Source organism: Parvibaculum sp. (assembly GCF_049651025.1).
In the GTDB taxonomy this organism is placed as follows: domain Bacteria; phylum Pseudomonadota; class Alphaproteobacteria; order Parvibaculales; family Parvibaculaceae; genus Parvibaculum.
This window is the reverse complement of sequence record NZ_JBASBH010000072.1, coordinates 1-44,117: the sequence shown is the minus strand read 5'-3', so window position 1 is coordinate 44,117 and position 44,117 is coordinate 1. Positions and strand designations below refer to the sequence as shown.

The window sequence follows — 44,117 nt, the reverse complement described above, 5'->3', positions numbered from 1 at the left end:
CCCTGGGCGTGTAGAATTCGCCCGCGTTTCCAGCGCTTTGCAAGTCGCGGAGTATTTGCTCGTAAACATCACCAAACGTATGGCGGTCGCCAAGGTTGTTGAAGTCAATGTCATTGATCTTATTGATAACCTGCCGAAGCAACGTGCCGGATTTCATATAGTTTATCGCGTCTTGAAACACGCTGTAGATAACCTGGGCGCGCGACCGCTCCGCTACGTCAAGATTCAGTCCCTTCAAGCCAGGAAAGAGCTTGTTGTTAACGAAGGTCAGCAACTCGTCGCCAGTGATCCCTTCAGGATCCGCCGCCCATTCCGACCACCGCAACGTCAGCGGCATAGGCGACTGGTACTCGTCATCAAGGAGCGCTAGCTCCTCTTCGCGGTCGTCAAAAATCTTGAGAAAAAACATCCAGACGAGTTGGCCGATGCGCTGTGCATCGCCATCAACCCCTGCGTCCTTGCGCATTGTGTCCTGGATAGCCTTGAGGGCGTTAGTTACATCCGCCATCTCAGGCCTCCGCGTAAATTTGGGTTTCGAGTTCACGGACAGCGGCTTGGTATTGATCCTTTCCACCGAAGACGCGCTTTATGATCTCAACTGGCGTACCGATTTGGTCGAATGGCTTTAGGTGGAGGATTTTGCCGCTCTCCAACGTCGCACCGTCGTCGTCGGCGTATTTGTCGAGCAACGCATACAAGACCGTTCTCGCCCGCTCGCTGTAGGCTCCGAATGGCTGGCGGTCGCGAACGCGGGCAGCCCGCTCACGACGGGTCAAAAGGGGGCGGTCGAACGCAATGTGGCATACTAAATCGAACGTATCGTAGCCGGCTCCATTCGGTGCCTCTTCGCGCAGAGCATCTAGTGGAATGCCAAGTTCTTCGACCTCGGCAAGGATCGCCTGCTTCCGTTCAGCCTCCGTCCATCGGGCGAGAAAGTTCCCCAAGGTAAGGTACTTGTCCTGAAGTTTGCGCTTCACGTACGCGCTCAGCGCCTCGGTGATGAGCTTACCCTCAGCGTCTAGATATTGAACGCGGCGTGCGGCGACCTCCACCTCCACGCCGTCGATGTAGTATTTTCTAGGCCTGGCGCTATCGGTGGGTTGCTCCACCGCCGATGCTGCAACCTGATCGCTCTCAACGCTGTTCTCAAGTTCTTCGAGGTCTGCGTCGAGTGGGGGCTCAAAGATCTGGACGGGATCTCCATCGAACGCGGGATCAGCGAACAACTCAGTGGCGCGCTTAAAATCCATGATCGTGAAGAAGCGTTTCCCGTTTGCCTCATCAATACGCGTGCCACGGCCAATTATTTGCTTGAACTCCGTCATCGACTGGATGCGCTGATCGAGAACGATGAGCTTGCAGGTTTTTACGTCCACCCCCGTCGTGAGAAGCTTCGAGGTGGTGGCAATGACGGGGTGCGACGAGAAGGGATCAATGAAATTATCTAGTTCTGCGGTGCCCGCCGCGTCGTCGCCTGTCATGCGAACAACGTATCGGTAGTTATCTGCAACAAGATCGGCGTTCGCGTTGGCTAGTTCCTTACGCATACGATCTGCATGTTCGGTGTCTTCGCAAAACACGATTGTCTTTCCAAAGCGATCATTCCCTTTAAGAAACTCTGTTACTTTCGCGGCGACGAGTTTAGTCCGCGGGTCAAAAACCACCTTCGTGTCGACATCACTTTGCCCGTAAATGCGATCCTCGACGGCGTGACCATAGCGGTCAACGTCACCGACATGCGGCCGATACCCGATCAGATCGAGATCTAGATCGTATCGAATAACTTTGTATGGAGCGAGAAAACCGTCCTCGATACCCTGCCTTAGCGAATACGTGTATATCGGCTCGCCAAAGTAATCGGTGCTAGAAACGTCAGCCGTCTCCTTGGGCGTCGCCGTCATTCCAATTTGTGTAGCGCTGCTGTAGTACGCCAGAATATCGCGCCAAGCAGAGTCCGCTGCCGCGCTTCCCCGATGACATTCGTCGACTATAATTAGGTCAAAGAAATCAGGAGAAAACTGTTTGTAGATATCCTGTTCGTCTGTCGTTCCAGACACAGCCTGGTAGAGCGCGAGGTAAATTTCGTAGGACTTATCAACTTGACGGTTCGCGATTTTTGTCATCGCTCCGCCAAACGGAGCGAAATCGTTGCTCTTGGTTTGATCAACAAGGATATTGCGATCTGCCAGGAAAAGGATGCGCTTTTTTGCTCGGGCTTTCCATAGCCGCCAGATAATCTGAAAAGCAGTATATGTCTTGCCAGTGCCGGTTGCCATCACCAGCAGAATGCGATCTTGACCGTTCGCTACAGCAGCGACAGCGCGGTTAACCGCAGTGGCCTGGTAATAGCGCGGAGCCTTTCCATCGGGCGCGGCATAGTATCCCTGCTCGACGATTTGCGACGCAGGTTCGTCGAGCCCCTTCCAAACCTGAAACTTTCGCCAAAGCTCGGCGGGACTCGGGAACTCGGACATCTCAAGCTCCCGCTCTAGATCGCCCTGAGATGTCTTGTCGTGGAAGACGAACCGGCTACCGTTCGAAGAAAAAACGAACGGGACGTCCAGCATCTCGCCGTAGCCCAGCGCTTGCTGGAGACCAGCTGAAGGAGAGTGGCTTGCGTCCTTCGCTTCGATGACAGCTAGTGGAACGTTTGGGCGGTGATAGAGGACGTAGTCAGCCCGTAGCTGTCGACCACGAGTTGAGAGCTTGCCCCGCACAATGACTCGACCATCGGTAAGTGTAACTTCTTCGCGCAGTTGGGCGTTAACGTCCCACCCTGCCGCCACCACCGCCGGCGTGATCAGCTTCGTGCAAATGTCTCTCTCGCTCAAGCCCAACTTCCCATGCCCCGTCCGTTTCGCCTTCAAACCTGAGAGCACCGTTACCCGTCTGAGGCGTGCGCAAGCGAGCTGCGCCCACCCGGGATATGCCGGTACAGAGTGGAAGGCTGAACACCCATCTGCTTGGCAACCTCTTCCACCGTCACATTGGTGTCCATCAGCAGGCGTTTTGCACGGCTGATATCGGTGGGACCCATTGCTGGCTTTCGCCCACCTCGGCGACCAAGCGCCTTAGCCGCGGCTAGACCTTTGCTGGACTTTTCGCGCGCCAACTCCCGATCGAATTCAGCAATAGCCGCAAAAAAACGAAGCCCCATGTCTCCCGAGGTCATTTCGAAGGACAAGTCCGGAGCTAATACCCGCAGGCTTATGCGTCTCTGCTGCAGCTCGGAAATGGTATCGGTGAGTTGCCGGAGCGACCGCGCCAGCCGATCGAGCTTCCAAATTACCAGAGTGTCGCCCTGGCCGAATTCGCCAAGCACCGATCTCAGCTGAGGCCTGTCTCTTTGGGCACCTGTTAGCGTCTCGATGAAAATCCTCTCGCAACCCGCCTCTTCAAGAGCGGCGAGTTGGGTTTCTGGCGATTGATCCCGCAATGAGGGCCGCGCATAGCCGATTAACAAAGGATCCTCCGAAAACTCACCCTCTATGAACCATTCAGGAGAGCAAAACAAGAGACTGTTTTCGGAGGTATTTGTCGGCCGGAGCGCCATCTGTCAGATGTGCCTTGGGCGTCTGGGCCGATCGGCAGATTTACCGGCGGTGACGGCGAGCTTCCATTATGTAGTCGATCCAAGCTCGCTGGAGGGCTTCCGCGTCAGTGCTTGACAGGATTTCGCGGTTTTGCGGATGCCGCCGGGCGTCAAATTTCCTCAGGAGTGCCTGCTCCATTCGAAAGGCTTCGGCCGCACTATCCCAGAGTTCATGCAGGACGGTCCGGTAGCGCAAACCGCCTACCTCTGGCATGGCCGCTTGGTTGAATTGCCTTTCCCTCGTTCTCCAGTCGAAGGACCAGCCGATCTTGCAGCACGGCGTCGCTGCGCCTTCGATCCTCATGGCGTAGGTGAAAGCTGGCGCGCGCCGCATGTGCATGACGCCGGTGCGTGTGGTAGATGGCGGAGGCGCTCCGCGTCGCCGAGCGACTTCGATGCCAGAAATCCGAGCTTCGGTCCGTGCGGGCCTGAGCAGAGCGATTGGCTCGCGCGGCAATCGCAGCGCCGCTTCGGCTTCCTCTGGAAGAAGTGGGACGATCCCTTGCGCCGAATCCATGCTGAACCGTCGCGATGAGATGGCGGCAAACGGGGTGCGAGGTTCCCTGAAGCGCCACGCCTTCCGCAATTCGAGCCCGTATGGCCAGCGATAGCTTCCGGTTTCGTCATAATCGCGGGGGCCTCGCGCAAGATCGTAGTCGAGAGAGCTGACGATCGTCGTCGTTGGCTCCATCAGGCCGAGCATCATTCCCCGCTCCCCCGGTAGTGTTTCGTCTCCCATCGTGCCGACGATGACTACCAGGTCTCCGGGGCGAAGCATGTCGCGGGCACGGTCCCGCCAGCCGCGCTGACTGAACTGGAGGGGGCCGGACGGCGTTCCAAACCCCCAAGTCTTCGTCATGTAGGTCGTCACGCTGACCGCCCGGCTAGCCGCCCATGTTCCGCTATAAGGAAGGTCAGATAGCTGCGGATAAGATTGCAATAGAGCCGTGCCTCGTCGATCCCGAGGGCAAGGCCGTCTTTGAGATCCACCCCGTGGCGCACGCCGCCACCGGTCGGTGACGACAGATAGCCGTGGAGAGTTATCATCCACTGCAGGATCTGCTCCTGGTGACCGCGACCGCGCTGTCGCAGTTCGCCGATGATCTTATTGAAGTAACGGCCTTGGATACTGCCGTCCTCTGCATCTAGGCCCCTGAAGGCAGTGGAGATTGTTTCCAGCAGCCACAGCACCTCCTGGACCGCTTGTCTTCCGCTGCCCTCGCTCAGAGCGCGTTCAGATGCGTGTAGAGCCTGACTAATCAACTCTCGGGCTTGCTCATCAAGCGATGGAGGCGCGTCCGGAACACTGATCGGAATGTGGACACGTGTTGCGACGAGATGGGGCGGGTTGATCTGAAACCCGGCACCAGCATCGCTCAAGATTCGATTTAAGCGGCCGATTTCGGGCAGCGTGATGTCGGGCTGCTGCATACGCAGCTCTTCGCAGGCGTCGTAGAATGCCTCGATAAAGAGCGGAGTGTTTCCGCTAGCCTCATCCATTTTGGTGTCGAGGTCAGACGACGCCCAGCCCGCATCGCTGCTGGTGTAGTGCGGTACCCCGGCGGCCGCTGCAAAATGAGACTTGAAGTGTTCAAGGACCCACTTGCGTGGTGCTTGACCGCAGATGCGATCGATCAGTTCGCGAAACCCCCGTACCGCGTCGGCCCCGATCGGGCCGGGACTGTCAAAACGCCATCTGCCATCGAACTCAAGCATCGCGCCTCACATTGCCTCCCGCGCGTCGCGGCGAAGTGTCAGTTGAAGGCAGTCACGGGTCACTTCTGCTTCGCGCCTCTTCCATCGTTGATCGCCTTCTGCAGAGCACTCATCTGCTTGAGCAAATCGTCGAATGACGGCGGTGTCTGGTCAAACATCATCGGCGCCATCGCCCGATAATCGGCTCGCAGGTCTTTGATCCGAGCGTCGTCCGGCATCAGCCGGAGCGTGCCTGGTCGAGCCGTTTCGTAGCTGGCCCAGCCCGAACGGAAGAAGGTGGCTTTGTGCTGCGCCACCTGCGCCAGCAAACCGAGATCGGCAACGGCGGCTTGACCCTCGTCGGTGTCGAGGAGCATGGCGAGGTCGTAATAGTGCCGCGAGAAATACTGCGGCGTCGGTGACTCGGCAGGGCGATGCACCTCCGCGTGGAGCGCGGTCGCCTTCTCCCAAAAGGTCCGTCGGGCTGACAGCACGGTCACGCTGGTGTCAGGATCGGCGAAGAAGTCCGGATAGTCGTCGGCCGCGTAGGGGTGGATGACTTTCTCCTCGGTCGGCCAGGGATCGCCGCGCGCGCCGAGCTCGAATTTTACCCGCGGGGTAATGTAGGCCATGCCTTCGTATTCGGCGGCAGGCAGCGCGGTCGGATAGTGGAAGTTGACGGTTTGGGCGTCGCTGGAGTCTACCTTCAGCGACCACTCGCCGTTGGTTGGCTCGCCGAGTTGTTCGACGATCGCGGCGCGAAGCGCCGGGAGAAGCTTCTCGGCGATGTGCCGCTCGACGTCGCTGACCAGATCATCGATCAGCCGGGCCGCCTGCTTCCTGCTGATCCCCTCCTTCTCGGGGTCGCGCTCGCCGGTGTATCCGAGTTCAGCCCTGTCGAACGATAGGTCAATGTCCTCGGAGAACCGGCGGATGGCATTGAACGCCTTGGAGAGCGACGTGCCACCCTTGAAGACAAGGGACGCCGTGGCGCCCTTCGGCAGACCGAACAGGCGCTTCAGGCTCCAACAGACCCAGAAGTCCTTTTCGATAATCGTTTCGGCGACGCCCCGCCCGGCGCCGGTTTCCCCGAAGAGAGCTGCGCGATCGGCGCTGGGAAGGCGGGCGACATCATCCATCGATACTGGCCACCGCTGCGTTGGCGATCGAGACGAGCGTTGGCCTCATCCAGGCAGGCGCTTGAAGAGCGGTTGAGGCCAACGTCTTCTTGTCGTTGGCTGACAGCTGGCGCGCCGCGACTTGCGCGACATCAGCCGCCCGAATGGGGCCAACATGACGAAGCGCCTGAACCACCGTCCCGGCGGGACTGCCCGGTGCGATCAGATGCTTGGGCGAGGCATGGCGAAGATCCACGATACGCTTTCCCACCACGACGCGCCGCGATGGGCCGTCGGTCAAATAGGTGCTTTGGGCAGGGACCTGCGCCGAAAGGCCGAGCGCGTTCGCTGCCCGCGCGCCGGCGATCTGCACCTGCGAGCCGGTCTCCCGGGCAAGAGCATGGGCGACATCGTCCGGTGCGGGCGACAGTGGCCCGAGCTTCGGATGCAGCTTTGGAAAGTCGTAGAGCCCGCGCGCAAGCCGACGGAGCTGTCCGCCCTTTACTAACCGTGAAAGGGCCTGATCAACCGAGGAGCGAGCGGCGACAGAGAGAAAGTCGCTGGGCGTGAAGACGCTGCCGCGTCCGCTAGCGCGAACGCGTTTCATGACCTTATCCGGAACGGAGGCGCTTACCGTCTTCATATGTCAGAAAATAAGGCATGTTTTTCTGACTTGCAAGTAGCGGCGTGCCTAGGTTGGCAGCACCGCTACCCTGTCTGCTACGCGGCGGCGCGTTGCTGCTCATCGGCCACCTCGGCGGCATTCGGCACCGAAGCTTGTTGAAGGAAGCGAGCGAGTGCTGCGCGGCGAGAGTCACGGTCTACCGCGTAGGCCGTTTGCTTGAACTCGATTCCGTCGAGCAGGCCCTGGATGTAACCGGCAATCGTGTCAGCGGCCATGATGAGCGCTGTATCGAGCGTGTGAATGTAGTTGCTGGTGACCGAGCCCTTTGAGTGACCAACGAGAGCAGCGATCGTCACCTCCGTGAAGCCAAGATCGTTTGCGATGCTGGCAAAGCTGTGCCGCAGGACGTGGGGTGTAATGTCGGCCAGCGGCGTCTCTCTGAATATCTGCTCCCAATGGTTTGGAAGGCTTCCGAACGCATTGTCGTCTCCGTGTCCGGGGAACACGTAGGTGCCTGTGCCAGCTTTCCGACTTGCTTCGAGGTACTCGACGACAGGGAGGCCGATCGGGCGGATGGAGCTTCCTTCCTTACTATCAATCAGGCGCAAGCAACTCGCGCTGGTGTCCACCTCGGCCCAGGCGAGCGTCACCATTTCCGTTCGCCGGCACCCGGTGAGCGCGAGCTGCCGAATTATCTCGACCGATAGTTCGTATTTTTCGGTCTTGGCCGCCTTATCCAGAATCTCACCGAGCAATCGATATTCTGCCTCGGTCAGACGCCGCGCCCGGACGTTGTCCTTCGGCCGTCGGACGCCATGTGCTGGATTCAGATCTATGATGCCAGCCTCGACTGCGTAGGTCAGTATTCCGCCAAAGAGCCCGATGGTGCGCGTCGCCGTACCCGCTCCACCACGCACGATAGCGCGGCCGCGAAGCTTCTTCGTCTTGACGCTGCAACGAGTCTTGCCAGCCATGATGTCCTTCAGAGCCTTTGTGATATCGGCCTTCACCAGATCCTTGACCCTGCGTGTACCAAGCAGGGGAATGATGTGACGCTCGATGCGCCCGGTGTCGGAGAGGATGGTGCTGGCTTTCTTCGGGCGGCCTCCCTTACCGAGGATGAGTCCGGCTTTCAGATCGGCAACGTAGAGGTCACACAGCTCCTTGACGGTGATCGCCTTGCTGTCGAGCTGCTTCTCTTCGGCCGGATCTTCGCCCTGCGCGATCCGTCCCAACTGCACCTTCGCCTCCTGGCGCGCGCGCTCAGGCGTCCAGACGCCGTGCAATCCAATCGTGAAGCGGCGCGACCGCTTACCGAGCCGATACTGGATCACGTAGCTGCGCTTGCCGGACGCGAACACGCGGAGGCCGAAGCCGGGCAGTTCGTCGTCCCATATGACGTAATCTTTTGCGCAACTTTCTGCGGCGTCGACGACGCGTTTTGTGAGCTTAGGCATGGGCTTCCTCCGACCCTGCAGCTTCCTCTCGCGTAAGCACTACGTAAGCACGCGGGCGAAAACTGTGGCGTGCGGAAGAGTACGTTTGGCGGAGGATGAATGCAAATTGTTTAGGTTTTACAGTATGATAGGCGGGCATTGGCGGCTCCTTGCGCTTTTTGGCGGAGCCAGCGATATTCCCTCCGAAGGCAGAGGCCACACGTTCGAATCGTGTCGGGTGCACCATTTCCCCATTTCGCTCCAAGCGCCCAGACGGGCGCTTTTTTGTTATCTCCATATCGGCCAGCGATGCAGATGAGCCACACCTGGCTTGCGTCATGCGTCTGTCATCGAACTGGGACCTAACCGTCATTTAGCTCTGTTACTTCGCTCCCCAGGGGCGTTCGTGGGCATGACTCTCGGGGCGCGATCCTGCACAGAAGCTCAACCATCAAATATGGAGACGTCGCATGACGTTGAGAAAAATTCTGCTGGCAAGCACCGCGCTCGGTGCAGCAGCGATGCTCGCGGGCCCGGCTTTTGCCGGCTCGGCTGGTGCGTCGCAGGGCGAAATTGACGCGCTGAAGGCGCAGATTGAGACACTGACCCAGCGGCTTGACGATATTGCGATTCAGTCCGGCAACGAGATCAAGGAAATCAAGGAAAAGCAGGACGCCGTCCAGCTCGACTTCAAGGACGGCAAGCCGACCTTCCGCACGGGCGATGGCCTTTTCACCATGTCGATCCGCGGTCGTGCGCATCTCGACATGGCTTCCTACAATATCAGCGACTCAGATAGCGCGAAGCTCGGCACGCTCGGTTCGTCGACGACCGGCCTCAACTCCGGTTTCAACTTCCGTCGCGCTGAACTCGGCGCCGAAGGCACGTTCATGCGCGACTGGGGTTACAAGATGACCTTCCAGTGGGGCGATAGCGGCAACGAAAAAACGAGCACGATCAAAGATCTCTATCTCTCGTATAACGGGATCAAGGGCATTTCGATCATGGCGGGCGCGATCCAGACGCCCATGTCGCTTGACGACGTGACCTCATCCAACGACATCACCTTCATCGAGCGCGCGACGGCATCGAACCTCGCCACCTCGCTTGGCGCAGGCGATGGCCGCATCTCCTTTGGTGCGAAAGGCAATACGTCCGATTTCTACGGCTCGCTCTTCTACACGGCGGAAACGGTTGGCCAGGCCAATACGTCGAATGAAGGCTCGAACATCGTCGGTCGCACGGCCTTCCGGTTCCAGCCGATCGAAAAATCCAACGTCCATCTCGGCCTGTCGGGCACTTACGCGATGGATCCGAGCGCCAATGGCGGCACGGCCGGTCAGGTCCGTTTCCGCGACCGTCCGGAACTGCGCGTCGATCCCTCGCGCATTATCGATACCGGCAATCTTGTAGCCAGCAGCGCCTATGTCGTCGGTCCGGAACTTGCCGCGAATTACGGCCCGTTCAAGGTGCAGGGTGAGTATTACTACTACAAGGTTGACCGCGTCGGCACGATGCCTGATCCGGACTTCAACTCCTGGTACATTCAGGCCTCCTGGGTGCTCACGGGCGAAGAGTACAAGTACTCCATGGAAGACGCGGCCTATAAGGGCGTGAAGCCCGCCAGCCCCTTCAGCTTCGGTGGCAGCACCGGCGCATGGGAGATTGCGGCGCGCTACAGTCAGACCGACCTCAACTACAATGATGGCCTTACTTCTGCAGCAGGCGGCGTTGCCGGCGGCAAGCAGGACATCATCACGGTCGGCCTCAACTGGTACCCGATCAACAACGTGCGCGCGATGGTCGAATATCTGAACGTCAGCGCCGACAAGCGGGCAACCGGCGGTGCGGCTGTCCAGAACATCGACTACGACGCGGTTGCAGCCCGTCTGCAGTTCGCTTTCTGATCCGATCCTCGCAGGTCGTCAGGCAAAGGCCCCCGGAGCTTCGGCTCCGGGGGTTTTGTTTGTGCGGTGTGCAAGATCAAACCGTCATCCCGGGCTTGACCCGGGATCCATAGCGGCAGGCGCGGAGGAAGCGGCTCCTGGACCCCGGCACAAGGCCGGGGTGGCGATGGCGATTGGCGGAAGGGAAGTTTGGCCGTCATCGGATAAAAAAAGGCCCCGCCAGTTTCCCGGCGGGGCTACGAGTTTGCGAGGGGGTCTTCTCGCGAGGAATGCTTGATCGCCGCTGCGCCTAGCCGAAGCGGCCGGTGACATATTCTTCCGTGCGCCGCGACAGGGGATTGGTGAAGACTTCCTTCGTCGCGCCATATTCGATCAGCCGGCCGAGATACATGAAGGCCGTATTGTCGGACACGCGTGCGGCCTGCTGCATGTTGTGCGTGACGATGACGATGGTGTAGGTCGATTTCAGCTCTTCAATGAGTTGCTCGATGCGCAACGTGGCAATCGGATCGAGCGCCGAGCAGGGCTCGTCCATAAGCAGCACGTCGGGGTTGCCCGCAATGGCGCGCGCGATGCAGAGGCGCTGCTGCTGGCCGCCCGAGAGGCCGAGGGCGCTGTCGTTGAGGCGGTCCTTCACCTCGTCCCACAAGGCCGCGCCCTTCAGCGACGCCTCGCAGGCTTCAGCAAGCAGTTTCTTGTTCGTCACGCCGTCAACCTTCAGCGGATAGGTGACGTTTTCGGCAATCGTCATCGGGAAGGGGTTTGGCTTCTGAAAGACCATGCCCATGCGCTTTCTGAGTGCGATCACGTCGACCTGCGGACCGAAAATCGGCTCGCCCGAAAGATGCACTTCGCCTGCGACATGCAGATTGTCGATGAGATCATTCATACGGTTGAGCGAGCGCAGGAGCGTGGACTTGCCGCAGCCGGACGGGCCGATCAGCGAGGTGACCATGCCCTTCTGGATATCCATCGAGACGCCATGCAGCGCCTGCGCCTGCCCGTACCAGAGCTTGAAATCGCGAATGGAGATTTCGACGCCGGTCGGGCTTTCGACCGGGTGATAGACCGTCGGCTCATAAGTGTCGGTGCCTGCCGAAATCGGGGTTTCGTCTATTATGCGCGCCGTGGCAGTTGCCATGTCGGTATTCCTTTGGCCGAAATCAGAACTTGTCACCGGCGAAGCGACGCTTCAGCCGGTTGCGGACTTTGATCGAAACTGCATTGAGGGCAAGCACCAGTGCGAGCAGCACCAGCGCCGTCACGAAGACCATCGAGCGGCCTGCTTCCGAATTGCGCGACTGAAAGCCGACATCGTAGATGTGAAAGCCGAGATGCATGAACGAGCGCTCGAGATGCACGAAGGGGAAGATCGCATCGACGGGAAGCTCGGGCGCGAGCTTGACGACGCCGACGATCATCAGCGGCGCTACTTCGCCGGCGCCGCGCGCCATGGCGAGAATGAGCCCCGTCATGATGCCGGGCATGGCGCGGGGTAACACGATCCATTTGATCGTCTGCCATTTCGATGCGCCGCAAGCGAGCGAGCCTTCGCGCATGGAGCGCGGCACGGCGGCAAGCGATTCCTCCGTCGCGACGACGACGACAGGCACAGTGAGAAGCGCCAGCGTCAGCGATGCCCAGAGAAGGCCGCCCGTGCCGAAGGTCGGACTTGGCAGGCGCTCTGGATAGAATAACTGGTCGATGGAGCCGCCGAGCACATAGGCGAAGAAGCCGAGGCCGAAGACGCCGTAAACGATTGAAGGCACGCCTGCGAGATTGTTGACGCAGATGCGGACCAGCGAAACGATGCGGCCCTGGCGCGCATATTCGCGCAGGTAAAGCGCCGCAACGATGCCGAAGGGCGCGACGAGAAGGCTCATCACCACCGTCATCACGAAGGTGCCGAAGATGGCGGGCCAGACGCCGCCTTCGGTGTTTGCCTCGCGCGGCTCGGCGCTCAGGAATTCCCACCAGCGCGCGAGATAGATGCCGATTTTCTGCGCTGTCGTCAGATCGTTTGCGGGATAGTAGCGAACGAAATTCGACAGCGGAAATTCGCGCGTGGCGCCGCCGATCTCGGCGACCTTCACCGTGATGGCCTCATCCTGCGCGCGCACTGCGCGCACATCGGCCGACAGACGCTCGAAATCGACGGTGAGGCGTTTCGTTTCAGCGGCGGCGTGATCGGCGGCGGCTTTCATTTCAGCCGAGCCGGTGCCGTAGTCGATTTCCGCGCGGCGGACAGCGAGACGCAGATCGTTGATCTCGCGATTGACCTCGCCGACGCCATTGCGCTCGACGCCGATGCGTTTGTCGCGCAGCGCCCGCGCACGCGCATGCGCCGCGTCGAGCGCGGCCATGTCGGGATTTGCGATCACCTTGCCGTCAATGGTGAGGGCCTGAATGGTACCGGCAAAGGTTCCCCATTCCTGACGTTCGACCAGCATCATGTTTTTCGGCCGCGTGACTGTCTTCACATCGAAGATCGGCACCCACTCGAAATCATTGCCGTAGAAATCATAATTGCCGACGCGGTAAAGCGTGCGGTCGGCAAAGCCGCCATTGTTTTCGATCTCGGCCCGCACCTGCGCGGGCAAGGCCGCCAGCGCGTCCGCTGTCGGGCGGAAGGCTTCCGCGCGCATGGGCTCGCCCGCAATGACGCGACCCGACGTCATGGTGACAACGTCGATGGGCTTCGGCCAGAAGGCGGTGAAGCCGTTCCAGAAGATCAGGGCGAGAAAGCCGGTGATCATCATCAGGCCGAAGGCGAGCGAGCCGCCCATGGCCCAGACCATCGGCTCACCACGCGCGGTGAGGTCGCTCGCCTTGCGGCGGGTAACGACCGTGCGGATCGCAGGCGATGCGTTTTCCTCGTCGTTCGAATATTCGTCGCTCATGCGTGCCATATCGACCATGATTTAACCCGTCAGAGCTGCGCGGCGCGCTTGCGAAAGCGCTGGCGGATGATTTCGGCAAATGTGTTCAGAACGAAGGTCATGACGAAGAGCACGAGACCGCAGAGAAAGAGCGTGCGGTAGAGGCTCGAATCCTTCACCGCTTCGGGCAGCTCGACGTTGATGTTTGCCGAGAGGGCGCGCAGGCCGTTGAAGAGGCTCCAGTCGAGCACTGGCGTGTTGCCCGTCGCCATGACGACGATCATAGTTTCGCCGACCGCGCGGCCAAGGCCGATCATGATGGCGGAGAAAATCCCCGAACCTGCGGTCGGCAGAATGACCCAGGCGGCCGTTTGCCACTTGGTCGCGCCGCAACCGAGCGATGCGGATCGCAAATGTTCGGGCACCGCACCCAGCGCGTCTTCCGCAATCGAATAGATGATCGGGATCACAGCAAAGGCCATGCCGAAGGAGGCGATGAGCGTATTGCGTTGGATATAGGTATCGACGAGACCGCCGCGCGCATCAAAGCCCGCGCCGCCGAGAAGAAATGCAGAAACTGCAGCAACGGCAAAGGCAATCACCGTGAAGACGAGCCAGCGGCCAAGCTCCCATGCGCCTGCGACGTGATAGGCCTTTGTCCGCAGACGGTCGCGCCATGACTGCCCGAGAAGGCGATCCCCGAAATTGAAGACGAGGATAAAGGAAAGCGGCAGGACCAGAAGGAAGAGGAAGGGCGCCGCCGTACCGGCGCCGGATGTCCATGCCTTGAAGTCGCCAGCGAAGAAACCGCGCTCGATGAGCGGCCCGAGATTCATCGCCGCCCAGATGCCAAGGAAGATGGCGATGAAGAAGGCGATGAGCTTCGGGATACCGTCGAGACGCAGCGCCAGAGATTGCGGCAGGAGCTGCCACAGAAAGGCGAGGCCGATCAGTGTCAGCGGTATCACGCCGAAGGCGATGACGATGGCCGCGATCCAGTTCTCGACGATAGGCGAGAGGACGAGCGCGACGACGAAACCGATCACGACCGATGGCAGCGAGGCCATCAGCTCCATGACGGGCTTCACGACGGCGCGAACACGAAAGTGCATGAATTCGGCGGTATAGATCGCGGCGAGCAGGGCAATCGGGACGGCGAAGATCAGCGAGTAGATCGCACCCTTGATGGTGCCGAAAATCAAAGGCACGAGCGAGAGCTTCGGCTCGGCGCTATCTGTGCCCGATGTTGACTGCCATGTGTAACCGGGTTCGGGATAGCCTTCATACCAGACCTTGCCGAAGAGCGAGCCGATTGTCGTTTCGGGGTGGGGAACGTCGAAAGTCCAGTTGCGGACCTCCCCATCCTTGCCGATGGCAAGCGCGCCATTGTCGCGCGGCGCGAGGATCAGCGTTGCGACAGGCGAGAGCTTGCCTTGTGAGGGAAAAGTGAGCACGCGGCGCTCCGTCGTCGCGTGATAGAGCGCAACTTCACCGCGCGCATCGGCGCCGATGAAGAGGCGCGTGCGCTGGCTCACCGCGAAATGCTCGAGCGGCGCAGGCTGCGGGCCGAAGTTGTGGATTTTCGTCAGCACATTGCCGTCTGTCGTATCGGGCGACTTGCGGTCGATCTGGCTCCAGATGGAAAGCGAATTGTCGGCACCGCCGACGATCAGCGAATTCTCGCCATTGAGATAGACAATGGCGGTCGGCTTCACGCCTGCGGGCAGAAGCCGCGCGCTTTCGGCGAGCTTCGCATGGGCGGGATCGCGCGTGTCGAAACGGCGGACCATGCCGTCATTCGTGGCGACGAGAAGCCTATCGCCGGGCGTGTTGAGCAGGACGGCTGCGATGTCATTCACATTGAGGCCCGTCGGGACTTCGCTGTTTGTGAAAGTCGTCGAGGTCTCGCCGGTCATCATATTGACCTGGGCATAAGCGGTGCTGAGGCGCGCCGTGCCGTGCTCGTCGATGGAGACGAAAGTTTTCAGCGGGCGTTCCGCCGTGCCGCCGACGCGGTAGTCGAGGAAGCGGATCGGCGTGCCTTGCGGTGCGACCTGAGCGGAGGCTTCGAGGGCAATGGTGGGCTGAAGACGGCGCACCTGATCGCCCGCGACATTCAGATAGATCGCGACGCCATCCGTGCGGTCGCCGCCGGGCAGCGTCGTCAGATTTGCGGGGAGTGCGGTTGCGGGCACGATGGAGCTTGCAATGGCGAGGCTGCCGAGGCGCACCGTGCCATCGGGAAAACCGAAGGCGACATTGTCGCCCTGCAATGTGCGGGCGAAAGCGGTCGGTACGGCGCCGCCGAAATCGAAGGCGAGGCCGTTGATGCGTCTGCCCGTCGGCACATGGAAGGCGGTGAATTTTCCCTCTTGCGAGAGTTCAAGGCCGAGGGTCCGGTATTCATCGACGGAGGTCGAGATGACGTGCTCGCCGGTCAGGTCGAGCGTATAGCGTTTTGCATCGCTCACCGTGCCGCTGCCGAAAAGCGGCATGGCGACCCAGACGAGAAACAGCATGATGGCAAAGACGGTCAAGATGACGAAGAAGCCGCCAATGGTAATGACGCGCCCGGCGAGACGGTCTGCCCAGATGACGGACGACTTCGTTTTCTTGTCACGCGTATAGACGATCGAACGGCGCGAACCGTCCGGCGCGGGAACATCTGGCATCGTGGCGTCGGTCATGTGTCGCTTCACGCAAATTGACGGGCGGGGCCGCTGGTTTCCGGGGCGAGCGGTAGCGGCAAAAAAGCCGGCGGGGGTTGCCCGCCGGCTTCGTTCTTATTTCAGGCCGAGCTTGCCGAGTTCCTGCTGTGCAAACACATAGGGCATCGGGAAATAGCCGTCCTTCGACGTGTCCTTCTGCCCGTCAAGCGAGAGCAGATAGCGGAGGAATTCGCCACGCAGCGGATCGAGCGGCGTCGAGGGGTTCTTGTTGACGTAGATGTAGAGGAAGCGCGTGATTGGATAAGCGCCCGTATAGGCGTTCGCCTGATTGGCTTCCTGGCACTGGCCATCGCGACCGGCGACCTGGATCGCCTTCACGTCGGCGGTCTTGTAGCCGATGCCCGAATAGCCCATCGCGAACTTGTCGGCGGCAACACCCTGCACGACGGCAGAGGAACCGGGCTGCTCTTTCACCGTGTCGAGATAGTCGCCGTTCACCATCGCCACTTCCTTGAAGTAGCCATAAGTGCCCGATGCCGAGTTGCGGCCGAAGAGCGAGATCGGCTTGCCTGCCCATTCGCCGGTGAGACCGAGCTGGCCCCATGTCGTGATGGCGGGCGAACCGGAGAGGCGGCTCTTGGAGAAAATGCCGTCAAGCTGCGTCAGCGAAAGGCAGGAGAGCGGATTGTCCTTGTGGACGAAGATCGCGAGCGTATCGACCGCGACGCGCACAGCCGTCGGCTTGTAGCCATACTTCTGCTCGAAGCTGTCGATCTCGGCGGCCTTCATCGGACGCGACATCGGGCCGAACTGCGAGGTGCCGGCGATCAGCGCGGGCGGGGCAGTGGACGAGCCCTTGCCTTCGACTTCGATTTTCACCGTCGGATATTTGGCGCGGAAATCTTCCGACCACAGCGTCATGAGATTGTTCAATGTGTCGGAGCCGATGGACTTCAGGCTGCCGGACACGCCGGTTGTCGGCTGGTACGGCTGGTACCGGCTGTCGATGTCAATTGCGAACGCGCTGGTGGCTGTGATGCTCACCGCGAGCGCGCCCAGGAAAGTTCCGATGCGCTTCATAAGAGTGATGACCTTTTGATAATGAAGGCTTGCGTGCGGCGGCTTCCCCGCCCCGAGGCTGTTCTTAGTTTCGGGTCGTGAAGCCCGTGCAACGCTTTTGTGACCGTCTGATGACAGGGCACGGCGCAGCGCGAAAAGCGGCGTAAAGCCGGGATTTTCGATGCCTATAAGCTGGAAAGATTTTCGCGCGCCGTGGCGGCGATGTCACAAAAGCGGGGACAAAGTAAAAGGGCGCACACTCATCGTGCGCGCCCTACCCCTCCCGCGACGTCCGCGTTAAACGAAGCTCTCAACCACCGTATTGCGCGCGCGCCGAGGCGATGATGAAGCCAATGGCCGTCATGCCGAGCGCCACTGAAAATGGCACGACGATGACCTGGATCAATGCGCTCCACCCGCTCAGGGTTCCGGTCCACGTTTGCACGTCGCCGTGCAGAAAATCGGCGAAGCTGCCGTGATGTTCCTCGCGTTTCAGAAAGCGGTCGGCAGTGCGTTTCAGCAAATAGGGCGTCCCGAAAAAGACGGCGAGAAAGGCCGTGTCGACGGCCATCATAAAGGCGCCTTCGCGCTGACCGCCGAAAACCAGCCAGAATGCGCCGAAGAGCCAGGCCCAGCCGCCGATTGCGGCGACGAAAACGCCGGGGTGCAAGTCGGGTGCAAGCGGCACGTTACGGCCGTGCCAATCGTGATGTGGGGCTACGCTCATGGCCTTTTCCCTCCAGTCTGAACTGCGGCTATATGCGGCTTGCGCGAGGGATCGGCGGAATTGGGGTTGAAGAACATCCCCATCTGCAAGCTCTCGGCGATGCGCGCGGCGCGCTCCATGAAAGCTTCAGCCGTTTCCGGCGTGCATAATTCTTCGGTCGTTTTGTGAAAGAGGCCGAGCCAGCGCTCGAAATGATGCCGCTGCACCATTTTCAGCCGCATATGCGCGACCATGGGCTGGCCCTTGTAGCGACCCGACATCAGCATGACCGACGACCAGAAGGCGAACATCTTCTGCAGATGAGGTTCCCAATTATCGCCGATCACGCGCTCAAAGATGGGGCCAAGCTGAGCGTCGGCGCGCACACTCTTGTAAAAGGTGCGCACAACCCTCTCGATTTCTTCTTCATTCGTTACCGGCATCGGCAGTGGCCGTCGTCTTGGGCTTGCGGATTCGTCGCTCACTCGCACCTCCTATAAGATGCATACCATATACTTCTTTAGTATCTTGCCTATCCGGCGGAAAGCAATATGATAAATGCAGGTTTATCTGCGACAAATAATACAGGTCATGGCCAATGCGGCTTACTCTCTATACCGATTACTCGCTGCGGCTCTTGATGTATGTCGCGCTCAAGGGCGAAGAGCTGTCGACGATTCAGGAAATCTCCGATGCCTATGAGATTTCGAACAATCATCTGATGAAGGTCGTGACGGAGCTTGGCCGCCTCGGGATCATCGAGACGCTGCGCGGGCGCGGCGGCGGGCTGCGGCTGGCGCGCGCGCCGGAAGACGTGAATATCGGTGCGCTGGTCCGGCGCATTGAAGATGACGGCCAGCATGTCGAATGCTTTCAGGCTTCGACGAACAAATGCCGCATCACGGCCTCATGCAAGCTGCGTCACGCACTCCGTGAAGCGCTTGAAGCCTATTACACGGTGCTCGACGGCCTGACGCTTGCCGATCTGGTCGCGCGGCCACAGCCTTTGCGGAAGCTGCTCGAACTGACCGCCTGATCTATTTCAGCCCGTGCTGCCTTGCGCGCTCGATGTCTTCCTTGAGCGTGCGAGCGGCGAGGACGAAGTGAAGCGCTGCCCAGAGCCAGACGACTGAAATCGTCAGCAGGGAGTAGCGCAGCGATTCATCGCCATAGGCCGGGTTGTAGAGATCGCTCAGAACGCCCGCGAGTTGCGGCCCAAGACCCATGCCGATCAGATTCAGAATGAGGAAGAGAACGGCGGAGGCTTGCGCACGCATGCGCACCGTCACCAGCGCCTGCGTCATGGCCAGCGCCGGGGCGACATAGGCGGCGCCTGCAAATGCCGGATAGACGAAGAAGGCCAGCGCCATCACCTTGTCGCCCGAGAGATACATGGCGACGGAAAAGGGAAAGCAGAAAGCGCCGACAATGGCGACGACCCAGACATTCCAGCGAATGTCGCGCTTGCCATAACGATCGGCGAGATAGCCGGTGAGGAATGTGCCTGCACCGCCTGCAAAGCCGATGATCAGCGCCAGCGATGTGCCGATTTCGCCCGACGACATTGCGAAGGACCGCGCGAGAAAGGCGGGCAACCAATTGACGCCCGCATAGCCGCCGATAGCTGCCAGCGCCGCGCCAAAAGAAATATGGCGGAAAGATTTCTGCGACCAGAGAAGGCTGAAGACTTCGCCGATGCGCGGTGCGGCAGCCGCCCCCTGGCTCGTCAATCCATCGGCCTGGCCGCGCCGCGGCTCTTTCAAGGTGAAGCGCACGAGAGCGGCAATGATGAGCCCCGGCGCGCCGACGACCATGAAGGCTGCACGCCAGCCATACCATTGCGTGATCCAGCCGCCGACGAGGAAGCCGATCAGAATGCCGAGATTGATGCCGAGCGAGTAAATGCCCAGCGCCGAGGCGCGCTTTTCCGGCGGGAACATGTCGGAGATCATCGAATGGGCGGGCGGGCTTGCACCCGCCTCGCCGATGCCAACACCGATACGAGCCAGGGCCAGTTGCGCGAAGCTCGTCACGAAACCGCACACGACCGTCATGCCGGAGAAGATCGTCAGTGCCCAGCTTATGATGTTGCGTCGGTTGGAGCGGTCCGCCCACATGGCGATGGGCACGCCCAGCGTCGCATAGAAAATCGCAAAGGTGAGACCGGAGAGAAAGCCAAGCTGCGTATCGGAAAGGCCGAGTTCCAGTTTGATCGGCTGCATCAGGATTGCGAGGATCTGGCGGTCCACGTAATTCGCCGTATAGGCGAACATCAGCACCATCAACGCATAGTTGCGATAGGCTGGCGTGAAGTCAGCCGCAGGAATTGCACCTGCCCCCTGCACCGCAATTCCGGCGCTTGCCCGATCCGTCATTCTATCTCCCCTCCGCTTGCGGCTCTTCGAGCTCCCCGCCCGCGGCCGCTTTGCCGAGGAGCCTATCAGGGGCGCAAGCCGACGCAAGCGATTGAGGGCGGACAAGCCGTTGAAAGCACGTACATTTCTGTCAGCATCTGAGGCCTTTCAGCAGCTTCCGCAGGGGCGACGGACATGTCCGTTTTTGGCGAGCGAGGTTTTTCGCATGGGACTAGACTTCAGCCCATGAGCACCGACCTCGACACAGACCTCTGCTACCGCGCGTTTCTGGCGAAGGATGCGCGTTTTGACGGTCGCATTTTCGTTTGCGTGACCTCGACGGGGATCTATTGCCGCCCGATCTGCCCGGCGCGCGTGCCGAAGAAATCCAATTGCCGTTTCGTGGCGAGTGCCGCCGCCGCCGAAGCGGCGGGCTTTCGCTCCTGCTTGCGGTGCCGCCCGGAAACGGCGCCCGGCACGCCCGCATGGGTCGGCACACAGGCAAGCGTGAGCCGCGCGCTCAGGCTGATCGAGGAAGGCGCGCTTGATAAAGGCGGCGTTGAAGACCTCGCCGAACGTGTCGGCCTTGGCGCGCGGCAGTTGCGCCGCCTCTTCCTCGCGCATGTCGGCGCGACGCCGCAGGCGGTCGCCGCAAACCGGCGGCTGCTGGCGGCAAAGCAGCTCATCAGCGAAACGGATATGGGTTTTGCCGACATAGCCTTCGCGGCAGGCTTTCAAAGCCTTCGACGCTTCAACGATGCCGTGCGCGCAAGCTATGGCGTGCCGCCGACGGCACTCAGGCGCGGCGCGGCGCGCGAGAATGTGGGCGATGCGATTACGCTGCGGCTCGGCTTTCGTCCGCCCTTCGAGTGGACGCAGATGCTCGGCTATCTCTCCTTCCGCGCCATTCCGGGCGTCGAGGAAATAACAAGCACACAATATCGCCGCAGCTTTCGCCTCGGCAATGCGCGGGGTCATCTGACGGTCGCGCCGGGCAAGAAGGTGAACACGCTCGACATATCCATTCGCGCCGACGTGCATGCGCGCGCCAATAGCTCGCCGCCGATCCGCCAGATCGCGGCGCGGGCAAGGCGCATTTTCGATCTGGACGCGGAACCCTCCGCCATTGCCAGCGCCTTTGCGGACGACCCCGTTCTTGCCCCACGGCTTGCACAAGCCGGCAGCATTCGCGTGCCCGGCGCGTTTGACGGTTTTGAACTAGGCGTGCGCGCCATACTCGGCCAGCAGGTTTCGGTCAAAGGCGCGACGACGCTTGCGGGGCGTGTCGTCAAACGCTGCGGCGAGGCGCTGCGCGAAGCCGATGGCGCGATCACGCATCATTTTCCGACCGCTGAAGCGCTTGCCGATGGCGATCTTTCGGGGCTCGGCCTGACGGGTGGGCGTATTTCGGCGCTCAAAGCTTTCTCGCGGGCGGTTGCGGACGGCAAGGTCAACTTCAGCCCGGCCACCGGCCTCGATGAAAAAATCGAGGAGCTTTGCGCCGTGCCGGGCATCGGGCCCTGGACCGCTCACTACATCGCCCTTCGCGCCATCGGCGAGCCGGACGCATTTCCCGCCGCCGATCTCGGCCTTCGCAAGGCGGCGGGCAACGGCGTTCCGATTTCGACGCGGGCCATGGAGGATATGGCGCAAGCCTGGCGGCCATGGCGCGGCTATGCAGCGCTTTTGCTCTGGATGGAGCCCGACATACAAACAACCGCCCTCGCGGCGGATTGAGGAGGCACAAATGGAACAGACAGTGACGAGCGGCCTCGCTTCCGCAAATCTCAAATCGCCCATCGGCGACCTGCGCCTCGCCGCAACCGAAGAAGGCCTGATCGCGGTCGTCTTCCCAATCGAGACCAAGCGCACTTACGCCAATGCGCGCGGCAGCGTTCCGGCGCGCATGCATCTCGATGCAGCCACGGAAGCGCTGAAGGAATATTTCGCGGGCAAGCGCACGGAGTTCAAGGATCTGACGCTCGCGCCCGCTGGCACGGCTTTTCAGTTGAGCGTCTGGCAGGCGCTGCTGCAAATCCCCTTCGGCGCGACAAGGAGCTATGCCGACATCGCGCGTGCCATCGGCAACCCCAAGGGCGTCCGCGCTGTCGGGCTCGCCAATGGGCGCAATCCCATTCCCGTCATCGTGCCGTGCCATCGGGTCATCGGCTCCAACGGCTCGCTGACGGGCTTTGGTGGTGGCCTGCCGACCAAGAAATGGTTGCTCGCGCATGAAGGCGTTTCGACACCCGCATTGCTCTGAGGACTTACACTCCGGACGCGGACACACTAGATTAGTGCCGTATCGCGACCTTTCAGGAGTGAGTGAAGATGATTGGACACGGCTATGGCGGGTTTCTCTGGCTGATCGTGGCCGTCCTCGACATTTATGCGATCATAAAAATCGCGCAGAGCAGCGCCGAGCCGATCTGGAAGGCAATGTGGATCGTCATCGTGATCGCGCTGCCGGTTCTCGGCCTCATTCTCTGGTGGCTGTTCGGTCCGAAGGGCTGACGAGCCCTCATTACCTGCATCGTCATGCCCGTGTATGACGAGCCTTTATGTAAGCAATGCTGCCAAATTCTCGGCATCGCTTTGCTTGCTCACACCATTTCACGATGGCGAAGAATCAATGACGGCTATCGGCCAGGCTGGTAGCCTTGTGATTCGACGTAGGCTGACGTTTGAAATGGAGAGATCATGAACTGGCAAGCGTTTCTGAATTTCGATCGCATGATTGCCACTTCGGTTATCAAATTTCTTTACTGGATTGGCATCGTCCTGATCATCCTCGGCGGATTGATCACATTCTTCGGCGCCTTCGCCACGATGGGATATTCCTTTGGCGCAGGCCTCGGCCAATTGATCATGGCCGTGCTCGGCACATTGGTGGGCCTGATCCTCTGGCGCATTCTGTGTGAACTTTACATCGTGTTCTTTTCGATCCACGACCGGCTCGGAGATATTCGCGACCGTCTGCCGCCGCGTACCTAAATAAGCGCGGCGAGATCGGGCGTTCCGTTGCGCGGCAGGGCGATGACACGCGTGTCATGCGCAAAGCGGGCAATGGTATCGACGGTTTCGGCCAGCGGAACGGGGCTCGCAAGTGACTCGCTGACGATGATGGCGCGAGGCGCCAGATCGTTTTTCTGCATCACGTCGAGCGTCGTCAACGTATGGCTGATCGTGCCGAGATAGGAACCGACGACGAGGAGCGGCGCGAAGTCCGGGCCGTTCAGCTCGCTCATCCAGTCGAGCACGGTATGCGTCGCATCGAGCGGCACCATCAATCCGCCAACGCCTTCGATCAGTAGCGGATCGTGAAGGCTGATGCGGGCCTTGCAGTGATTGACGAGTTCGGTGAAGTCGATCTCCGTGCCCTCGCGCGCCGCAGCCATGTCGGGCGAAAGCGCCGCCGTGAAACGCCAGCGCGAAAGGTCTTCCGCATTTTCAAACTCGACGGGCTCGCCAAGCGCGGCAAGCAGCGCTGCCGGATCGCTCGCAGCAAATGTCGCCTCGTCGAGGCCGCTGACGATCGGCTTGATCGCTCGAACGGGAAGGCCCCTGGCGCGCAACTGGCGGATCAGAAGCGCCGACACATAGGTCTTGCCGATATCGGTGCCGGATGAGGTAATGAAAATCGTGGTCATGTTTACTCGGCGGCCTCACGCGGAAGAATGCGCTCGCGCACGAGGTTTGCGAGACGCGTAATGTCCTCGTCCTTGTGCTCGGCGGTAAAGGTGAAACGCAAACGTGCGGTTCCAGCCGGCACGGTCGGCGGGCGGATGCCGGTGACGAGGAAGCCTTCCGCCTCGAGCAATGCGGATGCGCGCAATGTCGCCTCCGCCTCACCGATGATGAGCGGCACGATGGGGCTTGCGGCTGCGGGCAGGTTCAGCGCACGGGTGAAGAGGTTCGCCTTCTTCACGGGCAGCGTTGCGTAGTCGGGATTTTCCTCGATCACATCGAGTGCGGCAATTGCGGCGGCGACGGAGGCGGGCGGCAGGCCGGTCGAATAGATCAGCGTGCGCGCACGCGTGCGGATGAAATCGACAACGGGTTTCGATGCGCAGAGATAGCCGCCATAAGAGCCGATGGCTTTCGACAGAGTGCCCATCTGCAAGGGCACATCGGCCTTCACGCCGGTGACGAAACTCGATCCCCTTCCCTCACCCATCACGCCGATGCCATGCGCATCATCCGTCATCAGCCAGGCATCGTATTTCTTCGCAAGCGCGGCCAATTCCATGACGGGCGCGAGATCGCCGTCCATGCTGAAGACGCCGTCGGTGAGGATGAGGCAATGCCTGGCCTTGGCGCGATGAGTGGCCAACAGGCTTTCAAGATGGGTGAGGTCGTTGTGGCGGAAGATATGCGCATCCGCGTCTGAAAGCTTCGTGCCCGTCAGCAGGCAGGAATGAGACAGCTCATCGGCAAGGATCAGATCGCCCGGCCCGGCAAGCGAGGGGACGATGCCGAGATTTGCCAGATAGCCGGAGCCGAAGACGACGCAGTCCTCAGCCTGCTTCAGCTTCGCAAGGCGCGTTTCAAGTTCAGTAAAGAGCGGATGATTGCCGGTGACGAGGCGCGAAGCGCCCGAGCTTGTGCCATAGCGCGCCGTCGCCGCAATCGCCGCCGCGACCACGCGCGGGTGATGCGAGAGGTTGAGATAGTCGTTGCAGCAAAAGGAAATCAACTCGCGACCGTTGCGACGCACCTCGACCGCGCTATAGCGATCTGTCTCCACGAGGCGGCGGCGCAGAGCGCGGGTTTCAAGGTCTGCGAGTTTCGCGCCCGCGAATTGATCGAGCGAGCTGCTCATGCGTTGACCCGGATCACGGGCTTGCCGACCATGTTGCGGTCGAGCAGGCGTTGCAGCACCGCGCCCGCTTCAGCCAGCGGGAAGCTTGCGGCAGGTTCGGGATGGATTTTGCCATCGACCACCCATTGCGTGAGCTTTGTCAGCAGTGGGCCGTTCGCTCTGGGATTGGCGCGGATCTCGCCGCCCCAATCGACGCCGACGAGGGAAGCACGCTTCAGCAATGCAAGGTTCAGCGGCAGTTTCGGGATCTCGCCATTGGCAAAGCCGACGACGAGATGACGGCCGCCCGGCGCGAGGCAGCGGAAGGCTGTTTCGGAATAGGCGCCGCCGACCGGATCGTAAACCACGTTGACGCCGCGCTTCTCGGTGAGCGCATCGAGCGCCTTGCGCCATTCCGGCAGCGAATAGTCGAGAACCATATCCGCGCCATGGGCTTTTGCCGCCGCGCGCTTGTCTTCGGATGACGCCGCCGCGATGACGCGCGCGCCCATGGCCTTGGCCACATCGATCGCCGCCATGCCGACGCCGCCCGCCGCGCCGAGCACCAGCACGGTTTCGCCCGCTTTCAGCGCGCCGCAATTTTCCAGCCCGTAAAGGGCCGTGCAATAGGAGACGAGGAAACCGGCGGCGGCTTCGGCGCTCATGCCGTCGGGGATCGACGTGCAGATTGCAGCCGGGATCGCCAGTTTTTCGGCCAGCGCACCGCGATTTGAGAGCGCCATGACGCGACTGCCGATCAGATCGCCCGGAACGCCCTCGCCGACCGCCTCGATGGTGCCCGCGATCTCGTTGCCGGGAATGAAAGGCAGGGGCATCTTCACCTGATAGGTGCCGCGCACGAAAAGCGCATCTACATAGCCCAGACCCGCCGCCTCGACCGCCACCAGCACTTCACCGGGGCCGGGCACGGGCTCGTCCAAAGTCTCGACATTGAGCCCCGACGGCTCCCCGTAATTGACGCAGCGTACCGCCCGCATTGACACAACTTTCAGTAAGGATTGAGCTTTCGGGCCGACCCTAGCGCGCCTTGCATTGCGGGGAAAGCCGCCTATGCTTCGGCGAATTCCTGTTTCAACCCCATGCATTCAGGGGAAATCCGCGTCCATGACCATCCAGACACGCATCGAAGAAGCGGCCTCGCAGGCAAACCCCCGCGTGACCGCCAGGACGAATCCCGATGAGGTTCGCCACGACTGGACGCGGGAAGAATTGCAGGCGCTTTACGATCTGCCGTTCAACGATCTTCTGTTCGAGGCGCAGCTCGTTCATCGCCGCTGGTTCGACGCCAATCAGGTGCAGAAGTCGACGCTGCTTTCGATCAAGACAGGCGGCTGCCCGGAAGATTGCGGCTACTGCTCGCAAAGCTCGAAATTCGACACGGGCCTCAAGGCGACGAAGCTGATGGAAGTTCAGCGCGTGCTTGAAGAAGCCAAAAAGGCGAAGGAAGCCGGAGCCTCGCGCTATTGCATGGGCGCTGCCTGGCGCTCGCCCAAAGATCGCGACATGGATGCCGTCTGCGCGATGATCGAAGGCGTGCGCGCCATGGGCATGGAAACCTGCATGACGCTCGGCATGCTCTCGGTCGAGCAGACGCTGCGCCTGAAGGATGCGGGCCTCGACTATTACAACCACAATATCGACACGTCGGAAGATTATTACAAAGAGATCGTCACGACGCGGACCTTTGCCGACCGGCTGGAAACGCTGGAGCGCGTGCGCGAAGCGGGCATCAATGTCTGCTCGGGCGGCATTGTCGGTATGGGCGAGGAAAAATCCGACCGCATCGGCATGCTGATGGCGCTGGCCAATCTGCCGGAGCATCCGCAAAGCGTGCCGATCAACCAGCTCATGCAGGTTGAAGGCACGACGCTCGGACACTCGAAGCAGATCGACGCCATCGACTTCGTGCGCACCATTGCGGTGGCGCGTATCTCTATGCCGAAATCGGTCGTGCGGCTTTCCGCCGGACGCGAGAACATGTCGGACGAGACACAGGCGCTCTGCTTCCTTGCCGGCGCGAATTCGATCTTCATCGGCGAGAAGCTGCTGACGACGAAGAACCCGGAAGCCGACAAGGATGCGCAGCTTTTTGCCAAGCTCGGCCTTGAGCCGATGCCCGCGCACACCTGCCCTTCGGCGAAGTAGGCTTTAGCCGACTGCAAGGCCCGCGCCGAGTTCCGTGCGCCAATGCGCGATGCGTTCTTTCAGGAGCGCGTCGAGGAGATATGGCGTCAGGTCTTCATTCTCGATCTGCTCGACGACCTCATAGGCAAATGATGCTTCGCCGTGCGCATTCCATACGGCTTGCAATGCCTTGTTAGGATGCGTGCCGAGACGCAGCGTGAACCAGATGCCGTTTTGCTGAGAATCGAGATTGCGGCTCGGCGCGATCCAGATATCGCCCGTCGCCGTGCAACGGATTGCATAGACGCCCGGCGATGCTTTTCGCTCTTTGTAGTTGCGCGCGATCTGGCGCTTTCTGTCCTTATCCATTCTTCAAACCCGTTTCAGCGCACGGCGCGCTTCGAGCGGCGGCACGATGCGGGCCAGTTTCTGATTCAGCCGATAATGCGCCTGACGATCGAGCGGCCTTGCCCAATCGCATCCGATCAATGCCCAATCAGGGTCGCGCACATCAATGCCGAGACTCTTCAGAAGCCCCGCTTCGCAGACGACGAACTGATTGCGATAGGGGAAGAGAAAGCGATCCTTGCGCGTGAGTGCGGCATGGGCCTCTTCATAAGTCACGAACCAAGCATTGAGATAGAAGCTCGTCTTGGGCGGAAAGAGCCGCGTCGTGTCGAAGGCGGGCATTTCCAGATGGGCTTCCGCCGTCAGATGCTGCCAGTCGCGAAAGCCCATTTCGCGCGCGATGACGGCAAGCGCGTGCTTGCGCTGCACGCGCGCCTTGTCCGCGAGCAGCTCGCCGGCATTGCCATCGGGCCAAAGGCTTGCGAGGCGATGCGCAGCCGCATAGGCACGCCGCTTGTCGGTGCTGGCGAAATCTCGCAGCAGTTTGCTCGCGCGAATTTTATATTCGTCGAGCGCCGATATGTCTTTTGGGGATATTGGCTCCGTTCGCACGGATTCCTCCTCTTGTCTGACTGTCGTCGGTCCGAAGCAACGGCAAACAATGTGAAGGCGATGCGAACTGAAAGGCGTCGTCTCGTTGGTCAGGCGAAGGTGAGATCCTCTTTCTCGGACGGCGGCGCCCTTCGCGGCACCGGGCGCATCTTAGAACCGGCGCAGAGGGCTTGCCAAGCCGCCGCCTGTTGCAGACTTGCCATGACGGCGCAAAATCCGGCTATATGCCTTTCCGCTTGATACAGGGGCGCAATGCACATGTCTTTCCCTCCTCCCAATCCGCTCGTGAACAATCCGCCAGATTGGCTTGCGGAGGGCGCGAAGCATCTCTGGCTCCCCTATACGCAGATGCAGACGGTGCCGATGTCGCTGCCGGTCGTCAAAACCGACGGCGTGCGCCTCACGCTTGCCGATGGGCGCGAATTGATCGACGGCACCTCGTCCTGGTGGACGGCGGCGCATGGATATAATCATCCCCATATTCGCGAGGCCGTGACGGCGCAGCTTCAGAAAATGCCGCATGTGATGCTTGGCGGGCTTGCGCATGAACCGGCGCTGACGCTCGCGACGCGGCTTGCGAAACTTCTGCCCGGCGATCTCCAGCACACCTTCTTTTCAGAATCGGGCTCGGTCTCGGTCGAGATCGCGATGAAGATCGCTGTCCAGTATTGGATCAATAAGGGCGTCAAGGGACGCACGCGTTTCATTTCGTTCCGCGGCGGCTATCACGGCGACACGCTGGCGGCCATGTCCGTCTGCGATCCCGACGAGGGAATGCACTCGCTCTTCAAGGGTGCGATTGCCGAACAGCTCATCACCGATCTGCCGACCACGCCTGAACGCGAACGGGCCTTCGATGATTTCCTCGCCCAGCATAAGGGCAAGGTTGCCGCCGTGATGACCGAGCCGCTGGTGCAGGGCGCGGGCGGCATGATCTTTCACGATGCAGAGACGCTGCGGCGTCTGCGCGCTGCCTGCGACCGGCATGATGTGTTGCTGATCCTCGACGAAATCTTCGTCGGCTTCGGGCGCACCGGCGCCATGTTCGCCAGCGATGCCGCAGGCATTGTCCCCGACATTCTGACGCTGTCGAAAGCGCTGACCGGCGGCACCATGGCGCTGGCGGCCACCGTCGCACGAGCGCATGTCTTCGAGGCGTTTCTGAGTGATAGCGGCTCCAGCGCGCTGATGCATGGGCCGACCTATACGGGTAATCCGCTTGCCTGCGCGGCGGCAAATGCCTCTCTCGATCTGTTCGAGCGCGAGCCGCGGCTTGCGCAGGTCGCCCATATCGAGGCGCAATTGAAACGCGAACTTGAGCCTGCGCGCGGCATTCCCGGCGTCGTTGACGTGCGCGTCAAGGGCGCGATCGGCGTCATCGAATTCGGCGTCATGCCCGATATCAACGTGATGAAGCGCCGCTTCGTCGAGGAGGGCGTCTTCATCAGGCCCTTCGGGCGCATCGTCTATACGACGCCGCCGCTTGTGATCGAGGAAACCGACCTTACGCAGCTTACCGCCGCGATGCTCAAGGTCACGGCAGAGCTATCGCCTGCATAAAAGTGGACTGTGACTCGCACGACACTGATACTCGCGAGAGTTATCCACATGCATACCAGATGTTGAGCCAAATTGGGTCACGCACTAATGTGCCCACTGGTTCCGGGGGGAGCTGATTCGCGCTCCATCAAACGTCACGTCTGTTGAGTGAGTGTTGCGGACCATCGAGGCGTCGGGCGCGCTTCATGGTCCGGATCTTGCGTCGTCGCCTGCATACCCGCCAGAAGGCGGGCATCAAAGAGCACGGGGAAGCCGAGAGCATGCACGTCATAGCGTTCGCATCACAAAAGGGCGGGTCGGGGAAAACGACGCTTGCCGGCCACATCGCGGTCGAGGCCGAGCGGCAGGAAGCCTGGCCGGTCGCATTGGTCGATACCGACCCACAGGGCAGTCTGTCGCAATGGTGGAACGCACGCGAAGCCGAGCGCCCCTTTTTCGTCAAGGCGTCGATTGAAGGGCTCGCAAAGGATCTGGCGCGGCTGAAAGACGGCGGCGTCCGCCTTGTCATCATCGACACGCCGCCCGCGATCACCGACACGATCGGCCATGTCATCGGCCTGTCCGACCTTGTCGTCATTCCGACAAGGCCCTCGCCGCATGACCTGCGGGCCGCTGGCGCAACCGTCCGGCTTTGCGAGGCCGTCGGCAAGCCGCTCGTTTTCGCGGTCAACGGAGCATCGCCGCGCGCCCGCATCACCACGGAAGCGGTGATTGCGCTGTCCCATCACGGCCCGGTGGCGCCCTCCATCGTTCACCAGCGAATCGATTTCGCGTCGAGCATGATCGATGGACGAACCGTCATGGAGATTGCGTCCCAGACGAAATCACCCGACGAAATCAGCGAATTATGGGCTTTTCTGAGCGATCGGCTCATGGGGCGCGAGACATCGCCTTTCGTGTCGGGTAGTTTCGCCAACGCTACCCTAAGAGGGGCCGCCTAGCCGGAATTGAGTCTGATGTCCAAGAAGCCTGCCTCGTTGACCAGTGATCTGCTTGCGCGCAAGGGCGAGGCCGAGCCCTCGACTATTGACCCTACCGCGCGCATGACGCTGTCAGCGGGGCCGGGTTTTTCCTCCTATGGCGATGACGGCCATGGTGAGGGCGGCCACGGCGAAGGCGAGCGCGGCGAAGAAGGACAAGGCGAAAGCTCGCGTCCGATACCGCCCGAGCCCGAGATCATCTATACGGCGGAAGAAAACAGCGGCGGTGGCGGCAGTACGCGCCTCATCATCGGCGCTGTGCTCGGCCTCATCGTGGTCGGCGGCATTTTCCTTTCCATGTCGGGTAAATCTGAGCGCGGCGTCGCGCCGGTTTCGCCCGATATCGTGGCTCAGGCCCCGGCCGAAGCCCCAGTGACCACACCTGCCGAGCCGAGTACGTCAGCGCCGGACACATCGGCCATGGTTCCGCCGGCGGTCGATGAAGACATAACGGAAGCCCCGACATCGCAAGACGCCAACGTGCCGTCCTTGCCGCTGGCTGGGCCTGCACCTGCGGATCACGCATCGGTCGACCACGCTCCGACGGACCTTCGCCCCGGCGCTGAAACCGCGCAATTGCCCCAGGCGGCTGCGCCTGTTGAGCCCGCTGCTCCCGCGGTCGAGGTTCCGGCTGCCCCCGTCGAGGCGGCAAAGCCGGTGCAGTCGGCAGCCCCGGCGCAAAAACCGGCAGCAGCGGTGAAGGCCTCGTCCAAGGGCGCTTATGTAGTTCAGCTTCTCGCATTGAAAGACGAAGCCGCCGCCCGCGCGTCATGGGCGCAGCTCACCAAGCGTCATTCGAGCGTTCTCGCGGGCCATGCGCTCGACATCGAGAAGGCCGATCTCGGCGCAAAGGGCACCTGGTATCGCGTCCGGGCCGCTGGCTTCACGACCAAGGCCGCCGCCGCAAGCGCCTGCACGAAGCTCAAGGCTGCAGGCCAGGACTGTATGGCGAAGAAGCGCTGAGGCTTTCAGCATCGGTTTTCCCGGTGTAGGTTCCGCGCCAACAGACATTGGCAGGCGGAGCAGCATTCATGATCGAGGCAGTTATCTGGGATTTCGGCGGCGTTCTCACGTCGAGCCCGTTCGAGGCCTTTGCGCGGTACGAAACCGAACGCGGATTGCCGAAGGATTTCATTCGCGGCATCAACGCGACCAATCCCAACACCAATGCCTGGGCGCTTTTTGAACGCTCCGAATGCACGCTTGATGAGTTCGACGAACTCTTCGCGCGCGAAGCGCTCGCCAAGGGCCATGATGTGCGCGGCCGCGCCATTGTCGAACTTCTGTCGGGCGACATTCGCCCGGCCATGGTCGAGGCGCTGAAGCGCTGCAAGGCACGCTTCAAGGTCGGCTGCATCACAAACAACGTCTCGGCGGGCGAAGGCGCCGGCATGGCGCGCGGTCATGACAAGGCGGCTGCCGTCGCCGAAGTGATGAGCCTTTTCGACCATGTGATCGAAAGCTCGAAGATCGGCATGCGCAAGCCCGATCCGCGCATCTATCAGCTCGCCTGCGAAACGCTCGGCGTTTCTCCTTCGGCTTGCGTCTATCTCGACGATCTCGGCATCAACCTCAAACCGGCAGCACAGCTCGGCATGAAGACCATCAAGGTCGTCGAACCGGCAAAGGCGCTGGCGGAACTTGAAGCTGCCGTAGGGTTTCCTGTCGGCTAGACCTCTTTGCCGTCATTGCGGCCGCTTGAGTGCCGTGCCCGCAAGGGCCTATCCTCCCCTCAAAGAAAAATGAGGGAGAGAAGTCATGCTGCGGCCAAAGACCGAGAAACTTGAGCTCGACGGGGCACCGGACCTGAAAGATCCAGACCTCTATATGCGCAACGAGCATCACGACGTGTTCACGAAGCTGCGCCAGAGCGATCCCGTCTACTGGAACCCGGAAGCCGATGCCGCGGGTTTCTGGGCAATCACGCGCTATGACGACATCGAGGCGATCTCGAAAAATCCTAAACTCTTTTCCTCCGCCAAGCAGAAGGGCGGCCATCGGATTTTCAACGAGAACGAGATCGACGAGAACCAGACCGAAGCCAGCATGATCTCCCTCGATCCGCCGGAGCACGCCGCCTATCGGCGCATGGTGACGCCGGGCTTCGTGCCGAAACGCATTACGGGCATGGAGGATCGCATTCGCGCCCGCGTGACGCGGCTTCTCGACCGACTTGCGGAGCGGGGAAAAGACGGCACGGAGGTCGAGTTTGTGGATGCCGTTGCGGCGGCGCTACCGATCGAAGTGCTCGCCGAGCTTTTCGGCGTGCCCGAAAGCGACGGACCGAAACTTTTCGAATGGTCGAACGCAACCGTCGGTGAAGACGATCCCGAGCTGCGCGTCTCGGACGACTATATGCGCAAATGCGTCATGGAAATGGCAGGCTATGCGGCGGGGCTCTGGCAGCAACGTCTGGCGCAACCGGGCGACGATCTGATTTCCATGCTTGCCCATTCCAATATTCCCAATGCGGACGGCAAGCCCGAGCCGATGAGCTTTCCCGCCTATATCGGCACCTTCATCCTGCTGGTCGTCGCCGGAAACGAGACGACACGCAATTCGATTTCTGGTGGCCTGCTTGCGCTGTCGGAAAACCCCGAACAGCGCGTGAAGCTTCTCAACGATCCATCGCTCATGCCGAGCGCCGTGCAGGAGATCATACGCTGGGTGAGCCCCGTGCTTCATATGCGTCGCACGGCGACGGAAGACACGGAAATACGCGGCCAGAAAATCGCCAAAGGCGACAAGGTCGTCATGTGGTATGCGTCGGCCAATCGCGACGAGGAGAAATGGGCCGATCCGTTTACGTTCGACGTCGCGCGCTATGCACACCCCAATGTGCCCACGCAACTTGGCTTCGGCGTCGGCCAGCATTTCTGCCTCGGCTCGCGGCTCGCGGAGTTGCAGCTCTCGATCCTGTTTGAAGAGTTGTTCAAGCGCTTTCCCGACATTCATGTGTCGGGTCCGGTGCGGCGCCTGCGCTCGAACTTCATCGCGGGGATCAAGGAAATGCCTGTGCGGCTCAACGCCTGATATCCGGCCCCATTGAAAACAAAAGCCCGCGCCAGAACATCGGCGCGGGCTTTGTCATTTCAGGCCAGTAACGTCAACGCGTGGCTTCAACGGCCTTGCGTGCAGCCTCGGACGCCGTCGCATCGAGGCCGATTTCCTTTGCCAGCCTTTCGATCATCGCCGCTTCGACACGGTGCAAGTGACCGTCGGCGAGCGCCACTTCCCAAAGCATGCGGACGACATCCTTGCGCTCGTCCATGGTGAAGCTCTCGGCGATCGTGCGCGTGAAGATGGACTCGCCATAGGGCAGACGCTGACGCTGCTCGGCAAGAGCCACCAGCGTCTGAGCTTCCTCGGCAGAGAGATGGAAATTTTCACCGACGATGCGGACAATCGCCGCGCGCTCATTGCCTGCAAAATCCTGATCGCGGCGCGCCGCCTCGACCATCAGGGCCGCCGCCGCCAACCGCTTCACGTCCGGCGATACGGGCGCCGCAGGTTTCGGCGCCGATTTCCTCTTCAGCGCATCGATGATCTTTTCCAGCATATCCTTGGCTCCCGATATGGAACCACCCGGCCTCCGAGCGGCTCACCTACTCGTTGCACACACAGTCTAGCGCGGCGGAAGAGGTCTGTCTTTTCCGCCGCGCAGGTCCGTTCATCGTCTTCAGTGAGCAATCAGGCTCTTGCGGTGCTTCACCGGCGCGCGACGCGGAAACAGCATGTCGAGCACAACGGCAAGGGCCGGAAGAACGGTGATCGCCATAATCATGTTGATCATGAACATGAAGGTCAGAAGCAGTCCCATATCGGCCTGGAACTTCAGGGCCGAGAAGGCCCAGGTCGAGACGCCGATGGCGAGCGTGATGGCGGTGAAGACCGTCGCCATGCCCGTTTCAAGAAGCGCGAGCTTGAAGCACTCGGTGATATTGCGCCCCTCGGCCAGATGGAACTGGATGCGGTTGTAGATATAGAAGGCGTAGTCGACGCCGATACCCACCGCCAGCACCATGACAGGAAGCGTCGCCACGGTGAGGCCGATCTGCAGCACCTCCATGAACCAGTAGCCAAGGAAGGTTGCAAAGGTCAGCGGCAGACAGCAGGCAATGACCGCGCGCCAGTCGCGATAAGTGAGCGTGACGAGCGCGATGATGACGACATAGACCCAGAGCATCATCGGCAATTCAGAGGTCGATATTTCCTCGTTGACCGCTGCCTGAACGCCCATGTTGCCGGATGCCAGACGGATATTGACGTTCTTCATCGGAAACTCGGTGCGGAACCTCTTCACCGCCTCGATCACCGGCTTGATCGTCGTCGCCTTGGCGTCGGTGAGGAATATCTGCACCGGCAGGATCGAGCAGGACTGGTTCATCAGCGCGGCACGCCCCGGCACGGTCGCGACGGCTTGCGCCAGCGCATCCTTGTTGCGCGGAATGTCCTGCCATTTCAGATTGCCTTCGTTCCAGCCGGCGGCGGATGCCTTGACCGCGAAGGGGAGCGAAACGACAAGGCTGACGCCCGGCACGTTCTCCATGTACCAGGAGAACTGGTTCAGATATTTGAGCGTCGGATAATCGACGCAGGCATCGGGCGGCGTTTCGACCACGACCGTCAGCTGATTGAGGCCGAGAGCGAACTTCGAGGCGATGTCGCGCGAGTCGACATTGTAGCGCGCATCTTCGCGAAGCTCCGGCGTGCCCGCATGAAGCGCGCCGACGTGCCGGTTGCGGCTTTCGTAAACCGCGATGCCGAAGAGGACGAAGGAAACGCAGAGCACGACGACCGAGGTGCGAGGATTGGCGACGTTGCCAAGCCAGCGCATGATTTTCAGGCGGAACTCACGCGCTTTTGCGACGCGGGCGGCAAAGCCATCGTCGAATTTGAAGTAGCTGACGACGAGCGGCAGCATGATGAGGTTGGTGACGATCTTGAGCGCCACACCGATGGATGCGGTGATGGCAAGTTCGCGGATCATGTCCACCGGGATCAGATAAAGCGTACCGAAGCCGACAAGCGCCGTCGTCAGCGCCATGGTGCCCGGAATGAGCAGGCCGGAAAAGGCCGTACGCGCAGCCTCGTCGGTGGATTTTCCTTCGCTCAGCTCCGCCGTTATGAGGTTGATCTGCTGCACGCCGTGACTGACGCCGATGGCAAAGACGAGGAACGGCACCAACACCGCCAGTGGATCGAGACCGTAGCCCAGCAGATTGAGCAGCGCGAATTGCCAGACGACCGATGTGAGCGATGCAAAGAGCGTTGCAAAGGTGAGCGCTATCGAGCGCGCATAGAGATAGACGGAAAGCGCGGTCAGAACAAAAGCGGCAAAGAAGAAGACGAGCACGCCGTTTGCGCCATCGGCAATATCACCGATCGATTTCGCAAAACCGATGATGCGCACCGTGAACTTGTCGTTTTCGTATTTCTGACGGATCTGTTTTTCAAGCTTCGCGGCAAGATCGAAATAGTCGAGCTTCTGGCCGGTCGAGGGATCGAAATCCTGCAACTCCGCCGAGACCATCGCCGCCGTGAAATCGTTCGAGACGAGACGGCCGACGAAGCCGCCGCGAATGACGTTGCTCTCGATCTTGGTGAGCGCCTGCGGCGTCATCGTGTCGGCGGTCACCTTGCCGGAAATCACGTCTTCGGCGCTGATGCCGTCTTCGGTGATTTCGATGTAGCGCGTGTTCGGCGTCCAGAGCGAGGTCACGGTCGGTCGTGAAATGCCGGGGAGGAAGAAGACCTCGTCGGTGAGTTCCTTATAGGTCTTGAAAAAATCCTTGTTCCAGATCGTGCCCGATTTCGGCTCGATGACAACGATGATCCGGTTCGATCCGAATAGCTGGTCGCGATATTGCTGGAAGGTTTTTATGTACTCATGGCCGATGGGCAACTGCTTGTCGAAGCCGGCGGTCATATGAAGGTGGAAGGCGAAATACAAAGCAAAGACGGTGACGACAGCCAGTGCCGCAAGAATGATCGAGCGGGCACCGAATACCAAGTTCTCAAGGACCTTAATCATGGATACCTATCTCCCTCGCCGCGCTCCGGTTGACGGAGGCGGTACCGTTACGATTTCCAGTTCACTCTCGCCAGCAGTTCACCCGCACATTGTTCCGTGTACGGGAAATCTGCCGGCATAATTCTGCCGGATCGTCTCGGAGGATTCTGACAGGCATAGGCCGCAACGCTCCGCACACGGAGATCACGGGACACATGTAATCCGTCAGGATTACCCCTCCCCTTTTCAATGCCGCCCTCTTTTGCTTGCCCACAGTCCCCACTGCCTGCAAACGGGGCGATCATTTCCCTCTTCCTTTCTCGGATACCACAAATCAGGCCGACCTGTAACGGCCCCTGAGAAAATTCAACCACTTACAATTGTGAAACTAACGCCTCGTTTGCCAACAGGAACGAATCCGGTCCAAAAATGACGCTAACGTCACTTTCGGCTTGACCCTGTGCAAAGATTGCCTATGTTTTTGTAAGTAACGTAATAACTGCGAGCTGCGCCTTGAGCGTCGGCCGCGATTTATCGAAGCGCCAGATTTGAACCGGGAGACGAAGTCACATGACTGAAGTGCGACAGATTACCAAAGATTACGCCTATGACGCTGTCGCGCCGGAAGACTTTCCCGCGATGATGGAAGTCGACCGTTACAATGCGCGCTCGACGGCCTTCGACAAGATCATTTCGGCGACCCATGACCATTTCTGGGATCCGCTCGACAAGAAGTACATCGACTATGCCGAGCCCTTCGACATCGAGAACGAATTCATCCTGCCGGAAGAGTTCATCATCGAGCTGCGCCTGCCGAGCTTCGAAAAGCTGACGCACAAGCAGCGTGTACGCTTTGCCAATGAAAGCGCACGCTGGATGCTTTCCTCGATCCTGCATGGCGAACAGGGCGCGCTCGCGCTTTCGGCCTCGCTTTGCCACATTCTCCGCGATCCGGGTGCGCAGGAATATGCCGCCAACCAGGCACGCGAAGAAGCCCGCCACGTCACCGGCTTTGCGAAGTACATCGAAGCGCGTTGGGGCAAGCCCCTTCCCGTCGGCAAGACGCTGGGCGACCTGCTCACCGACCTCGTCGGCGCGCGCGAAGTCTACAAGAAGATCGTCGGCATGCAGATGCTGGTCGAAGGCCTCGCAATGGGCGCTTTCGCGACGTTCTACGCCAATTCGCGCGACCCGCTGATGGTCAAGCTGATGCAGCTCGTGATGACGGACGAAGCCTTCCATCACAAGTTCGGCAAGATCTGGGCCGACCGCACGATCCCCAAGCTCAGCGAAGAAGAGCAGAACGTCATTGAAGACTGGGCCGCGTCCTGCTTCCAGACGCTTCTCTTCAACCTCGTGAACCCTGAGCAGAAGCAGATTCTCTACAAGGAATTCGGCATCGACTGGCAGACGGTCACCAACGAGATGATCGAAGCTGTCAGCGACGACAAGCGCCGTGAAGACATGAAGGAAGCCACGAACATCTTCCGTGTGCTCATCAAGACGCTGCTCAAGGCCGGCATCATCACCGACCGCACCAAGGCCTTCTACTCGACCTATGTCGACATGGAAGAGCTGAAGAACGAAGGCGACCGCATGGTCGGCGACGACATTGCCGAGGAAGGCATTCGTTACCTCCAGAAGATCAATTTCGGCGCCAATGTGGATGCACTGAAGAACATCAGCGTTTCCGCTGCCGAGTAAGTTGTAGCGTCCCTCATCTACCTCGATCCCTTAAAGGGCGGCCTCGATCGGGCCGCCCTTTTTTCATCCGCGGCGCGGCCTTGCGCATCGCAAAACCGCTTACAGTTTTTCGGATCGCACTCTAGTCTCGGCGCCCATGTTCGATTTGCCCACGCTTCACGCCCTCTACAAGGAAACCGCCCCCCATACGGAAGCGCTTGCGCCGCCGCCATGGGCGCTTGCGGGCGAAGGCCTGTGGGGCAGCGTCTTCGATCTTGGCGACGGCACGATGCTGAAGGTCGTGCGGCGACATGGCGGGCTTGGCTCCGGCGAAGCGCTGCATCACCGCGAGGCAAGCGCGCTCGCCTTTCTCGGCGGGCTCGCGACGGATTATGTCCGCGTGCCGCGCCTGATTGCGTCGGGCGCATTCACCAACAGCTATATCGGCTCGGCACCGCCGCTGGCGGGCTGGCTACGGATCGAACGGATTGCGGGCAAGCGTCTCACGACGGATGGCGTGCTCACCATGAATGCGCGCGAGCGCGATCTTCTGGGCGAGCGCATCGGCGCGGCGGTTGCCGATTTCGGCGTCGAGGCGAGCGCGCGTGCGACAGCGGCGGAGAGCAAGCTTGCCGATACGGTTACACGCAGTCTGATGCTTTCGCGCGCGCAACTCAGCACCGCCGAACTTCACCGCGCGGCGGACGCGATTTCGCTCGGCTGGGAAAATCTCCGCGCGAGCGGGCCGCTCGTATTTGTGCATGGCGATCTCAACCCCGGCAATCTCATCGATGCAGGGCCGCGCGAGCCGCTTGGCTTCGTCGATTTCGCCGAAGCGGGATGGAGCCTTGCCGAAGCGGAGTTCCGGCATTTCGAACCACTTGGGGCTTTGCGCGACTCAACCTTTCGCGGGGTGACGGCAAGGCGGGGACGCGGACCCGATATGCGCGCCTATTATCTCGCAGCCGCCGCCGACGCGCTGATGACAATTGCCATTCAGGGCAATGCGGGCCATCCGCGCGACGCGATGCGGCGCATGGGGCTATTGCGCCATTGCCTCGCTGAAGCCGGGCTCGACTGAGGCGCGCTTGCCCCGCGCCATCGCCAATTATAGCCTCGCATCATGAGCGCCGAAGACGAGATCGAAGACAGTTTCCGTCTATTCGACGGACGGCAATCGGCGACGGCCGCCGCCGTGCAGCGCGGCTGCGCGCGCCTGCTCGCCCAGATGAACTTTGCTGCAGTGACGGAACTGACGCTCGCCACAGGCCGCCGCGCCGACATGATCGCGCTCGGCCCGAAGGGTGAGATCGTCATCATCGAAATCAAGTCGAGCGTGACGGACTATCTCACCGACGCAAAGTGGGAAGACTATCTCGAATTCTGCGACAGATTTTTTTTCGCAGTCCCGCCCGAATTTCCGCGCGAGCTTCTGCCGCTCGATGTCGGCTTCATCGTTGCCGACAAATATGGCGCCGAGATTTTGCGCGAGGGCGCGCATGACGCGACCTTGCCGCCCGCACGGCGCAAGGCGCTGACGCTGCTTTTTGCGCGCGTGGCGGCGCGCCGGGTGTTCAGGTTTCTGGACCCGGAGTAGTTCGGACCTCGTGCTCGTCTCAACGTTATCCATCCTGTCATCCCAAGACTTGTTCCCGGGATGACATGGAGTTTGTGGAAGTTCTTGCGCCAGACCTTGCCGGGTCGCAATGACGGATTTTACTTCGGCGCGCGTTTGGCGAGGATGCGCTGCAAGGTGCGGCGATGCATGTTGAGACGGCGGGCGGTTTCCGAAACGTTGCGGTCGCAAAGCTCATAGACGCGCTGAATATGCTCCCAACGCACGCGGTCCGCCGACATGGGGTTCTCGGGCGGATTGGCCTTGTCACCTTCCTTAGCAAGAAGAGCCGCCTCGATCGCGTCGGCGTCGGACGGCTTTGCCAGATAATCGACAGCGCCGAGCTTCACCGCGGCAACGGCGGTCGCGATATTTCCGTAACCCGTCAGCACGACGATGCGCGCTTCCGGCCGCGCATCCTGCACCGCGGCGACGACATCGAGGCCGTTGCCGTCTTCGAGCCGAAGATCGACGACAGCAAAGCCCGGCTTTTTCGCACGGGCCTGTTCCTTGCCCTCTTTCACGGTACTCGCAACCGTCACGTCAAAGCCGCGCGTTTCCATGGCGCGGGCAAGCCGCGTCAGGAAAGGGACGTCGTCATCGACGAGCAGGAGTGTCCGGTCTTCAGGGATAAAGGGTGTCGCGCCGTCGTCTATTTTTTCGGTCATTTTCTGCACGTTGCCGCCTTTCACGTCCCGGTCCGCTCCGGCTCCGGGACATATTATTGAATTCTAAGACCTTTCGCCCGGCAAGACCAACTAAGGGAATATCCTTGGTTTGTCAGGCTTTCAATGGGAATGGCGACTCCGCCTCTATGGCCTCGCGCGGCCAGACCACGGTGACGAGAGCGCCCGCCTTGCCGTCATCCCTGTTCGCGATCTCGACCCGCGCCCTGGTGCGCTCGAGCAGCGTCTTGGCGATAAAAAAACCCAGTCCCATGCCTTCATGTTCGCCATCGGGCTCAAGCGAGCGCCCGGCGCGCGGCCGCGTCGTCACGTAAGGCTCGCCAAGCTTTTCGATCACTTCGGGGGCAAAACCCGGACCGTCATCCAGAATGGAAATGGCGATCTTGCGGCTGTCATAGACAACGGTCAGCGACACCTCGGCGCGCGCAAAATCGGCGGCATTTTCGATGAAGTTGCCCAGCCCATAAAGAATCTCGGGGCGACGCCAGATTTCAGGCTCGCTGACATCCTCCTCGGCGGCGACGACGGAGACGCGGAAGCGCACGTCGAGATCGCGATGCGGGTTCACCACCTCATCGAGCAGCACATGGAGGGGAAGGCGTGAATAGAGCGCGTCCTCGCCCTTGGGTTCGCGCGACAGGCGACCGAGGATTTCCTTGCAGCGTTCGGCCTGGCTCGCGAGAAGGCTAAGGTCGTCCTTCATCTCCTGATCGTTCAAACCGCCGCGTTGGAGCTCCTTGGCCACAAGCGCGATGGTGCCGAGCGGTGTGCCAAGCTCATGCGCGGCAGCGGCGGCGAGACCGTCGAGCGCGGAGAGACGCTGAGCACGCGCCAGCACAAACTGTGTCGCCGACAGCGCCGCCGACATGCGCTTCGATTCCTGCGAGATGCGCCATGCATAGGCCGCCATGAAAGCGAGCCCCAGACAAATCGCCGCCCAGTGACCGATGAGATAGAGATCAGGCACATTGAAAGTCTCGCCGGGCTGCCAGGGCAGCGGCATGTGGAAGAGAGCGAGCAGAGTGACATAGATGAATGAGAGCACCAGCAGCGCGATGGTGCTGCGCAACGACAGCGTCGTCGCCGAGATCGTCACCGGCGCCATGAAGAGAAGCGCGAAGGGGTTTTGCAATCCGCCCGTCAGAAACAGAAGCACTGCGAGCTGCGCAAGATCAATGGCGAAATAGACCGCCGCCTGCCAGTCGGGAAGGCGCACGGTCGTGCGGTAGCGCAGGGTGAGAAAAATATTGAGCCCGGCGGACGCCGCTATCGTTCCAAGGCAAAGGCCGAGCGGCAGCGGAAAGCCCAGGGCCAGATTGACGAGAAGCACAGCGACAAGCTGGCCGGCAATTGCGAGCCAGCGCAGCAGCACCAGCGTCTGAAGGCGCACACGCCCGGATTCGACCGTGCCCAGCCGCACTTCATGACTGGAGAGAAGCCGACGCCTTACCCAGCGCATGCCTCCCTGATCTTCGTCCTCGATGACCGCCATGACCTTCACCCCGCCGGATACTGGCACCCCGCCAGAAACTGGCTGCAAGTGTAGCGCGGCGAAGGCGCAAGCTCACCTAAGCAAACTTACCGATTGCGAACTTATTGGTTCGAGGGCCAGCCGCGCAGCGGCCGGGTTTCGCCGATGGCCATGATCCAGACATCGTCTTCGGCAAAGCCCTGATCGGCGCCTGCCTGGCGGAAGCGCACCGGCGGCTCGAATGGCGGCTCGACGGTCAGAAGCACCGTGCCCCAATGCATGCCGACGACGCGACGCGCCTTGAGGTCGAGCGCCATCTGCACCGCCTCTTCCGGATTTGCATGGCTCGCCTTCATCATCTTGCGCGGCTCGTAGGCACCGATGCCGAGCAAAGCCGTGTCGAAGGGGCCATATTGCTCGCCAAGCTCCTTGAAGACGGGGCCATAGCCGGAATCGCCACCGAAGAAGAGACTGTGATCCTTGCTCTGCAGCTTGAAGCCTGCCCAGAGCGTGCGGTTGGTATCGAAGCCAGAACGGCGCGACCAGTGGACAACGGGGAGCGCCGTGACGCTGACGCCCTTTATGTTGTGGCTCTCATGCCAGTCGAGTTCGACGACATTGGGAAATCCGCGCTCGCGAAAAAACTCACCGAGCTTCAGGGGCACAACCACCGTCATGTGCGCCTTGTTCGGCAGGCGCGCCAAAGCGCGCTCGTCCAGATGATCGTAATGATTATGGCTGACGACAAGGAGATCGACGCGCGGCAGAGCCGATACAGGCACACCGCATTTGACGAAACGCTTCGGGCCCAAACCCGCCGGGCCCGCATAGCTCGTCAGATAGGGGTCGGTGAGGACCGTCAATCCGTTGATGCGCATCAGAAAGGCGGCGTGACCGAGCCAGGTCAGAAAGTCGCCCTGGGCCTCCTGATGTTCATTCAGGAGACGTACCGCATGATCACGCGGCAGCACATGCCCGGCCGGAATCTCGACCTTGCGTGCGCCGCGTTTCAACATTTCAAGAAAGAAGGGCCCCGCATGTTTCATGCGCCCGAGGCTGCGTATCGGGCTGCCCATGGGATTGCGAAAGGTGCCGTCCGGCATGTGGTGCCAGGGCTTCCCGCCATCTACTGGAATTTCGGTCCCGGCACTTCGCTTGCGCCTGAGAATGCGGGCGGGCCTGCTGCGAGCCGGTTTTTCGGTGATGTCCATCACTTTTCAACATAGGGTGACGAGATCGCAACGGAAAGGGGCGGTGAGCAATTTGCTCCGCCTAGCCCCCGTCTCCGCCTCTCTCCGCACGACGCAACATGGCGGCGATATCGTCATAATTATGCTCAAGAGCGAGATCGAGGGCCGTGCGCCCGGTGACATCCGTATCCTCGAAATCGACCTTATGTTCCAGCAACAGCTTCACGACGGCCGCGCGACGGGCGCGGACGGCGATGAAAAGCGCCGTGTCGCCGTTCTGCGCCACGAGATTGGGATCGGCACCGGCGTCGAGCAGAACGGACACGATGGTCGTGCGGCCCGCCTGCGCCGCGACAGCAAGCGCGGTGCGGCCGTCGCGGGCCTTGCGATTGGGATTTGCACCGCGCTTGAGCAGATATTTCACCGCTTCCAGATGGCCATAATCGGTGGCGACGATAATTGCGGGCACAAAGTCTATGCCGCCATCATCCGGCGGAATGCCGCGCATCAGAGCATCGCGAATGCCCGCAACGTCGCCATCGCGCGCCGCCACGATCAGATCATTGTCGGGCAGTTTCATATCCTGGCCCGGCGGCGTATCGACGGCACTGGCTGACTGCATGCCGAGAGCGAGAGCGCCCGAGCAAATGGCCACGGTCAGAACGAGGCGGAATATACGTGTCATTTGGTCGCTCATCGCTTTTTCAATCTCCTTGTAGTGTATTTTAACCCTCCGGGAGATCAAATCCGTCGGACCGGGAGCATTCGAGCGCTCTATAGGCCGCCGCGGCCTCCATGTTCAAACTGAAAAGACCGTAAAGCCCATGACACGCAACCGCCTTCTGATCCTCATCGCGGCTCTCGCCGTTGCCATTATCGCCGCCTTGTGGCTCTGGCGTCAGGGCGACGGTCTGGTCAGAGAGGGCAAATCCGGCGTTGCAGGTCAGGTGCAATCAAGTGGACAGGCGCTTAT

At 60.8% G+C, this 44,117-nt stretch carries 41 protein-coding genes; 15 read left to right on the top strand and 26 right to left on the bottom strand.

The annotated features are described in order from the left end of the window. The 8 genes from WA943_RS09900 to WA943_RS09865 all read right to left on the bottom strand — a co-directional run. The coding region (locus WA943_RS09900) for a type I restriction-modification system subunit M N-terminal domain-containing protein (protein ID WP_424469711.1) at positions 1 to 508 on the bottom strand (508 nt) is incomplete at its 3' end. Between the two features lies 1 nt (position 509). Further along, positions 510 to 2,867: an EcoAI/FtnUII family type I restriction enzme subunit R gene (gene hsdR, locus WA943_RS09895; protein WP_424469710.1), complete on the bottom strand. Its 2,358-nt coding sequence runs from the start codon at positions 2,865 to 2,867 to the stop codon at positions 510 to 512. Positions 2,868 to 2,881: 14 nt separating this feature from the next. Then, positions 2,882 to 3,553: a recombinase family protein gene (locus WA943_RS09890; protein WP_424469709.1), complete on the bottom strand. Its 672-nt coding sequence runs from the start codon at positions 3,551 to 3,553 to the stop codon at positions 2,882 to 2,884. A 40-nt stretch (positions 3,554 to 3,593) separates the two neighbouring features. After that, entirely contained in the window at positions 3,594 to 4,298 is a 705-nt protein-coding gene (locus WA943_RS09885) for a hypothetical protein (protein ID WP_424469708.1), read from the bottom strand. Between the two features lie 161 nt (positions 4,299 to 4,459). Further along, on the bottom strand, positions 4,460 to 5,308 hold the full coding sequence (locus WA943_RS09880; RefSeq protein ID WP_424469707.1) for a hypothetical protein: 849 nt from the start codon (positions 5,306 to 5,308) through the stop codon (positions 4,460 to 4,462). A 59-nt stretch (positions 5,309 to 5,367) separates the two neighbouring features. Continuing rightward, positions 5,368 to 6,426 (bottom strand): nucleotidyl transferase AbiEii/AbiGii toxin family protein, encoded by a 1,059-nt coding sequence (locus WA943_RS09875; protein ID WP_424469706.1) that lies wholly within the window; start codon positions 6,424 to 6,426, stop codon positions 5,368 to 5,370. Then, positions 6,419 to 7,012 carry a DUF6088 family protein gene (locus tag WA943_RS09870; protein WP_424469705.1) on the bottom strand — a complete coding sequence of 198 codons (594 nt, stop codon included), beginning with the start codon at positions 7,010 to 7,012 and terminating at the stop codon, positions 6,419 to 6,421. The genes WA943_RS09875 and WA943_RS09870 overlap by 8 nt, the downstream gene beginning before the upstream one ends. A gap of 113 nt (positions 7,013 to 7,125) precedes the next feature. Next, positions 7,126 to 8,487, bottom strand: coding sequence for a tyrosine-type recombinase/integrase (locus WA943_RS09865; protein WP_424469704.1), 1,362 nt, complete (start codon positions 8,485 to 8,487; stop codon positions 7,126 to 7,128). A gap of 449 nt (positions 8,488 to 8,936) precedes the next feature. Between WA943_RS09865 and WA943_RS09860 the strand changes: the two genes are divergently transcribed. Beyond that, positions 8,937 to 10,373, top strand: coding sequence for an OprO/OprP family phosphate-selective porin (locus WA943_RS09860; RefSeq protein ID WP_424469703.1), 1,437 nt, complete (start codon positions 8,937 to 8,939; stop codon positions 10,371 to 10,373). A gap of 289 nt (positions 10,374 to 10,662) precedes the next feature. Here the strand turns inward: WA943_RS09860 and pstB are convergent, their stop codons facing one another. The 6 genes from pstB to WA943_RS09830 form a co-directional block, all read right to left on the bottom strand. After that, a complete protein-coding gene (pstB, locus tag WA943_RS09855) occupies positions 10,663 to 11,514 on the bottom strand; it encodes a phosphate ABC transporter ATP-binding protein PstB (RefSeq protein ID WP_424469702.1) in 852 nt (283 codons plus the stop codon). Positions 11,515 to 11,536: 22 nt separating this feature from the next. Further along, positions 11,537 to 13,291, bottom strand: coding sequence for a phosphate ABC transporter permease PstA (pstA, locus tag WA943_RS09850; RefSeq protein WP_424469701.1), 1,755 nt, complete (start codon positions 13,289 to 13,291; stop codon positions 11,537 to 11,539). 11 nt (positions 13,292 to 13,302) lie between these two features. Then, positions 13,303 to 15,939 (bottom strand): ABC transporter permease subunit, encoded by a 2,637-nt coding sequence (locus WA943_RS09845; RefSeq protein ID WP_424469700.1) that lies wholly within the window; start codon positions 15,937 to 15,939, stop codon positions 13,303 to 13,305. Between the two features lie 96 nt (positions 15,940 to 16,035). Beyond that, positions 16,036 to 17,001 (bottom strand): PstS family phosphate ABC transporter substrate-binding protein, encoded by a 966-nt coding sequence (locus WA943_RS09840; RefSeq protein WP_424469699.1) that lies wholly within the window; start codon positions 16,999 to 17,001, stop codon positions 16,036 to 16,038. Positions 17,002 to 17,290: 289 nt separating this feature from the next. Next, a complete protein-coding gene (locus WA943_RS09835; RefSeq protein WP_424469698.1) occupies positions 17,291 to 17,707 on the bottom strand; it encodes a hypothetical protein in 417 nt (138 codons plus the stop codon). Then, on the bottom strand, positions 17,704 to 18,171 hold the full coding sequence (locus WA943_RS09830; protein WP_424469697.1) for a group III truncated hemoglobin: 468 nt from the start codon (positions 18,169 to 18,171) through the stop codon (positions 17,704 to 17,706). The genes WA943_RS09835 and WA943_RS09830 overlap by 4 nt, the downstream gene beginning before the upstream one ends. A 113-nt stretch (positions 18,172 to 18,284) precedes the next feature. Here WA943_RS09830 and WA943_RS09825 point away from each other — a divergent pair, with 113 nt between their 5' ends. Next, positions 18,285 to 18,722: an Rrf2 family transcriptional regulator gene (locus WA943_RS09825; protein ID WP_424469696.1), complete on the top strand. Its 438-nt coding sequence runs from the start codon at positions 18,285 to 18,287 to the stop codon at positions 18,720 to 18,722. A gap of 1 nt (position 18,723) precedes the next feature. Here WA943_RS09825 and WA943_RS09820 read toward each other — a convergent pair whose 3' ends face one another. Beyond that, complete coding sequence (locus WA943_RS09820) at positions 18,724 to 20,061, bottom strand: spinster family MFS transporter (RefSeq protein ID WP_424469695.1); 1,338 nt, start codon at positions 20,059 to 20,061, stop codon at positions 18,724 to 18,726. Positions 20,062 to 20,286: 225 nt separating this feature from the next. On the opposite strand from WA943_RS09820, the gene WA943_RS09815 reads away from it, so the two are divergent. The 4 genes from WA943_RS09815 to WA943_RS09800 all read left to right on the top strand — a co-directional run bounded on the left by WA943_RS09815 (position 20,287) and on the right by WA943_RS09800 (position 23,034). Next, positions 20,287 to 21,777, top strand: coding sequence for an AlkA N-terminal domain-containing protein (locus tag WA943_RS09815; protein ID WP_424469694.1), 1,491 nt, complete (start codon positions 20,287 to 20,289; stop codon positions 21,775 to 21,777). A 10-nt stretch (positions 21,778 to 21,787) separates the two neighbouring features. Continuing rightward, positions 21,788 to 22,303, top strand: a complete 516-nt coding sequence (locus WA943_RS09810) for a methylated-DNA--[protein]-cysteine S-methyltransferase (RefSeq protein WP_424469693.1) — start codon at positions 21,788 to 21,790, stop codon at positions 22,301 to 22,303. Positions 22,304 to 22,371: 68 nt separating this feature from the next. Beyond that, positions 22,372 to 22,554, top strand: a complete 183-nt coding sequence (locus tag WA943_RS09805) for a PLDc N-terminal domain-containing protein (protein WP_424469712.1) — start codon at positions 22,372 to 22,374, stop codon at positions 22,552 to 22,554. A 186-nt stretch (positions 22,555 to 22,740) separates the two neighbouring features. Beyond that, on the top strand, positions 22,741 to 23,034 hold the full coding sequence (locus WA943_RS09800) for a DUF4282 domain-containing protein (protein WP_424469692.1): 294 nt from the start codon (positions 22,741 to 22,743) through the stop codon (positions 23,032 to 23,034). Here the strand turns inward: WA943_RS09800 and bioD are convergent. From bioD to WA943_RS09785, 3 genes are read right to left on the bottom strand one after another with little or no spacing between them, the layout of a single operon-like run. Beyond that, positions 23,031 to 23,690 (bottom strand): dethiobiotin synthase, encoded by a 660-nt coding sequence (bioD, locus tag WA943_RS09795; RefSeq protein ID WP_424469691.1) that lies wholly within the window; start codon positions 23,688 to 23,690, stop codon positions 23,031 to 23,033. The genes WA943_RS09800 and bioD overlap by 4 nt on opposite strands. Before the next feature lie 2 nt (positions 23,691 to 23,692). Then, positions 23,693 to 24,862, bottom strand: a complete 1,170-nt coding sequence (gene bioF, locus WA943_RS09790) for an 8-amino-7-oxononanoate synthase (protein ID WP_424469690.1) — start codon at positions 24,860 to 24,862, stop codon at positions 23,693 to 23,695. Next, positions 24,859 to 25,839, bottom strand: a complete 981-nt coding sequence (locus WA943_RS09785; RefSeq protein ID WP_424469689.1) for an NADPH:quinone oxidoreductase family protein — start codon at positions 25,837 to 25,839, stop codon at positions 24,859 to 24,861. Before WA943_RS09785 ends, bioF begins: the two co-directional genes overlap by 4 nt. Positions 25,840 to 25,966: 127 nt before the next feature. Between WA943_RS09785 and bioB the strand changes: the two genes are divergently transcribed. Beyond that, positions 25,967 to 27,007, top strand: a complete 1,041-nt coding sequence (gene bioB / locus WA943_RS09780) for a biotin synthase BioB (RefSeq protein ID WP_424469688.1) — start codon at positions 25,967 to 25,969, stop codon at positions 27,005 to 27,007. Positions 27,008 to 27,010: 3 nt separating this feature from the next. Here the strand turns inward: bioB and WA943_RS09775 are convergent, their stop codons facing one another. Then, entirely contained in the window at positions 27,011 to 27,355 is a 345-nt protein-coding gene (locus tag WA943_RS09775) for a GIY-YIG nuclease family protein (RefSeq protein WP_424469687.1), read from the bottom strand. A gap of 3 nt (positions 27,356 to 27,358) precedes the next feature. Continuing rightward, on the bottom strand, positions 27,359 to 27,946 hold the full coding sequence (locus WA943_RS09770; RefSeq protein WP_424469686.1) for a hypothetical protein: 588 nt from the start codon (positions 27,944 to 27,946) through the stop codon (positions 27,359 to 27,361). A gap of 258 nt (positions 27,947 to 28,204) precedes the next feature. Here WA943_RS09770 and WA943_RS09765 point away from each other — a divergent pair, with 258 nt between their 5' ends. From WA943_RS09765 to WA943_RS09745, 5 genes are all read left to right on the top strand, one after another. After that, entirely contained in the window at positions 28,205 to 29,506 is a 1,302-nt protein-coding gene (locus tag WA943_RS09765) for an adenosylmethionine--8-amino-7-oxononanoate transaminase (RefSeq protein WP_424469685.1), read from the top strand. 185 nt (positions 29,507 to 29,691) lie between these two features. Then, positions 29,692 to 30,447 (top strand): AAA family ATPase, encoded by a 756-nt coding sequence (locus WA943_RS09760; RefSeq protein ID WP_424469684.1) that lies wholly within the window; start codon positions 29,692 to 29,694, stop codon positions 30,445 to 30,447. 15 nt (positions 30,448 to 30,462) lie between these two features. Beyond that, a complete protein-coding gene (locus WA943_RS09755; protein WP_424469683.1) occupies positions 30,463 to 31,449 on the top strand; it encodes an SPOR domain-containing protein in 987 nt (328 codons plus the stop codon). A 68-nt stretch (positions 31,450 to 31,517) separates the two neighbouring features. After that, the gene (locus WA943_RS09750; RefSeq protein ID WP_424469682.1) at positions 31,518 to 32,159 is read left to right on the top strand and encodes an HAD-IA family hydrolase; all 642 of its coding nucleotides are present in this window, start codon (positions 31,518 to 31,520) and stop codon (positions 32,157 to 32,159) included. 85 nt (positions 32,160 to 32,244) lie between these two features. Beyond that, positions 32,245 to 33,519: a cytochrome P450 gene (locus WA943_RS09745; RefSeq protein ID WP_424469681.1), complete on the top strand. Its 1,275-nt coding sequence runs from the start codon at positions 32,245 to 32,247 to the stop codon at positions 33,517 to 33,519. Positions 33,520 to 33,592: 73 nt separating this feature from the next. Here WA943_RS09745 and WA943_RS09740 read toward each other — a convergent pair whose 3' ends face one another. Then, positions 33,593 to 34,045: a TerB family tellurite resistance protein gene (locus tag WA943_RS09740; RefSeq protein WP_424469680.1), complete on the bottom strand. Its 453-nt coding sequence runs from the start codon at positions 34,043 to 34,045 to the stop codon at positions 33,593 to 33,595. Between the two features lie 120 nt (positions 34,046 to 34,165). Further along, the gene (locus WA943_RS09735) at positions 34,166 to 36,520 is read right to left on the bottom strand and encodes an efflux RND transporter permease subunit (RefSeq protein WP_424469679.1); all 2,355 of its coding nucleotides are present in this window, start codon (positions 36,518 to 36,520) and stop codon (positions 34,166 to 34,168) included. 549 nt (positions 36,521 to 37,069) lie between these two features. On the opposite strand from WA943_RS09735, the gene WA943_RS09730 reads away from it, so the two are divergent. The 3 genes from WA943_RS09730 to WA943_RS09720 all read left to right on the top strand — a co-directional run bounded on the left by WA943_RS09730 (position 37,070) and on the right by WA943_RS09720 (position 39,779). Continuing rightward, positions 37,070 to 38,203, top strand: a complete 1,134-nt coding sequence (locus tag WA943_RS09730) for a ferritin-like domain-containing protein (protein WP_424469678.1) — start codon at positions 37,070 to 37,072, stop codon at positions 38,201 to 38,203. 136 nt (positions 38,204 to 38,339) lie between these two features. Continuing rightward, a complete protein-coding gene (locus tag WA943_RS09725; protein WP_424469677.1) occupies positions 38,340 to 39,263 on the top strand; it encodes a phosphotransferase family protein in 924 nt (307 codons plus the stop codon). A 42-nt stretch (positions 39,264 to 39,305) separates the two neighbouring features. Then, the gene (locus WA943_RS09720; RefSeq protein ID WP_424469676.1) at positions 39,306 to 39,779 is read left to right on the top strand and encodes an MmcB family DNA repair protein; all 474 of its coding nucleotides are present in this window, start codon (positions 39,306 to 39,308) and stop codon (positions 39,777 to 39,779) included. Between the two features lie 119 nt (positions 39,780 to 39,898). Here WA943_RS09720 and WA943_RS09715 read toward each other — a convergent pair whose 3' ends face one another. The 4 genes from WA943_RS09715 to WA943_RS09700 all read right to left on the bottom strand — a co-directional run bounded on the left by WA943_RS09715 (position 39,899) and on the right by WA943_RS09700 (position 43,829). After that, positions 39,899 to 40,465: an ActR/PrrA/RegA family redox response regulator transcription factor gene (locus tag WA943_RS09715; protein WP_424469675.1), complete on the bottom strand. Its 567-nt coding sequence runs from the start codon at positions 40,463 to 40,465 to the stop codon at positions 39,899 to 39,901. A 112-nt stretch (positions 40,466 to 40,577) separates the two neighbouring features. Further along, entirely contained in the window at positions 40,578 to 41,975 is a 1,398-nt protein-coding gene (locus WA943_RS09710) for an ActS/PrrB/RegB family redox-sensitive histidine kinase (RefSeq protein WP_424469674.1), read from the bottom strand. 101 nt (positions 41,976 to 42,076) lie between these two features. Beyond that, positions 42,077 to 43,165 (bottom strand): MBL fold metallo-hydrolase, encoded by a 1,089-nt coding sequence (locus WA943_RS09705; protein WP_424469673.1) that lies wholly within the window; start codon positions 43,163 to 43,165, stop codon positions 42,077 to 42,079. Between the two features lie 61 nt (positions 43,166 to 43,226). After that, positions 43,227 to 43,829, bottom strand: a complete 603-nt coding sequence (locus WA943_RS09700; protein ID WP_424469672.1) for an ankyrin repeat domain-containing protein — start codon at positions 43,827 to 43,829, stop codon at positions 43,227 to 43,229. Positions 43,830 to 44,117: the final 288 nt, after the last annotated feature.

What these genes read in the sequence shown, in the direction of transcription:
- WA943_RS09735 (WP_424469679.1), bottom strand. Translation starts at nt 36,520, where the DNA reads ATGATTAAGGTCCTTGAGAACTTGGTATTCGGTGCCCGCTCGATCATT.
- WA943_RS09875 (WP_424469706.1), bottom strand. Translation starts at nt 6,426, where the DNA reads ATGGATGATGTCGCCCGCCTTCCCAGCGCCGATCGCGCAGCTCTCTTC.
- WA943_RS09700 (WP_424469672.1), bottom strand. Translation starts at nt 43,829, where the DNA reads ATGACACGTATATTCCGCCTCGTTCTGACCGTGGCCATTTGCTCGGGC.
- WA943_RS09885 (WP_424469708.1), bottom strand. Translation starts at nt 4,298, where the DNA reads ATGATGCTCGGCCTGATGGAGCCAACGACGACGATCGTCAGCTCTCTC.
- WA943_RS09805 (WP_424469712.1), top strand. Translation starts at nt 22,372, where the DNA reads ATGATTGGACACGGCTATGGCGGGTTTCTCTGGCTGATCGTGGCCGTC.
- WA943_RS09725 (WP_424469677.1), top strand. Translation starts at nt 38,340, where the DNA reads ATGTTCGATTTGCCCACGCTTCACGCCCTCTACAAGGAAACCGCCCCC.
- WA943_RS09890 (WP_424469709.1), bottom strand. Translation starts at nt 3,553, where the DNA reads ATGGCGCTCCGGCCGACAAATACCTCCGAAAACAGTCTCTTGTTTTGC.
- WA943_RS09775 (WP_424469687.1), bottom strand. Translation starts at nt 27,355, where the DNA reads ATGGATAAGGACAGAAAGCGCCAGATCGCGCGCAACTACAAAGAGCGA.
- bioF (WP_424469690.1), bottom strand. Translation starts at nt 24,862, where the DNA reads ATGAGCAGCTCGCTCGATCAATTCGCGGGCGCGAAACTCGCAGACCTT.
- pstB (WP_424469702.1), bottom strand. Translation starts at nt 11,514, where the DNA reads ATGGCAACTGCCACGGCGCGCATAATAGACGAAACCCCGATTTCGGCA.
- WA943_RS09820 (WP_424469695.1), bottom strand. Translation starts at nt 20,061, where the DNA reads ATGACGGATCGGGCAAGCGCCGGAATTGCGGTGCAGGGGGCAGGTGCA.
- WA943_RS09845 (WP_424469700.1), bottom strand. Translation starts at nt 15,939, where the DNA reads ATGACCGACGCCACGATGCCAGATGTTCCCGCGCCGGACGGTTCGCGC.
- bioD (WP_424469691.1), bottom strand. Translation starts at nt 23,690, where the DNA reads ATGACCACGATTTTCATTACCTCATCCGGCACCGATATCGGCAAGACC.
- WA943_RS09760 (WP_424469684.1), top strand. Translation starts at nt 29,692, where the DNA reads ATGGTCCGGATCTTGCGTCGTCGCCTGCATACCCGCCAGAAGGCGGGC.
- WA943_RS09765 (WP_424469685.1), top strand. Translation starts at nt 28,205, where the DNA reads ATGTCTTTCCCTCCTCCCAATCCGCTCGTGAACAATCCGCCAGATTGG.
- WA943_RS09715 (WP_424469675.1), bottom strand. Translation starts at nt 40,465, where the DNA reads ATGACCGAAAAAATAGACGACGGCGCGACACCCTTTATCCCTGAAGAC.
- bioB (WP_424469688.1), top strand. Translation starts at nt 25,967, where the DNA reads ATGACCATCCAGACACGCATCGAAGAAGCGGCCTCGCAGGCAAACCCC.
- WA943_RS09810 (WP_424469693.1), top strand. Translation starts at nt 21,788, where the DNA reads ATGGAACAGACAGTGACGAGCGGCCTCGCTTCCGCAAATCTCAAATCG.
- pstA (WP_424469701.1), bottom strand. Translation starts at nt 13,291, where the DNA reads ATGGTCGATATGGCACGCATGAGCGACGAATATTCGAACGACGAGGAA.
- WA943_RS09825 (WP_424469696.1), top strand. Translation starts at nt 18,285, where the DNA reads ATGCGGCTTACTCTCTATACCGATTACTCGCTGCGGCTCTTGATGTAT.
- WA943_RS09720 (WP_424469676.1), top strand. Translation starts at nt 39,306, where the DNA reads ATGAGCGCCGAAGACGAGATCGAAGACAGTTTCCGTCTATTCGACGGA.
- WA943_RS09860 (WP_424469703.1), top strand. Translation starts at nt 8,937, where the DNA reads ATGACGTTGAGAAAAATTCTGCTGGCAAGCACCGCGCTCGGTGCAGCA.
- WA943_RS09705 (WP_424469673.1), bottom strand. Translation starts at nt 43,165, where the DNA reads ATGGACATCACCGAAAAACCGGCTCGCAGCAGGCCCGCCCGCATTCTC.
- WA943_RS09710 (WP_424469674.1), bottom strand. Translation starts at nt 41,975, where the DNA reads ATGGCGGTCATCGAGGACGAAGATCAGGGAGGCATGCGCTGGGTAAGG.
- WA943_RS09840 (WP_424469699.1), bottom strand. Translation starts at nt 17,001, where the DNA reads ATGAAGCGCATCGGAACTTTCCTGGGCGCGCTCGCGGTGAGCATCACA.
- WA943_RS09835 (WP_424469698.1), bottom strand. Translation starts at nt 17,707, where the DNA reads ATGAGCGTAGCCCCACATCACGATTGGCACGGCCGTAACGTGCCGCTT.
- WA943_RS09870 (WP_424469705.1), bottom strand. Translation starts at nt 7,012, where the DNA reads ATGAAACGCGTTCGCGCTAGCGGACGCGGCAGCGTCTTCACGCCCAGC.
- WA943_RS09740 (WP_424469680.1), bottom strand. Translation starts at nt 34,045, where the DNA reads ATGCTGGAAAAGATCATCGATGCGCTGAAGAGGAAATCGGCGCCGAAA.
- WA943_RS09800 (WP_424469692.1), top strand. Translation starts at nt 22,741, where the DNA reads ATGAACTGGCAAGCGTTTCTGAATTTCGATCGCATGATTGCCACTTCG.
- WA943_RS09755 (WP_424469683.1), top strand. Translation starts at nt 30,463, where the DNA reads ATGTCCAAGAAGCCTGCCTCGTTGACCAGTGATCTGCTTGCGCGCAAG.
- WA943_RS09750 (WP_424469682.1), top strand. Translation starts at nt 31,518, where the DNA reads ATGATCGAGGCAGTTATCTGGGATTTCGGCGGCGTTCTCACGTCGAGC.
- WA943_RS09815 (WP_424469694.1), top strand. Translation starts at nt 20,287, where the DNA reads ATGAGCACCGACCTCGACACAGACCTCTGCTACCGCGCGTTTCTGGCG.
- WA943_RS09865 (WP_424469704.1), bottom strand. Translation starts at nt 8,487, where the DNA reads ATGCCTAAGCTCACAAAACGCGTCGTCGACGCCGCAGAAAGTTGCGCA.
- WA943_RS09730 (WP_424469678.1), top strand. Translation starts at nt 37,070, where the DNA reads ATGACTGAAGTGCGACAGATTACCAAAGATTACGCCTATGACGCTGTC.
- WA943_RS09745 (WP_424469681.1), top strand. Translation starts at nt 32,245, where the DNA reads ATGCTGCGGCCAAAGACCGAGAAACTTGAGCTCGACGGGGCACCGGAC.
- WA943_RS09880 (WP_424469707.1), bottom strand. Translation starts at nt 5,308, where the DNA reads ATGCTTGAGTTCGATGGCAGATGGCGTTTTGACAGTCCCGGCCCGATC.
- WA943_RS09785 (WP_424469689.1), bottom strand. Translation starts at nt 25,839, where the DNA reads ATGCGGGCGGTACGCTGCGTCAATTACGGGGAGCCGTCGGGGCTCAAT.